At 52.2% G+C, this 48,375-nt stretch carries 44 protein-coding genes; 42 read left to right on the top strand and 2 right to left on the bottom strand.

Translation table 11 applies throughout. The features are described 5' to 3' along the window. Positions 1-40 precede the first annotated feature (40 nt). The 37 genes from infB (at position 41) to pduL (ending at position 41,430) form a co-directional block, all read left to right on the top strand. A complete protein-coding gene (gene infB, locus PAT3040_RS21445) occupies positions 41-2,515 on the top strand; it encodes a translation initiation factor IF-2 (protein ID WP_181376764.1) in 2,475 nt (824 codons plus the stop codon). Between the two features lie 7 nt (positions 2,516-2,522). Next, positions 2,523-2,879: a 30S ribosome-binding factor RbfA gene (rbfA, locus tag PAT3040_RS21450; RefSeq protein ID WP_087570923.1), complete on the top strand. Its 357-nt coding sequence runs from the start codon at positions 2,523-2,525 to the stop codon at positions 2,877-2,879. Next, positions 2,876-3,865, top strand: a complete 990-nt coding sequence (locus PAT3040_RS21455) for a DHH family phosphoesterase (RefSeq protein ID WP_108994324.1) — start codon at positions 2,876-2,878, stop codon at positions 3,863-3,865. Before rbfA ends, PAT3040_RS21455 begins: the two co-directional genes overlap by 4 nt. A gap of 2 nt (positions 3,866-3,867) precedes the next feature. Beyond that, a complete protein-coding gene (gene truB / locus PAT3040_RS21460; protein ID WP_108994325.1) occupies positions 3,868-4,776 on the top strand; it encodes a tRNA pseudouridine(55) synthase TruB in 909 nt (302 codons plus the stop codon). A gap of 150 nt (positions 4,777-4,926) precedes the next feature. Further along, positions 4,927-5,868 (top strand): bifunctional riboflavin kinase/FAD synthetase, encoded by a 942-nt coding sequence (locus tag PAT3040_RS21465; protein ID WP_307719172.1) that lies wholly within the window; start codon positions 4,927-4,929, stop codon positions 5,866-5,868. Between the two features lie 164 nt (positions 5,869-6,032). Continuing rightward, on the top strand, positions 6,033-6,302 hold the full coding sequence (gene rpsO, locus PAT3040_RS21470; protein ID WP_087570920.1) for a 30S ribosomal protein S15: 270 nt from the start codon (positions 6,033-6,035) through the stop codon (positions 6,300-6,302). 434 nt (positions 6,303-6,736) lie between these two features. Beyond that, entirely contained in the window at positions 6,737-8,842 is a 2,106-nt protein-coding gene (gene pnp, locus PAT3040_RS21475) for a polyribonucleotide nucleotidyltransferase (protein ID WP_108994326.1), read from the top strand. Positions 8,843-9,043: 201 nt separating this feature from the next. Further along, positions 9,044-10,054, top strand: a complete 1,011-nt coding sequence (locus PAT3040_RS21480) for a polysaccharide deacetylase family protein (RefSeq protein WP_108994327.1) — start codon at positions 9,044-9,046, stop codon at positions 10,052-10,054. A gap of 60 nt (positions 10,055-10,114) precedes the next feature. Continuing rightward, positions 10,115-11,380 carry a M16 family metallopeptidase gene (locus tag PAT3040_RS21485; RefSeq protein WP_108994328.1) on the top strand — a complete coding sequence of 422 codons (1,266 nt, stop codon included), beginning with the start codon at positions 10,115-10,117 and terminating at the stop codon, positions 11,378-11,380. Continuing rightward, positions 11,361-11,807 (top strand): dUTP diphosphatase, encoded by a 447-nt coding sequence (gene dut, locus PAT3040_RS21490; protein ID WP_108994329.1) that lies wholly within the window; start codon positions 11,361-11,363, stop codon positions 11,805-11,807. The genes PAT3040_RS21485 and dut overlap by 20 nt, the downstream gene beginning before the upstream one ends. A 141-nt stretch (positions 11,808-11,948) precedes the next feature. Further along, the gene (dpsA, locus tag PAT3040_RS21495; protein ID WP_087570916.1) at positions 11,949-12,848 is read left to right on the top strand and encodes a dipicolinate synthase subunit DpsA; all 900 of its coding nucleotides are present in this window, start codon (positions 11,949-11,951) and stop codon (positions 12,846-12,848) included. Further along, complete coding sequence (locus PAT3040_RS21500; RefSeq protein ID WP_087570915.1) at positions 12,845-13,435, top strand: dipicolinate synthase subunit B; 591 nt, start codon at positions 12,845-12,847, stop codon at positions 13,433-13,435. Before dpsA ends, PAT3040_RS21500 begins: the two co-directional genes overlap by 4 nt. Positions 13,436-13,650: 215 nt before the next feature. Beyond that, on the top strand, positions 13,651-14,865 hold the full coding sequence (gene dapG / locus PAT3040_RS21505) for an aspartate kinase (RefSeq protein ID WP_108994330.1): 1,215 nt from the start codon (positions 13,651-13,653) through the stop codon (positions 14,863-14,865). 42 nt (positions 14,866-14,907) lie between these two features. After that, a complete protein-coding gene (gene dapA, locus PAT3040_RS21510; protein ID WP_087570913.1) occupies positions 14,908-15,783 on the top strand; it encodes a 4-hydroxy-tetrahydrodipicolinate synthase in 876 nt (291 codons plus the stop codon). A 560-nt stretch (positions 15,784-16,343) separates the two neighbouring features. Further along, the gene (locus PAT3040_RS21515) at positions 16,344-18,026 is read left to right on the top strand and encodes a ribonuclease J (protein WP_087570912.1); all 1,683 of its coding nucleotides are present in this window, start codon (positions 16,344-16,346) and stop codon (positions 18,024-18,026) included. A gap of 190 nt (positions 18,027-18,216) precedes the next feature. Beyond that, a complete protein-coding gene (locus PAT3040_RS21520) occupies positions 18,217-19,053 on the top strand; it encodes a ClpP family protease (RefSeq protein ID WP_087570943.1) in 837 nt (278 codons plus the stop codon). Next, positions 19,050-19,268 carry a YlzJ-like family protein gene (locus PAT3040_RS21525; protein WP_108994331.1) on the top strand — a complete coding sequence of 73 codons (219 nt, stop codon included), beginning with the start codon at positions 19,050-19,052 and terminating at the stop codon, positions 19,266-19,268. The genes PAT3040_RS21520 and PAT3040_RS21525 overlap by 4 nt, the downstream gene beginning before the upstream one ends. 64 nt (positions 19,269-19,332) lie before the next feature. Further along, positions 19,333-22,110: an FtsK/SpoIIIE family DNA translocase gene (locus PAT3040_RS21530; RefSeq protein WP_108994332.1), complete on the top strand. Its 2,778-nt coding sequence runs from the start codon at positions 19,333-19,335 to the stop codon at positions 22,108-22,110. A 133-nt stretch (positions 22,111-22,243) separates the two neighbouring features. Then, complete coding sequence (gene sleB, locus PAT3040_RS21535; RefSeq protein WP_108994333.1) at positions 22,244-23,041, top strand: spore cortex-lytic enzyme; 798 nt, start codon at positions 22,244-22,246, stop codon at positions 23,039-23,041. Positions 23,042-23,186: 145 nt separating this feature from the next. Further along, positions 23,187-24,461: an EF-P 5-aminopentanol modification-associated protein YfmF gene (gene yfmF / locus PAT3040_RS21540; RefSeq protein WP_108994334.1), complete on the top strand. Its 1,275-nt coding sequence runs from the start codon at positions 23,187-23,189 to the stop codon at positions 24,459-24,461. A gap of 5 nt (positions 24,462-24,466) precedes the next feature. Next, a complete protein-coding gene (gene yfmH, locus PAT3040_RS21545; RefSeq protein ID WP_087570907.1) occupies positions 24,467-25,753 on the top strand; it encodes an EF-P 5-aminopentanol modification-associated protein YfmH in 1,287 nt (428 codons plus the stop codon). After that, complete coding sequence (ymfI, locus tag PAT3040_RS21550) at positions 25,750-26,496, top strand: elongation factor P 5-aminopentanone reductase (protein ID WP_108994335.1); 747 nt, start codon at positions 25,750-25,752, stop codon at positions 26,494-26,496. The genes yfmH and ymfI overlap by 4 nt, the downstream gene beginning before the upstream one ends. Before the next feature lie 102 nt (positions 26,497-26,598). Beyond that, positions 26,599-26,850, top strand: coding sequence for a DUF3243 domain-containing protein (locus PAT3040_RS21555; RefSeq protein WP_087570905.1), 252 nt, complete (start codon positions 26,599-26,601; stop codon positions 26,848-26,850). 253 nt (positions 26,851-27,103) lie between these two features. Continuing rightward, complete coding sequence (locus PAT3040_RS21560) at positions 27,104-27,871, top strand: DUF3388 domain-containing protein (protein ID WP_087570904.1); 768 nt, start codon at positions 27,104-27,106, stop codon at positions 27,869-27,871. Between the two features lie 46 nt (positions 27,872-27,917). Continuing rightward, positions 27,918-28,850, top strand: a complete 933-nt coding sequence (locus PAT3040_RS21565; RefSeq protein ID WP_108994336.1) for a helix-turn-helix domain-containing protein — start codon at positions 27,918-27,920, stop codon at positions 28,848-28,850. 72 nt (positions 28,851-28,922) lie between these two features. Further along, positions 28,923-29,414 (top strand): YajQ family cyclic di-GMP-binding protein, encoded by a 492-nt coding sequence (locus PAT3040_RS21570; protein WP_087570902.1) that lies wholly within the window; start codon positions 28,923-28,925, stop codon positions 29,412-29,414. Positions 29,415-29,792: 378 nt separating this feature from the next. Next, on the top strand, positions 29,793-30,368 hold the full coding sequence (pgsA, locus tag PAT3040_RS21575) for a CDP-diacylglycerol--glycerol-3-phosphate 3-phosphatidyltransferase (RefSeq protein ID WP_087570901.1): 576 nt from the start codon (positions 29,793-29,795) through the stop codon (positions 30,366-30,368). 90 nt (positions 30,369-30,458) lie between these two features. Further along, positions 30,459-31,712 carry a competence/damage-inducible protein A gene (locus PAT3040_RS21580; RefSeq protein ID WP_108994337.1) on the top strand — a complete coding sequence of 418 codons (1,254 nt, stop codon included), beginning with the start codon at positions 30,459-30,461 and terminating at the stop codon, positions 31,710-31,712. Positions 31,713-32,014: 302 nt separating this feature from the next. Beyond that, the gene (gene recA / locus PAT3040_RS21585; RefSeq protein WP_108994338.1) at positions 32,015-33,070 is read left to right on the top strand and encodes a recombinase RecA; all 1,056 of its coding nucleotides are present in this window, start codon (positions 32,015-32,017) and stop codon (positions 33,068-33,070) included. A 131-nt stretch (positions 33,071-33,201) separates the two neighbouring features. Beyond that, on the top strand, positions 33,202-33,894 hold the full coding sequence (locus PAT3040_RS21590) for a RecX family transcriptional regulator (RefSeq protein ID WP_258235092.1): 693 nt from the start codon (positions 33,202-33,204) through the stop codon (positions 33,892-33,894). Between the two features lie 182 nt (positions 33,895-34,076). Continuing rightward, positions 34,077-35,621, top strand: a complete 1,545-nt coding sequence (gene rny, locus PAT3040_RS21595) for a ribonuclease Y (RefSeq protein WP_108994339.1) — start codon at positions 34,077-34,079, stop codon at positions 35,619-35,621. Positions 35,622-35,696: 75 nt separating this feature from the next. Continuing rightward, positions 35,697-36,491 carry a TIGR00282 family metallophosphoesterase gene (locus PAT3040_RS21600; RefSeq protein WP_108994340.1) on the top strand — a complete coding sequence of 265 codons (795 nt, stop codon included), beginning with the start codon at positions 35,697-35,699 and terminating at the stop codon, positions 36,489-36,491. Between the two features lie 135 nt (positions 36,492-36,626). Then, positions 36,627-36,887 (top strand): stage V sporulation protein S, encoded by a 261-nt coding sequence (locus PAT3040_RS21605; RefSeq protein ID WP_006036664.1) that lies wholly within the window; start codon positions 36,627-36,629, stop codon positions 36,885-36,887. 124 nt (positions 36,888-37,011) lie between these two features. Next, positions 37,012-37,947 (top strand): dipeptidase, encoded by a 936-nt coding sequence (locus tag PAT3040_RS21610; RefSeq protein WP_108994341.1) that lies wholly within the window; start codon positions 37,012-37,014, stop codon positions 37,945-37,947. Between the two features lie 203 nt (positions 37,948-38,150). After that, positions 38,151-39,899, top strand: coding sequence for a 2-oxoacid:acceptor oxidoreductase subunit alpha (locus tag PAT3040_RS21615; RefSeq protein WP_108994342.1), 1,749 nt, complete (start codon positions 38,151-38,153; stop codon positions 39,897-39,899). After that, positions 39,886-40,752: a 2-oxoacid:ferredoxin oxidoreductase subunit beta gene (locus PAT3040_RS21620; protein ID WP_087570894.1), complete on the top strand. Its 867-nt coding sequence runs from the start codon at positions 39,886-39,888 to the stop codon at positions 40,750-40,752. The genes PAT3040_RS21615 and PAT3040_RS21620 overlap by 14 nt, the downstream gene beginning before the upstream one ends. A gap of 105 nt (positions 40,753-40,857) precedes the next feature. Continuing rightward, positions 40,858-41,430 carry a phosphate propanoyltransferase gene (gene pduL, locus PAT3040_RS21625; RefSeq protein ID WP_108994343.1) on the top strand — a complete coding sequence of 191 codons (573 nt, stop codon included), beginning with the start codon at positions 40,858-40,860 and terminating at the stop codon, positions 41,428-41,430. Between the two features lie 82 nt (positions 41,431-41,512). Here pduL and PAT3040_RS21630 read toward each other — a convergent pair whose 3' ends face one another. Further along, a complete protein-coding gene (locus PAT3040_RS21630) occupies positions 41,513-43,000 on the bottom strand; it encodes a DHA2 family efflux MFS transporter permease subunit (protein WP_108994344.1) in 1,488 nt (495 codons plus the stop codon). Between the two features lie 186 nt (positions 43,001-43,186). Here PAT3040_RS21630 and PAT3040_RS21635 point away from each other — a divergent pair, with 186 nt between their 5' ends. The 3 genes from PAT3040_RS21635 (at position 43,187) to PAT3040_RS21645 (ending at position 45,992) form a co-directional block, all read left to right on the top strand. Continuing rightward, positions 43,187-43,795 carry a TetR/AcrR family transcriptional regulator gene (locus PAT3040_RS21635; RefSeq protein ID WP_108994345.1) on the top strand — a complete coding sequence of 203 codons (609 nt, stop codon included), beginning with the start codon at positions 43,187-43,189 and terminating at the stop codon, positions 43,793-43,795. A 131-nt stretch (positions 43,796-43,926) separates the two neighbouring features. Further along, positions 43,927-45,477 (top strand): tRNA (N6-isopentenyl adenosine(37)-C2)-methylthiotransferase MiaB, encoded by a 1,551-nt coding sequence (miaB, locus tag PAT3040_RS21640; RefSeq protein WP_258235093.1) that lies wholly within the window; start codon positions 43,927-43,929, stop codon positions 45,475-45,477. A gap of 23 nt (positions 45,478-45,500) precedes the next feature. Continuing rightward, positions 45,501-45,992, top strand: a complete 492-nt coding sequence (locus PAT3040_RS21645; protein WP_108994346.1) for a YlbF/YmcA family competence regulator — start codon at positions 45,501-45,503, stop codon at positions 45,990-45,992. A gap of 400 nt (positions 45,993-46,392) precedes the next feature. Here the strand turns inward: PAT3040_RS21645 and PAT3040_RS21650 are convergent, their stop codons facing one another. After that, positions 46,393-47,019, bottom strand: a complete 627-nt coding sequence (locus PAT3040_RS21650) for a biotin transporter BioY (RefSeq protein ID WP_108994347.1) — start codon at positions 47,017-47,019, stop codon at positions 46,393-46,395. A gap of 302 nt (positions 47,020-47,321) precedes the next feature. Here PAT3040_RS21650 and PAT3040_RS38855 point away from each other — a divergent pair, with 302 nt between their 5' ends. Beyond that, a complete protein-coding gene (locus PAT3040_RS38855) occupies positions 47,322-48,158 on the top strand; it encodes an ATP-binding cassette domain-containing protein (RefSeq protein WP_108994348.1) in 837 nt (278 codons plus the stop codon). Beyond that, positions 48,155-48,375 (top strand): ATP-binding cassette domain-containing protein (locus tag PAT3040_RS38860; protein ID WP_305778785.1); only part of this gene is annotated, 221 nt, incomplete at its 3' end. The genes PAT3040_RS38855 and PAT3040_RS38860, both read left to right, overlap by 4 nt.

Raw genomic sequence — 48,375 nt, forward strand, 5'->3', positions numbered from 1 at the left:
CGGCAACACAACTCAAGAGAGACAGGGGACAACGAACTCTATTAATACGAAAACACAACCATCCGAACAGCAGCAAACAAGGGATCAGCAGCGTGAGCAAAAACCACAGCAAGGCAATCGTCCAACCGGTCAAGGCCAAGGTCAAGGCGGAAACCGTCCATCCGGCGGTCAGGGACAAGGCCAAGGCGGAGGACGCTCCTATAACGGCGGTCAGGGACAAGGCCAAGGCGGCAATCGCCCATCCGGCGGTCAAGGACAAGGCCAGGGCGGCAATCGCCCATCCGGCGGCCAAGGTCAAGGCAGCTTCCAACGTCAGGGAGGCCAAGGCGGTCAAGGAGGCCAAGGCGGCAATCGTCCTTCCGGCGGTCAAGGCGGAAACCGTTCAGGCTTCGGTCAAGGCGGTTCCGGCGGCCAGGGCGGCAATCGCTCCGGTTACGGTCAAGGCGGCCAAGGGGGCCAGGGCAATCGTACAGGCGGTCAAGGCGGCGGCCAAGGCGCTCAGGGTGGCGCTCGCACGGGCACTGCGCCTCAAGGACAGGCTCGCAGCTTCGATTCCCGTCCGGCACCGGCACGTACAGGCGGCGGAAGCGACGATCGCAGAGGCGGCGGCGATCGCTTCGGCAAGGGCGGCAACAGCGGCAACGGCAGTTCCAGACGTTTCGAAGATGGCCGCGGCGGCGGCTTCAACAAAGGGAACAATCGCGGCGGCAAAGGCCGTGGCAAAGGTCATCAGAATCAGCCTCCTCGCGAGAAGATCGACAACACGCCTAAGAAGATTATCGTCCGCGGCACGCTGACGGTCGGCGATCTTGCCAAGCTGCTGCATAAGGATGCTTCCGAGGTTATCAAGAAGCTTCTATTCCTGGGCGTTATGGCTACCATTAATCAAGAGATCGATATGGATGCGATCATGCTGATCGCAGGCGAATACGGTGTTGAGGTTGAAGTGAAAATTCCGGTGGAGGAAGACACCTTCGAGACCGTGGAAGAGACGGACGAAGAAGAGGATCTGCTCGTTCGCCCGCCAGTCGTAACGATTATGGGTCACGTCGACCATGGTAAAACGACGCTTCTCGACGCCATCCGCAAGTCGAACGTTTCAGGCGGCGAAGCAGGCGGCATTACGCAGCACATCGGCGCATACCAAGTCGAGATTAATAACAAGAAGATTACGTTCCTGGATACACCAGGTCACGAAGCGTTTACACTAATGCGTGCACGCGGCGCGCAAGTAACGGATATTACGATTATCGTAGTAGCAGCCGACGACGGCATTATGCCTCAGACGGTAGAAGCGATCAGCCATGCCAAAGCGGCAGGCGTTCCAATTATCGTAGCGGTTAATAAGATCGATAAGCCGGAAGCTAACCCGGACAAAATCAAACAGGAAATGACAGAATATGAGCTCGTGCCGGAAGAGTGGGGCGGAGATACGATCTTTGTGGAAGTATCCGCGAAGCAGCGCATCAACCTGGAAGGTCTGCTCGAGATGATTCTGCTTGTAGCGGAAGTCAATGAATTCAAGGCGAACCCGAACAAGCGCGCCCGCGCAACGGTTATCGAGGCAGAGCTGGACAAAGGCAAAGGTCCTGTAGCCCGTATTCTCGTACAGCACGGAACGCTCCGTATCGGCGACGCATTTGTAGCGGGCAACTGTTTCGGTCGTGTTAGAGCCATGGTAAATGACAAAGGCCGCCGTCTCAAGGAAGCTGGCCCGTCGACGCCTATCGAGATTACGGGTTTGACGGAAGTGCCGCTTGCCGGCGATCCGTTTATGGTATTCGAAGACGAGCGCAAAGCACGCGCGATCGCAGATCGCCGCGCCATCAAACATCGCCAATCCGAGATGGGCGCCAATACGCGCGTTACCTTGGACGATCTGTTCAGCCACATTAAAGATGGAGAGATCAAAGATCTTAACGTCATTATTAAAGCAGACGTACAAGGCTCGCTCGAAGCGCTTAAAGGCTCGCTTGCCAAGATCGACATCGAAGGCGTTCGCGTCAAGGTCATCCACAGCGGCGTAGGCGCGATTACGGAATCCGATGTCATTCTCGCGGCTGCGTCGAACACGATCGTTATCGGCTTCAACGTTCGTCCGGATCCTCAGGCGGAAGCAACGATTGCCCAAGAGAAGGTCGACGTCCGCATGCACCGCGTCATCTACAACGTCATCGACGAGATCGAGCAAGCGATGAAAGGCATGTTGGATCCGATCTACAAGGAAGTCATCATCGGACATGCCGAAGTTCGGAACGTGTTCAAGGTGACGAAAATCGGCGCGATTGCCGGTTGCATGATTATTGACGGCAAAGTAACCCGTTCGGCCGAAGCGCGCATCGTTCGCAGCGGCATCGTCGTGTACACGGGCAAGATCGATTCGCTTAAGAGGTTCAAGGACGACGCCAAGGAAGTCGCTCAAGGCTACGAGTGCGGTATAACACTGGAACGCTTTAGCGATATTAAAGAAGGCGACGTAATCGAAGCCTTCATCATGGAGTCGGTTGAGAGGTGATTAAGCAATGGCAAAAATTCGGGTAGGCCGCGTAAGCGAGCAGATCAAAAAAGAGCTTAGCAGCATTATTCAGATGGAATTGAAGGATCCGCGCATCGGATTTATAACCGTTACGGGCGTGGAGACGACAAGCGATTTGTCGCAAGCGAAGATTTACCTTAGCGTACTCGGCAATGACGAGCAGAAGGAAGCAACGCTCAAAGCGCTGGCAAGCGCGACAGGCTTCCTTCGTTCGGAGCTTGGCAAGCGCATGAAGCTTCGCCACACGCCGGTGCTATTATTCAAGTTCGACAGCAGCATCGAATACGGCAGCCGGATCGAATCCTTGCTCGAAGATATTAACAAAGGAAGCGACGCGAAGTGACGCGGCCCCAGAGCTATAACGACTTGTTGAAAGAAGCATTGGCCTTCATCGAAGGTCATGCTTCCTTTCTTGTTGTCTCCCATGTCCAGCCGGACGGAGACGCCATTAGCTCAACATCGGTTGTGGCTTGGCTGTTATCCAAACTTGGGAAGACCGCTGTTCTGGTGAACGAAAGTTTGCTGCCTTCAAGGCTGTCATTCTTGCATCGATTCGAGGAGATTCATTCTTTAAAGGCCGCTAAACTTGAAGGCACTTACGATGCGATCATTGCGGTCGATTGTGCGGATTATCGCCGCATCGGGGAGGCAGCGAGCTTATTTGCATCCGGAGCAGCGCTGCTGAACATCGATCACCATCCGACAAATGACGGCTTCGGGACGTTGAATATCATTCGGCCGGAAGCTGCAGCAACCGTTGAGATTTTGTACGACTTGCTTGAAGCGGCGGATATCACGCCCGATCTCGATTGCGCGACTGCGATCTATACGGGGCTGCTGACGGATACGGGAGGCTTCCGCTATTCCAACACCAGCCCGCGCGTGATGGAGATTGCGGCGAATCTGCTCGCTATTGGCGTGTCCGGCAGCAGGCTTGCGGATCATCTGCTGGAAAAGATGACGATCGGCAAGCTCAAGCTGCTGCAGACTGCGCTTAGCCGTTTGACTTTCTCCGACAATTTGGAGATTGGCTGGCTGTACATGACAAAGGATGATCTGCGGGAATGCGGTGCGGTGCCTGACGATCTCGAAGGCATTGTGAACTACGCGCTTAACGTAGATGGCGTAGAAGTCGGCATTCTGTTTAAAGAGACGGAGTCCGGACAAGTCAAAGCCAGCCTTCGTTCCGCCGGCAAAGCGGATGTTGCCGCCATTGCCCAATCATTTGGTGGCGGAGGCCATGTCCGGGCCGCCGGCTGCACGCTGGATGGGCCGATATCGGCCGCGTCGGCGTTGCTCGTCGAAGCCGCTAGAAAGGCGCTGGTCTAACAATGGATGGCATACTTGCGGTATGGAAGCCGGCTGGCTGGACATCCCATGATGTTGTGGCCAAAGCAAGGCGACTATTAAAAATGAAGCGGATCGGTCATGCGGGCACTCTTGATCCTATGGTTACTGGCGTTTTGCCTCTATGCCTGGGCCGGTCGACGAGAGTCGTCGAGTATGTGCAGGAGCGGCCAAAGGCCTACGAAGCTGTACTGAAGCTGGGCATTGCTACAGATACAGAGGACATGACGGGCGACGTTCTGGCACAGGAACCTGTCCGCCGTTTCACGGAGCAAGAGCTGGAAGCCGTGCTGGGACAATTCCTGGGCGAGATTGAACAAGTGCCGCCGATGTTCTCCGCTGTCAAGGTAGACGGGAAGCGATTGTACGAGCTTGCCAGGGAAGGGAAAACAGTAGAACGGAAGTCTCGCAAAGTTCGCATACATGAGATTCGGCTCCTTGCTTCCGAGCTCGATATGGAACACCCGGAAATTACGTTCTCGGCCGTATGCTCCAAGGGGACATATATTCGCACGTTATGCGTCGATATTGGCAAGGCTCTCGGCGTGCCAGCCACGATGAAGAGCTTGACCAGAACGATGTCCGGCGGAATTCAGGCCGAGCAGTGCCTGACTCTGGAGGAGATCGAGCAATTGCAGGCCGCAGGCGAGCTCGAGAGCCGTCTTATCTCTCCCGAGGAAGCCATCGACCATATTCCGAAGGCAGTCGTTACGGAGGAAGCTGCAGCCAAGGCGCTGCGCGGACAAAAGCTGTCGCTTCGATCGGCATCTATTCAAGAGCCCTGGGTACATGGCACGCTGTTCCGCGTAACGGATAACCGCGAGTCGTTCATTGGCATTTTCGAATGCGACATGGATATCTACGGCTTGCGCCCGGTCAAGGTTTTCTCTTGAAATTTCAATAAGGTTCAAAAAGTTCGGTTTTCAGTACCGTAGCGTATGCTTCCGATGCTGCGTTTTTTTAAAAAACGTTGTAGAAGGTTGGATGAAGCGAAGTTTTTGAACTACCTCTTTTATGGAAATGCAGGTGTATTCGCGGTGAAAATGATTTCGATCTCTTATCCTTTTACGAATCTGGCAGAGCTTGTGCAGGAGAAGGCGGTCTCCATTGCGATCGGTCACTTCGACGGCGTACATCGAGGGCATCAAAACGTCATCCGGCAAGCGGTTGACGTTGCCCGCAAGGAAGGAATGCTGTCGGCTGTCATGACCTTCTCTCCGCATCCCAAGGAAGTGCTGGGCCATGGAGAACACTATTACAGCTGTCTGACTCCGCTTCACAAAAAGCAGGCGTTGTTCGAAGAGCTCGGCGTTGATATTATGTATGTGATGCGCTTCGACCTCAGCTTCGCCGCGGTATCGCCTTCCGAATTCGTCAGCGGCGTATTGCGTCCGCTCGGCGTCGGTCATGCCGTGGTTGGATTCGACTTTACTTTCGGCAGCAAAGGCGCGGGCAATGCTTCGACTCTGCTTGAGCTGTGCAAGCCGGATATCGGAGTCAGCATTGTCGAGCCATTATACGATAACGGCGTCAAGGTTAGCAGCACATATACGCGAGATTTGCTGGAGCAAGGCAATCTTGACAAGGCGAACAGCCTGTTGGGTCGTCCTTATGAAGTATCAGGCACCGTCGTTCACGGCGACGGGAGAGGGCGTACCATCGGCTTTCCTACTGCCAATCTCGAGCTGCATGATCCTTACGTAGCCCCGAAGCTTGGCGTCTATGCCATTACGGCATGGCTGGACGGAGTCGCATACAACGGCGTACTTAATCACGGAATGAAGCCGACCTTCAACAAGTCGGAGATCAAGCCCGTTATGGAAGCGAATCTGTTTGATTTCGACCGGGACATTTACGGCAAGGAAATCAGGGTGCAATTTAAAGCTTTCATTCGCTCGGAGCAAAAGTTCGGCTCGATTGATCAATTGATCAGCCAGATCGCTGCCGACGCGGCACAAGCTCGTGCGATTAATCAAAGTCTTTAGAACTCGACAACCTGCCTTATCATGTGATATACTGATCAAAGTTGTGACCGAACGAAGCTTGTACAAGCATTCGGAAGCGGTCCAGCCGAACCTTGGCTTGGTTGTCCGCTCTCACCGGCGGCGGCGAGGCTAATGGCGATTAAGATAGAAGGAGGTGAACAAGGATGGCAATTACACAAGAACGTAAACAAGAGCTGATCGAGACTCACAAGACGCATGCAAGCGACACGGGGTCCGCTGAAGTTCAAGTCGCTATCCTTACGGAAAACATCGTGAACTTGACGCAACATTTGCGGGAACACAAAAAAGATCATCACTCCCGCCGTGGTCTGCTCAAGATGGTCGGTCAACGCCGTAAGCTGCTGGCTTACCTGAAGAACAAAGACGTAAGACGTTATAGCGCATTGATTGAAAAACTCGGCCTTCGCCGTTAAAACATGCGTAACAGAAAGCAACCTGATCGTCCCCATTGAGAGGGATACGGGTTGCTTTTTGTAAAATTACAAGAGGTTGTTCAAAAAGTCCGCTTTTGATCACGAAGTATCCCAAGAAGCATACTCGGCATCGAATATTTCCTGATACCCACGAAAGTGAAGGGAAGCTTCGATGTTAATTCCGATTACTTTCGCGGGGCCCGAAGTTAGGCGAAACTAAGCAAATGCTTTCGTAGTATGTTTCCTCCGGAAACATTGCAGGTGCTCACGTAGCTTCCACTACGCTCCGCTCCTCAGTTTCTACCTTTATCCAATCTTCTGCAGCGTTTTTGAAAAAAACGCAGCATCGGAAGCATATGCTATTGTGCTAAAAACCGAACTTTTTGAACTCTCACTATAAGAATCTTGATTCTACTATGAACGGAGGCTCGCGAATGATACATAAAGTTGAAATGATGCTTGGCGGAAGACCGTTAAGCTTGGAGACAGGCCGACTGGCCAAGCAAGCGAACGCAGCCGTAACGGTTCGTTACGGAGAGACGGTTATCCTTTGTACCGTCACTGCTTCTTCAGAACCAAAAGATCTGGATTTCTTCCCGCTGACTGTCAACTACGAAGAGAGATTGTATGCGGTGGGCAAAATCCCGGGCGGCTTCATTAAGCGCGAGGGCAGACCGAGCGAGAAGGCGATTCTGTCCAGCCGCTTGACGGACAGACCTATTCGTCCGCTGTTCCCGGAAGGATTCCGCAACGATGTGCAGATTGCCAACATCGTCATGAGCGTCGATCAAGACTGCACGCCGGAGATTGCGGCAATGATTGGTACTTCGGCAGCACTTTCGATCTCGGACGTTCCGTTCAACGGGCCGATTGGCGGGGTTGTAGTCGGCCGCATCGATGGCAAATTCATCATCAACCCAACGGTTGAGCAGGAACAAGAGACGGATATTTTTGTCGTTGTTTCAGGTACGAAGGACGCTATCATGATGGTGGAAGCGGAAGCGAACGAAGTATCCGAGGAAGTCATGCTGGAAGCCATCATGTTCGGGCACGACGCGATCAGAGGCATCGTGGCTACGATCGAAGAGCTGACGGCAGCTGCAGGCAAAGAAAAAATGGCAGTCAAGCTTCACGCCGTAAACGTAGAAGTGAACGCTGCGGTTCGCGCATTCGCATCGGAACGTCTGGTAGAAGCGATCAAGATCGCCGAGAAACACGCGCGCCAAGAAGCAATCGACGCCGTAAACGGCGATACCGTGACTCACTTCGAGACGGTCTACGCCGATACGCCAGAATGGCTGGGCGACGTGAAGGAAGTGCTTTACGACATCGTGAAGGAAGAAGTACGCCGCCTTATTACGCATGACAAGGTACGTCCCGACGGCCGCGGTCTCGATGAGATTCGTCCGATCGAATGCGATGTATCCTTGCTCCCGCGCACGCACGGCTCTGGCCTGTTCACACGCGGTCAGACTCAGGCGCTAAGCATCTGTACGCTCGGCGCAATGGGCGACGTGCAAATTCTTGACGGCATCTCGCCGGAAGAGACCAAGCGCTTTATGCACCATTATAATTTCCCGCCATTCAGCGTAGGCGAAGCTCGTCCTTTACGTCCTCCAGGACGCAGGGAGATCGGCCACGGCGCGCTCGGAGAACGCGCATTGTCCAAGGTTATTCCTTCGGAAACGGATTTCCCTTACACGATTCGTCTCGTATCCGAAGTACTTGAGTCCAACGGCTCTACGTCGCAGGCGAGCATTTGCGCCAGCACGCTGGCCATGATGGACGCAGGAGTTCCGATCAAAGCGCCGGTAGCGGGTATCGCGATGGGTCTGATCAAGGACGGCGAACATTTCTCCATCCTGTCCGATATTCAAGGGATGGAAGATCATCTGGGCGATATGGACTTCAAAGTGGCTGGTACCGCTGCCGGCGTTACGGCGATTCAGATGGACATTAAGATCGATGGCATCGACCGCGCGATTTTGCAGCAATCGCTGGAGCAAGCGCGTCAAGGACGGTTGCATATCCTCGGCAAGATGATGGAAGTGATGAGCGCGCCGCGTACGAACTTGTCGAAATACGCGCCTAAGATTTTGACGCTCCGCATTAATCCGGACAAGATCCGCGACGTTATCGGCGCCGGCGGCAAAATCATCAACAAAATTATCGAGGAAACTGGTGTCAAAATCGATATCGAGCAAGACGGCATGGTGTTTATCGCTTCCTCCAACGAAGAGATGAATCAAAAAGCCAAGTCGATTATCGAAGGCATCGTCAAGGAAGTTGTTGTCGGAGAGATTTATCTGGGAACGGTCAAACGGATCGAGAAGTTTGGCGTATTCGTCGAAATTTTGCCGAACAAGGACGGCCTTGTCCACATCTCCCAACTGTCTACGGAACGCGTAGCGAAATGCGAGGACGTTGTTAAAATTGGCGACCAGATTACCGTGAAGGTAACGGAGATCGATCAGCAAGGCAGAGTCAACCTTTCGCGCAAAGTGCTCCTGACGCAGGAAGCGTCCCCGGAAACCAAGTAATTTCACTCGAAACTAAATAGGCACCAAGCGAAGAGTCAGATATCATCTGCCTCTTTTTGTTTGGGTACAAGCCGCATAAAGTTGTCCTTCCGCTCATAAGATGGTTCATAACCGCATATCGGACTCCAACAGCACAACCGTTTTAGCTGTTCAGGCGCTGCAGGATTCCGGATGGGACTGGATAAGCGGGGAGTGGGGGACATGGCGCTGCGCAAAGCTGCTGCAATAGCGGCAAGCCTATTGATGGTGCTCGTATTTATACGATTAAACGGGGATATTAGCGCTTTTATCCACTCGGTTAAGGCCGGGCATGACGCGACTTACGCGTTCGGACCGCCTTCCTTGTCGGAAGAAGAGAAGAAGGAGCTGTACAATCGGATCGTCGCGGAAGCAGAAAGTCGGTATTCGGCGCCAATCGATGCTAGGATTGATCGGGTTTGGCATGCCATTCCCGGCTATAACGGACTTGCGGTCGATATCGAGCGTACCTACGAAGCGGCTCTTCAAGCAGCCAGGACGGATTCCATCCCTTATCAATACAAAGAAATCGAACCGAAGATCGGTCTCGGGGATCTTGGCGCGCAGCCGGTCTACAGAGGCAATCCTAACAAACGGATGATCGCTTTTATGGTCAATGTCGCTTGGGGCAATGAGTACATTGATCCCATCCTGGAGACGTTTGCCAGGGAGAATGTCAAGGCCACGTTTTTTCTGGACGGTTCCTGGCTGAACAAGAATAGCGAGCTTGCCCGCAAAATTATGGATGCAGGTCATGAGTTATCCAATCATGCGTATTCGCATCCGGATATGAAAAATTTGAATCGAAGCGATCAGTCTTCCCAAATAACGCGTACAGAGAAGCTGCTGCAAGAGAGGCTGGGCATTGGCGATAATCGGTGGTTCGCCCCGCCGTCCGGTTCCTACAATGGAGCCACCTTGCAGATCGCGAAGGAGCTGGGCTTGCAGACGGTGCTGTGGACCATCGATACGATCGACTGGATGAAGCCGGCGCCTAGTGCCATTGTGGAGAAAATCGACAGAAAGCTGGAGCCGGGGGCGCTGATTCTCATGCATCCGACAGCTTCTTCGAGCCAAGCGCTGCCTGGCATGATTGCAAGCGCCAAGGCGAAGGGATACTTGATCGGCACAGTAAGCCAGACGCTGTCTTCAGAGCGGACGCCCGCTGTTGTTGAGGGCGGAGTTGGATTCTGATATAGTGGAATCATTCGTGTTAATACAGATTGGCATAACGCCAATATAGGGGGACGCTTGGTGAATAAATACGTACTTAGCAACGGCTTGCGCGTCATGGTGGAAAATATACCTACAGTTCGTTCCGTTTCGTTCGGTATCTGGGTGAAGACAGGCTCGCGCAACGAGACGGTAGACAACAGCGGCATCTCCCATTTTATCGAACATATGTTGTTCAAGGGTACAGAGAAACGGTCCGCCAAGGACATTGCGGATCTGTTCGACGGCATCGGAGGCAACGTCAATGCTTTTACGTCGAAGGAATATACGTGTTACTTCGCGAAAGTGCTTGACGAACATCTGCCGCTTGCCGTGGATGCCTTGTCGGACATGTTCTTCCATTCGCAGTTCGACGAAGGAGAGCTGGCCAAGGAAAAAAACGTAATTCTTGAAGAAATTGCGATGTACGAGGATACTCCGGACGACAAGGTTCATGATGAAGCTTCGCGCGCCGCGTTCGGCAGTCATCCGCTTGCCTATTCCATTCTCGGGCTTAAAGAACGGCTGGAGTCGATGGGTCCCGATACGCTGCGCGGTTACATGAACGACAGATACACCATTGAGAACACCGTCATCAGCGTGGCGGGCAATGTTGAAGACGAGAAGCTGCTGGCGATGCTGGAGCAGTACTTTGGCGCCTTCTCGCGGCATTCGGAGCCTGTAGTCGTAACGCCGCCGGCTTTCCACGGGGACTATATCTTCTTTAAGAAAAAAACGGAGCAAAATCATCTCTGCATCTCCTTCCCAGGCTGCTCCAACGCCGATCCGCTGCTGTATTCGATGGTGCTGCTTAATAACGCGCTCGGCGGTGGCATGAGCTCGCGGCTTTTCCAGGAAATCAGGGAGAAACGAGGACTTGCGTATTCCGTCTATTCGTATCATACGGGTTATGCGGATTCGGGTCTGTTTACGGTCTATGCGGGTACGGCTCCGAAGCAGACGAAGGACGTGCTGGAGCTGACCATGGAACAGCTGCACGAATTGTCCGTCAAGGGACTGGGCGAAGACGAGCTTCATCGAGGCAAAGAGCAGCTTAAGGGATCTCTTATCCTGAGCCTTGAGAGCACGAGCAGCAGAATGAACCGGATCGGCAAAAACGAGCTGATGCTGGGACGCCATTACACGCTTGACGAGCTGCTTGCGCGTATCGATAATGTGACAATGGATCATATCCGCGAAGTAACCAAGCGGATGTTGGCCGTGCCTTTTGCAGTAGCGACAGTGGGCACGACCGACAAAGAATTTGCGGGATTGAGGAGAGATCAGCTTGTACCAGGTTCTGTTTAAACGATTGGAAGGCAACGAAGACATCGCGGTTCCTCGCAAAATGTCGGAGTGGGCTGCGGGCTTCGACCTGCAGGCTGCCGTAAGCGAGCCTGTAGTCTTGCAGCCGGGAGAGCGCAAGCTCATTCCGACGGGCTTCTCCATGGCGATGCCCATGGAGCTGGAAGCGCAGATTCGTCCGCGCAGCGGACTGGCATACAAGCATGGCATTACCTGCTTGAATTCGCCAGGCACGATCGACGCGGATTATCGCGGAGAGGTGAAGGTGCTGCTCGTTAATCTGGGGGCGGAGCCATTTGCCATCACAAGAGGCGAACGTATTGCGCAGATGGTGTTCCAGGTCGTTCCCCAGGTGACGATCGAGGAAGCGGAAGAGCTTCCGGATACGGTGAGAGGCGCAGGCGGTTTCGGACATACCGGAGTGAAGTAATGAGGAAGTCGTACGGCTATTGGCTGTACGGCTTTTTTTGTTGCGCGCAAACTTTCACCCCGCTTTGGGCGGCGGCATAAGATGGTCTATATCCTTATGAGCATCTGATTGCTTATTTGTTTTTGAAAGGAGTGACGCTTAATGCTTACAGGCGTTCAAGTGCTGATGCTCGGCGGCGATGCCCGGCAACTGGAGGTTATACGCAAGCTGAGCGAGCTGGACGCTTCCGTCACGGTATGCGGCTTCGATGGCTTGCACTCTTCGCTCGACGGCGCCGTGCATGCCGAGTTCGAAGAAGCTTTGTTCGAAAATGTCGACGCGCTGCTGCTGCCTGCCGTAGGTACCGAAGACAATGGCCTGATTCACGCCGTATTCAGCGATCGGGAAATTGTGCTCGGCGAATCGCATATGGCGAAGCTGCCCGCACATTGTACGGTTTATACGGGCATGGCAAAGCCTTACTTGAAACAATTGTGCGGGCAATACGGCCTGAAGCTGGTCGAGCTGTTCGATCGGGACGATGTAGCCATCTATAATTCCATCCCAACGGCGGAAGGCGCCCTGATGATGGCTATTCAGAATACGGATATTACAATCCATGGTTCACGAAGCATGGTGCTCGGCTTTGGCCGGACCGGCTTTACGATGGCTCGAGCCTTGCATGGATTAGGGGCTAAAGTCAAGGTTGGCGTCAGGCGCTCAGAGCATTTTGCAAGGGCGGCGGAGATGGGCTTCGAGCCTTTCTATACGGGGGCTTTACTGCATAATGCGGGCAACATTGACTTGCTTTTTAATACAATTCCGACTATGATAGTCACAGCGCAAATTATCGCAAATCTACCATCGCGAGCGGTTATCATCGACCTTGCCTCGAAGCCTGGCGGAACCGATTTCCGCTTCGCAGAGAAACGTGGCATCAAGGCGATGCTCGCACCCGGACTCCCCGGAATCGTCGCACCCAAAACAGCTGGACGCATCATAGCGGATTGCTTGACTCAGTTGATCATGGATGATACGAATAAGCGGGGGAATGGGATATGAATTGGAACGGAATTACGGTAGGTTATGCATTGTCCGGCTCTCACTGCACGTTCGCAGAGGTGATGCCGGAGATCAAGCGTTTCGTCGATGCCGGTGCAAATGTCGTGCCGATCGTTTCGAATACGCTGATTACGACAGATACGAGATTCGGAACGGCGAAGGAATGGCAAGAGCAGCTTAGGGGCATTACGGGCAACGAGATCATTTCGACGATCGTTCAGGCGGAGCCGCTTGGACCTTCCAAGCTGCTTGACGTTCTTGTTATCGCGCCTTGCACGGGCAACACGACGAGCCGGCTCGCTAACGCAATTACGGACAGCGCTGTATTGATGGCCGCCAAGGCGCAGATGCGCAACGGCAGACCGATCGTACTCGCCATTTCGACGAATGACGGCTTGGGCCTTAACGCCGCGAATATAGCGAAGCTATTAGTAGCTAAACATATTTATTTCGTACCCTTTGGTCAGGATAATCCGATTCAGAAGCCCAATTCGCTGGTCGCTCGTATGGATCTGGTGCTGGAAGCTTGCGAGGCCGCGCTTCAGGGCAAGCAGCTTCAGCCGATGCTGGTAGAGCGGCACGGATAATTGAGGCGTTCCACGACTTTAGAAATCTTTGATGGATAACGAATGGGATTAAACGATCGAGGATGTTAAGCAGCTGCCTCTGACTTCCGAGGACCATCTACAAGGCTTGGCAAGGATCATGTTCATATCGCAGCAATTATTTTCCACGGGTTCATGGATTCATTACGGATAACGTGCTGCTTCTCGTCTTCACTCGAAGATAGGAGGCTAACGGCTTGCGAATCCTCATACAGAAATTCGGAGGAACCTCGGTATCCAGCCCGGAAGCTAGAGAACGTGTTATTTATCATATCAATAGGGAACGGGGCGACGGCAATAGTCTTGTCGTCGTCGTTTCCGCTATGGGACGCAGCGGTGATCCGTACGCCACGGATACGTTGTTAGAGCTTGTCCGGCAAAGCGGAGAAAGTCTACCGGCAAAAGAAAGGGATATGCTGCTTGGCTGCGGCGAGATTATATCGGCAGCCGTATTGTGCAGCATGCTCAATGCCAGAGGCATTTCCTCTGTTGCGTTAACGGGTGGAAGCGCAGGAATTTTAACGGACGAAAGCTTCGGGTCGGCGCGAATTAAGCGTATTGACCCGGAGCCCGTCCTCACGCAATTGGCTAAAGGCCAAGTTGTCGTGGTCGCCGGCTTCCAGGGCGTAACCGCCCAAGGCGACCTGACGACGCTTGGACGGGGCGGCAGCGATACGACGGCGACGGCAATCGGCGCTGCTTTGCGCGCGGAAATGGTCGATATTTACACCGACGTTAATGGCATTTTAACCGCGGATCCTCGGATCGTGGCCGATGCCAAACCGCTTCCTGTCGTAAGTTATGCGGAAATTTGCAACTTGGCAAGGCAAGGGGCCAAGGTTGTGCACCCCCGTGCGGTCGAGATTGCCCAGCAGGCGAAAATCCCGGTAAGGGTTCGCTCCACCTTCTCGGAGGAGGTCGGCACGCTCGTTACGGATGATGCTTCTGCGGCAGCCGATCATGATTTCAGGGACAGACATGTGACCGGCATTGCGCATGTGCCCGGCATTACCCAGATAGCGGTAAAAGCGATCGAGGGACAGAACGACATGCAACTGCAAGTGTTCCAGACGATGGCCAGACATCATATCAGCGTAGACTTTATTAATGTTACGCCAAGCGGCGCTCTATACACGGTCTATGACCGGGACGCGGATACCGCGGAACGGCTGCTTCGGGAAGCGGGCTTCGCGCCGGTGCTGACCCCTGGCTGCGCCAAGATCTCCGTCATAGGAGGCGGAATGAACGGTCAGCCGGGCGTCATGGCGCGTATCGTCGAGGCGTTGACGGAGCAAGGCATCAGCATCATGCAATCCTCCGATTCCAATACTACAATCTGGGTCCTGGTCCGCGACGAAGATATGGCGGTCGCGCTTCGGGCGCTGCATTCCAAGTTCGATCTTCATTTATGAAGCAATTAACAGCATTATTGTACAATTCTAGGAGGAGTCTCTATGGATTTCGGAAGATTGATTACAGCGATGGTTACACCATTTGATGCGGAAGGATCTATCGATTGGCAAACCGCCGGTAAGCTGATTGATTACTTGATTGACGAGCAAAGCAGTGACAGCATCGTTGTCTCCGGCACGACGGGCGAGTCGCCTACCTTGACGGAGGAAGAGAAGCTGAAGCTCTTCGCATTCGCGGTCGAGCACGCCGCTGGACGTTGCAAGATCATCGCCGGTACGGGCAGCAACGACACTGCCCATACGATTCATCTGACGAAATCTGCCCAGCAATGCGGCGTGGATGGAATCCTGCTTGTCGCTCCTTATTATAATAAGCCTTCCCAAGAAGGTTTGTACCGCCACTTCAAGGCTATAGCAGAATCGACAACGCTGCCGATCATACTCTATAACGTGGAGGGGCGCACGGGCGTCAATATTTCCGTAGAGACGACGCTTCGCCTGGCACAGCTTGACAACATTGTTGCAACGAAGGATTGTGCTTCGCTGGAGCAACTTACTCTGATCGTAAGCGGAGCGCCGGACGGATTCCGCGTATACAGCGGGGACGACGCCATGACGCTGCCGGCACTCGCTGTCGGAGCATACGGAATCGTCAGCGTGGCGAGCCACATTATTGGAGCCGACATGAAGGCGTTGGTTAATGCCTATGTAGAGGGTAATGTCGCGGAAGCAGCAAAGCTAAATGGAAAGCTGTTCACCATTTTCAAGGGTTTGTTCAACTGTCCTCATCCCGTGCCGAATCCGGTCGCGGTTAAATATGCGTTGTCGCTCAAAGGTTATCCCGTTGGCGGGGTGCGGCTTCCGCTGATCGATGCAAACGAAGCGGAGCGGGCTTTTCTTCGGGATTTGATTTCATAGTAAAACGGACATAAATGACGCTATTTTTCGATTTTTTTAGTTTTTCGACAGTCTAATGGACTAACAGAGGCTATCGATTCATTGTGGACGGCAGCGCAGTTAAGTAAAGGCTGATCGTAACGGACACAACAGTCGCTATTTTGCAAAAATGGGGTCTGTTCAAATTGTAACGGACACAGACGACCTTACTCACGTCAAAACCGCATAGAATGGGCGGAAATGCACCAAATAGCGTCATCTTAGTCCGTTAGATTTGTTTGAGGTTAAAAATCGGACAAATAGCGTCGCTGGCGTCTGTTAGAGCAAGAACCGATGCGCTGCATCGGTTTTTTTTGCATATCTAAGGATGAAACGTTTTGGAGACGCTATCGGATAGAGGATTATCCGGTTGCACTTGTATTCCATCTTTTTCATCATGTATAATGATCACAAGTGATTGGGTGCGGCAAACAAAATCAATTCCAGTTCTTACCGTCAGAGCGGCATCTGGCGTTATCTGTAATACCAATAATCGGATAAAGCATGAATAATGACACTTTCTATAGGAGGTATAGATACATTTGTCTAAGAAAAACAACAACCAAGATAAGCTGCTTATATTCGCACTGGGCGGAGTAGGCGAGATCGGCAAAAACATGTACGTGATCCAATATAACAACGATATCGTCGTTGTGGATTCGGGTCTCAAATTCCCGGAAGAGGACATGCTCGGCATTGATATTGTCATCCCGGATATTTCTTACCTGACGGAGAACCGCGACAAGGTTCGCGCCATTCTCATTACACACGGTCACGAAGACCACATTGGCGGTCTGCCATACGTGCTCAGACATCTTAATGTTCCTGTCTACGGAACAAAGCTGACGCTCGGACTGATCGAAGGAAAGCTTAAGGAAGCGGGCCTGCTGGGCGAGACGAAGCGCATCCTGATCAATGCGGATTCCGAGATTCAACTCGGCGCCATTCGTGCGAGCTTCTTCAAGACCAACCACAGTATTCCGGACTCCGTAGGCGTCTGCCTGGATACACCGGAAGGCATCGTCGTTCATACGGGCGACTTCAAGTTCGACCATACGCCAGTAAACGATCAGTTCGCCGACCTGCAGCGTATTGCCGAAATCGGCAGCCGCGGCGTACTGGCATTGCTGTCCGACAGTACAAACGCAGAACGGCCTGGCTACACGCCTTCCGAGAGCAAGGTAGGGGACGAGCTTGAAGATATCTTCCGCAAGTCCACTCAACGCGTCGTCGTTGCCACCTTCGCTTCCAACGTGCATAGGATTCAACAGATCATCAACGCTTCGATTGCAACTCGCCGCAAGATTGCAGTCGTTGGCCGCAGCATGGTCAACGTAGTCGGTATCGCATCGGAGCTTGGCTACCTTAACATCCCTGAAGGCATGCTGATCGAGCCGGAAGAAGTGAACAAGCTGGCCGCTGACCGCGTCGTTATTCTTTGCACTGGCAGCCAGGGAGAGCCCATGTCCGCTTTGACGAGAATGGCGCGCTCCACGCATCGCAAAGTCGATATTTTGCCTGGCGACACGGTTATTATCGCCGCTACGCCGATTCCTGGCAATGAGCGTTACGTAGGACGTACGGTAGACGAGCTGTTCAAGCTCGGCGCCAATGTCATCTATGGACCAGGCTCCGTGTCTGGCGTCCACGTATCGGGTCACGGCAGCCAGGAAGAGCTTAAGCTCATGCTGAACCTAATCAAGCCAAAGTACTTTATTCCAATTCACGGCGAATATCGTATGCTTCGCTTGCATGGCAGACTGGGCGAGTCAATCGGCATCGATAAGGAAAATATTTTCATTGTCGAGAACGGCGATACGGTAGAATTCCAAGGCGGCGCAGGTCGCAAGGGCTCCAAGGTGCCGGCAGGCAATGTTCTTATTGACGGACTTGGAGTCGGCGACGTAGGCAACATTGTATTGCGTGATCGCAAGCTGCTGTCGCAAGACGGCATTCTGGTCGTAGTCGTGACGCTCAGCAAGCAGGATGGCACGATTCTATCCGGTCCGGACATCATCTCCCGCGGGTTCGTATACGTTAGGGAGTCGGAAGGCCTTCTGGACGAAGCCAACCGGATCGTCACTTCAACACTCAACAAGCTTATGAACGACAAAGTTAACGAGTGGGCATCGCTCAAGACAAACGTCAAGGACGCACTTGGACGATTCCTCTACGAACAGACACGTCGCCGCCCTATGATATTGCCGATCATCATGGAGGTTTAGACGGTATACAAATACCCATCACGATATAGAAATCGCTTTTCAGCCGGGCAACCGGAGGGAAGGCGATTTTTTTTGGTCGGCTGCACCGTTATTTTAGTTCGGATAATTGTTCTCATGACATTCCATACTATGACAAGCTGCAGAACTACATGATGGATATGAGGGGGATATAAGCATGTCGTTTGGATACATGAATGAAGGAATTAAAAGCAATGGATCGGAGCCGCCGCCGGCCCAACCTGAACCGCAAGGAGCGCCTCAAGACGAGAAGCGGAAATCGGCTGCAATTGAAAGCATTCAGCAATTGGGAACCGTATCTCCGCCAGTTCCGGCGGAATCCAATATCTTTTGCATGACAATCATCGGACAAGTCGAAGGTCATCTCATTCTTCCGCCGCAAAATAAGACGACGAAATACGAACACATGATCCCCCAGCTTGTAGCCGCCGAACAGAATCCGAAAATCGAAGGGGTGCTAATCGTACTAAACACGGTGGGAGGAGACGTTGAGGCCGGACTCGCGATCGCCGAGATGATCGCGTCATTGTCGAAGCCGGTGGTAACGTTAGTGCTTGGCGGCGGGCATTCCATCGGCGTACCCATAGCGGTGTCAGGAGACCTATCCTATATCGCGGAAACCGCAACAATGACGATTCATCCCATCCGGATGAACGGACTGGTCATCGGAGTGCCGCAAACGTTCGAATATTTGGAGAAAATGCAGGAACGCGTCGTACGATTCGTTACTTCTCATTCGAATATCTCTGAGACTACTTTTAAAGAACTCATGTTCAAGACTGGCGAGCTTACACGCGATATCGGTACGACAGTAATCGGAGCTGATGCCGTAAAGCATGGCCTCATTGACAATATCGGCGGATTGGGAGATGCGCTTCGGAGTTTAAATGGATTGATTGAAACGAAACGTGCGGCAGCGCCTCAACCTTCGAGCATAGACGCATCGGTTGCAGCTGGAATTATGGCTGCATCAAGCGAGGTCGGTTTAGAAGGAGGCGCTACGCAATGACCCTGCATACTATCATGCCTCTAGAGCTGGTTCTACAGGGCTACGGAGAAGAGGGGGAACCTATGCTTGACGTTACGGCAAAGGGTATAAGAATGCTTGTTATTCCCGTAGCGCCAGGCTGCGGTAAAATTGTAAGACTGTTGGATTGCTCCTTGTACGACTATCTGGATCCAACGCTGGCGCCGGGATCATTGATTACGTTCGGCTTCGAATAGTTGTTCGGAAGTGAAATAGTCCGTCACCCGGAACTGTGCTATAATGGAAATCCGAGGTGACGGCATGGCAAAGAAAAAGGGACGCAAAAAATCGATTGGCGCTCAACTGAAGTATGAAGTATACGGTATTCTCATTATTACAATATCCATCATCGCATTATCCGGCGAAGCGACTGTTGGACGCGCCTTATCCAAGCTGTTTGGTTTGTTTCTGGGCAAATTTTATTTCGTGCTTGCGCTTGTCGGCATATACATAGGTCTTACTGTAATGGTTAAGAGGGCATGGCCCCGGGGCTGGACAAGCCGCAAGACGGGGCTGCTTGTGCTTGTGCTGGGCCTTGCGCTCAGCAGCTCGATCTCCGATGTAAACGCCAGATTCCAGGGCGTCGAAAGAGAGACGTTATCAGGCGGCGTTATTTTGGGAGCGCTTAGCCAGGGGCTGCAGGAGCAGCTTCTGACCTCGGCCTCTGACGGGGTGAGCGAACTCCGAATTCAAGACAAGCCTATTAGCGGAGGTTATGTTGGCGCGCTGATGTTAGCAATGTTATTCACCTTGTTTGGCTATTACGGAGCCGTCATTATTAATATTGTCATGTTCGCCATAGCGATCATGTTGATAACGGGCAAGTCGTATGTCGAGCTGGTCCGATTGATACGGACAAGATTCATACGGATGTTGAAGCTGCTTAACGCCAAGCGAAGCAGCCACAAGGCGAAGCGTGAAGCTGCCGCTGCCGCTGCGGGAGCGACGGCTGCTCAGCCAAGCGGATTATACGATGACAATACGATCGATGATGATGATCAATTCTCCAAGCCGAGGCCAAAGAAACGTAAATCGATATTCTTCGCTTGGCGGAACGAAGAGAGCAAGAGCCATGCCTCCGAGGATGACGAGTGGGAGTTCACTGGCGATAAGGACGAACAGCCAGGCGCAGCGGTTAGTTCATGGGAAAACGGACTTGCCGAGCAGCCATGGGAGAAAACGGGCGAAAGCTCCGCTGAAAACGGCATAGGGACAGAAACGCATTTTGACGATAATAATGATTCGCTCCCTCCATGGATGCGGCAGGATGATCATAACCTTGCTGACACAGGAGAGACGGAGGGGAGCATACCTAACGATCCATCCTCCCCAACAGGAGAAGAGTACGGGGAGGCGCAGGCATGGGAGAATCCCGATTGGCCTCCTAACGCCCAACAGCAAGAATACGACGACAATCAAACCTATAACGAGATGAAAGAGACTGACGTGCTTGCAGAGAATCTTGACGATGTCGTAGACGGCATGCAAGACGAAACGTTCGACGAGGACGACAATAGCGCCGAGGCCGTTCAAGCAAGCGGCGAAACGGTTCCGCGAAGGCCGGTTGGCGAAGAAATGGTCGTCAGCGGAGCTCCTCCTGCACCGCCCGCACCCAAGCCATATCGTTTGCCGCCGTTCACTTTGCTGCAGAAGCCGCTTGGCATGAGCAGAGGCTCCGACGCTTCGGATATGTACGATTCCAGGCGCAAGCTGGAAGCGACGCTGGAAAGCTTCGGCGTACGCGCGAAGGTGCTGGACGTCGTTCGGGGGCCAGCGGTTACCCGTTACGAAGTTCAGCCCGCGACGGGCGTCAAGGTAAGCCGAATCGTTGGCCTTACCGATGATATTGCATTGGCTCTTGCGGCTAAGGATGTAAGGATGGAAGCGCCGATACCAGGCAAGTCCGCCATTGGCATCGAGGTGCCCAACATGGAAGTGTCCGTCGTCACCATGAGAGAGGTGATGGAGACGCCTGCCTTCCAGACGGCTACCTCCAAGCTCTCCATTGCGTTCGGCCGGGATATATCCGGTCAGACGATCGTCGGCAACCTTGCACGTATGCCTCACTTGCTGGTTGCCGGCGCAACAGGCTCCGGCAAGTCCGTCTGTATCAACGGCATTATTACGAGCATTCTGTATAAGGCCAAACCGGACGAAGTGAAATTCCTTATGATCGATCCTAAGATGGTGGAGCTGAACATCTACAACGGCATCCCGCATTTGTTGGCTCCGGTCGTCACGGATCCGCGCAGGGCATCGCTAGCGCTTAAGAAGATCGTCGTGGAGATGGAGAAACGCTACGAGCTGTTCTCCAAATCGTCGACGCGCAATATAGAAGGCTACAATACGCTGATGGCTGACAATCCGGCCGCCGTTTTGCCGTACTACGTCATCATCGTGGACGAGTTGGCGGATCTAATGATGGTAGCCGCGAACGATGTCGAGGACTCCATTGCGAGACTTGCGCAGATGGCCCGTGCAGCGGGAATTCATCTCATTATTGCTACTCAGCGGCCATCCGTCGACGTCATTACAGGCGTCATCAAGGCGAACATCCCTTCCCGAATCGCGTTCGGAGTCTCGTCGCAAGTCGATTCCAGGACAATTCTCGATATGGGAGGAGCCGAGAAGCTGCTCGGACGCGGAGATATGCTGTTCTTGCCCGTGGGCATGTCGAAGCCGATTCGCGTACAAGGCGCCTTCCTCTCCGATCAGGAGGTGGAAGCACTGGTAAGTTTTGCGAGGAATCAGGGAGAGGCGGAATACAAGGAGGATCTCGTGCCAGAAATTGACGCGGAATCCGAGGACGAAGACATGCAGCTTGACGAGCTGTTCGACCAGGCCGTACAGATCGTTGTGGAGGCAAAGCAGGCTTCCGTATCGCTGCTCCAGCGCAGGATGAGAATCGGTTATACACGTGCTGCGAGACTGATCGACCAGATGGAGGCACGTTCCATCGTTGGCCCTTACGAAGGAAGCAAGCCGCGCGAGGTGCTGATGTCTCTCGAGCAGTTCCAAGCGAACCGCGCCAGCTCCTAAAGAGGTTGTTCAACACGCATTTAAACTTCTCTTTTGCCGAATTCTTGCATAGAAGGGAATCAATTTTCTCATACTACTCTCAGGTAACGCTATCCGTAGCGAACTAACTTGCATGAGAAAGGCAGATCCCTACATGAGAATTCGTTTGATCGTGGTGACTTCGCTCGTCGTGCTGCTTGCATTTAGCTCCTTCTACGCTATTAAGGGAAGCTATGGTCCCGTATCGGAGACGTTCAGCAGCGCAACTCTTAAGGTCGGCTCATCTGGTGCGGACGTGCAGGAGCTGCAAGGCAGACTGACCCATCTCGGCTATTATAATGGCAAGATAGACGGTGTGTTCGGTTCCAAGACGAAGGGGGCCGTGACCTGGTTCCAATGGAAATTCGGCCTGAAATCCGACGGTATCGTCGGCGCCGAGACGAAGAAAAAGCTGGTGAATGCAACGAAAAACTGGAAGCCGGGTTCTACTTCTCCCGGCGGCGCAGCTTCAGGCGGTACCGGAGGCGGGAGCAATACCGGAGGTAATGCAGGCACCGGCTCTGGAAGCAATTTGGCTCAATCCAATCGACTGGGACTTTCGGAGAACGACTTGAAGATTATGGCGAATGCCGTCTACGGCGAAGCGCGCGGCGAACCATACGAGGGGCAGGTTGCGGTAGCCGCAGTCATTCTGAATCGCGTCCGATCCGAGAGCTTTCCGAACACGGTTTACGGCGTTATTTTCCAACCGCGTGCATTCACGGCAGTGGCTGATGGCCAAATCTATTTGACGCCGAATCAGAAGGCGAGAGAAGCAGTCGAGGACGCCCTAAACGGCTGGGATCCGTCGGGCGGATGTCTGTATTATTTTAATCCGGATACGGCAACTTCCGCGTGGATTTGGACAAGAACGCAAATTAAGACGATTGGCAAACATATATTCTGTATGTAGGCCAAGTGCCGGCAATCGTCGGACAAACCTTGAAGCGACCGCTTCTGCTCGCAAGCAGGAGTGGTTGCTTCTTCCATTTCTGATCGGTTAAAATGGTAAAAACGGTTGCACCAGAAGGTGAAGCCGCTGAAAGGAGCCAACCTACGTGAGTGCATTCCAACGAGGGCAATTAGAGCGTATTCGCTTGCATGTACTGCCCACCAATCGGTTCAAAACGTTTGCGATTTCGTTGTTCGCGGGCCTTCCTCTCCAGGAGGAGACGGTCACGCCTGTTGCTCTGATCCCGTTCGTGCTCCGCAGGGGGACGGCGTCCACGCCGGAGACGATCAATTTCCGCGAGAAGCTTGACGATATGTACGGAGCCGGCTTCGGCTTCGATGTATACAAACGGGGCGATTCCCAAATCATTCAATTCAAAATGGATGTCATTAACGACGCTTTCGTCTCTTCCGAACATTCGCTGCTGGCTTCCTCGATCGGTTTTTTGGGCGATGTCGTCACGAATCCGCTCATCGAAAACGGCGGCTTTCGTGCCAAGTACGTAGAGGCCGAGAAGGAAACGCTGCGCAAGCGACTGGAGGCTATTGTCAACGACAAGATCAGATATGCAGCGGAACGCTGCATCGAGGAGATGTGCGCGGACGATCCATATCGCCTGCATCCGCTGGGACAGCGGAGCGACATCGCGGCTATTACTCCGCAATCGCTGCGCGAGACCTATGATCAGTGGCTAAACGACGCAGCGCTGGATCTCTATGTCGTAGGCGATACGACACTGGAAGAAGTAACGAAGCTTGTACGCGGGGCTTTCCAACTAAAGAGCGGATCACCTTCTGCTTATAAGCATCCCGTAACGCAGCATGATGTGACGGAAGTGAAGAATGTCGTCGATCGTCTCGAAGTGAGTCAGGGCAAGCTAAACATGGGCCTTCGAACCGGAGTCGGCTATAATGATGCCTTGTATCCTGCCGCTCTGCTTTATAATGGAATTCTAGGCGGATATCCGCATTCCAAGCTGTTTATGAACGTAAGGGAGAAGGAGAGCCTCGCCTACTACGCGGCTAGCCGGCTTGACGGCCATAAGGGCATCTGCACGATACAGTCCGGCATCGAATTCGCTAATTACGAGAAAGCCGTCGCCATCATCAAAGAGCAGCTGGAATCCATGAAGCAAGGCCAACTGTCCGATCTGGAAATCAATCAAACGAAAGCGATGATCTCCAATCATCTCCGGGAGATGCAGGATTCCGCTTACGAGATGCTTTCGTACGATTTCAATAGCGTGCTAACGGGCAAGGAGCGAACGGCGGGCGAGCTGCTTAAGCAAGTACAGGACGTGACGGCGGAAGATATCGTAGCGGTTGCGAAACGGGTGCAGCTGGATACGATCTACTTCCTGCGCGACCGGAAGGAGGCTTAGGGCAAATGGAAACTTTACGCTATCCGCATGTTCAAGAGACATTGTACCGGGAAGTGCTGAGCAACGGCCTTGAGATCGTCGTGCTCCCAAAGGAAGGCTTCCAGAAGACATACGCCACATTCTCGACGAAGTACGGCTCTGTCGACAATCATTTCTCCGTCTCGGGACAGGAGCCGGCAAAAGTGCCGGACGGCATCGCACATTTTCTCGAGCACAAGATGTTTGAGGAACCGGAAGGCGATATTTTCTCCGTGTTCGCGGCGCAAGGCGCATCGGCGAATGCTTTCACGACCTTTGACCGCACGGTCTATCTTTTCTCGGCCACGGAGCAAATTAATGAAAATTTAACGACATTAATCAATTTTGTTCAAAACCCTTATTTCACCGATGCCAACGTAGACAAGGAGAAGGGGATCATCGAACAGGAAATCAATATGTATCGGGACAACGCGGATTGGCGCGTTTATTTCGGACTTATTGACGCCCTGTACCATACCCATCCGGTTCATATCGACATTGCCGGCACGGTGGAGTCGATCAAGCAGATCGATAAGGAGACGTTGTATCGCTGTTACGAAACCTTTTATCATCCGTCCAACATGATGCTGTTTGTCGTGGGAGGAGTCAACGCCGAGGAAGTGTTCCAGCTTGTCCGCGCCAACCAGGATGCCAAAACGTTCCAGCCGCTGGGTGAAATCAAACGTTATTTTGACCAGGAGCCTTCGTCCGTCAAAATTCCGCGCAAAGTCTCCAAGCTTCAAGTGTCGCTGCCTAAGTGTATGCTGGGCTTCAAGGAGAAGAACGTCGGCCTGGCAGGAGACGCCTTGCTGAAACGGGAAATCGTGACGAAGCTGATGCTGGAGGCGCTGATCGGTCCAAGCTCGCCATTATATCAATCGCTCTACGAACAGGAGCTGATCTCCGATTCGTTTGGCCACGAATATAATTCCAGCACCGACTACGCCTTCTCCGTTATTGGAGGCGATACGCCGAAGCCCGATACGCTTATCGAAGCGATTAAGTCCGCTGTATCCGAGGCGGTGGGCAGCGGCATCGAACAGACATCGTTCGAGCGTGCCAAGCGCAAAAAAATCGGCGGTTACTTGCGAATGCTGAATTCCCCCGAGTCCATCGCCGGAGAATATACCCGTTACCGGTTCCGGGACAGCGATATGTTCGACGTGATCAAGTTCTACGAGCAATGTACGCTTGACGAAGTCAATGCGCGGCTTCGCGAACACTTCGACTTCGGTCAGTTGGCCGTCTCCATCGTGGAACAAGGGACAGAATGAAGACGCTGCAAGAAACGACGGTATTGATAACGGGGGGAAGCCGCGGTATCGGCGCTGCCATCGCGCAGCGCTTCGCCGCGGAGGGAGTCAATATCGTCCTGCATTATTTGGAATCGCACGAACGAGCGAATGAAACGGCCCGGCGCTGCATGGCGCTGGGGGCCAATGTCATGACGATCGCAGCCGATCTAAGATCGAAGGATCAACTTGCCCGCATGCGCGACAAGCTGTTAAGCCATAACATTAGGCCCGATATTCTGGTCAACAACGGAGGGATCGCCCACTATGGCATGCTTGCCGATGTTACGGAGGATGAGTGGGACGACGTTATGTCGGTTAATTTAAAGGGCATGTTTCTCAGTACGCAATTATTTATGCCGCATATGATTGCCCAACGTTACGGACGAATTATTAATGTATCGTCGGTATGGGGAATGTCGGGCGCTTCCTGCGAGGTGTTGTATTCGACGACCAAGGGAGGCGTTAACGCCTTTACCAAGGCGTTGGCCAAGGAGCTTGCTCCATCGGGTGTTACCGTCAACGCAGTTGCTCCAGGAGTAGTGGACACTTATATGATGGACGGATTTAATCTGGAGGAGAAGGCTGCTCTGCAACAGGAAATACCGGCAGGCCGCTTCGGCTCGGCGGAAGAAATCGCTTCGCTCGTTTATTTTTTGTCGTTGCCGGAATCGTCGTATATTACTGGACAGATTATAAGCCCGAACGGCGGCTGGCATACTTAACCTTCGACCCACACGCGTAAGGGCTGTATAACGAAAGCTCGAAAGGTGCAGAATAAGGACTGTTGCTGATTCTTTTCCAAACCAATGAGGAGGCGAAGAGCCGTGTCAACTGTCCTTTCGAATTTCGATACTTGGAAACATTTTTTGTCCGACCGTGTAACGCAAGCGAAAAAGATGGGGCTTACCGAAGATACCATCGCTAATCTGGCGTATGAGATCGGCTCCTTCCTGGACGAGAAGGTCGACCCTAAGAATGATGAGGAAAGCGTGCTGAAACAGCTTTGGGATGTTGGCGACGAATCGGAGCGCAAAGCCATCGCAAGCTGTATGGTCAAGTTGGTCGAGCACTCGTAGTATTTTTAAAAAATTATAGGAAAGTATAATTTTTCTCATACTTGACCTATAATGCTCGAAATGAAACCCGCTGCGCCAAAAAACGGCAAAGGCGTTTCACCTTGACGTTTGCAGAAAGCCTCCACAACGGGGGCTTTTCTGCAATGTTTAATTTATATTTGCAGGAATGTGACGAAATTTGTAGAATAGAGAATTAGGGTTGCCCATCATACTTTATCTATTTTTTACGCTTCCAGGGGACGGTGAGAACAGATTGGAAATCAAGCAATGGTACATGGAATACAAGATACATAAAAATAGACCGGGTCTGCTTGGCGACATCGCTTCGCTGCTAGGTATGCTTGAAGTTAATATTTTGACGATCAATGGCGTCGAGGATCGGACACGCGGCATGTTGTTGCAGACGAATGACGAAGAGAAAATCGAGCTGCTTGGCAAGATGCTTCAAAAGGTAGATAATATTACGGTGAACAAGCTTCGCGCGCCAACAATCGTCGACATTCTGGCTGTACGTCATGGCAGATATATTGAACGGGATTCCGATGACCGGAAAACATTCCGCTTTGTTAGAGACGAGCTTGGCATGTTGGTCGACTTCCTCGGAGAAGTATTCAAGCGCGATGGCAATCATGTCATTGGACTCAGAGGGATGCCGCGGGTCGGCAAAACGGAATCCATCATTGCAGGAAGCGTATGCTCCAACAAACGATGGACCTTCGTATCGTCCACGCTGCTTCGTCAGACGGTTCGCAGTCAACTGTCCGAAGAAGAGATGCAGCCGAACAACATCTTTATTATAGACGGGATCGTCAGCACGATTCGTTCCAACGAGAGGCATTACGCGCTGCTGCAGGAAATTATGGCTCTGCCTTCCACGAAGGTTATCGAGCATCCCGATATTTTTGTCAAGGAATCGCAATACGACTACAGTCATTTCGACATCATCATCGAGCTTCGCAACACGCCGGACGAAGAGATTTCATACGAATCCTTCACCGCTAATTACACGGACGAATTTTAATCTCCGTACTTGCCATTTATTGTTATGCTGAAAGGAGGATGTCCACATGTCAGAACTCGGAGCTTTGCTTAGAAGGGCCAGAGAGGAACGCAACTTGTCGCTGGATGACATTCAGGAATTGACGAAGATTCGCAAACGTTATCTGGAGGCGATCGAATCCGGCGATTACCGCGTGCTCCCCGGAACCTTCTACGTTCGCGCTTTCGTCAAAAACTATTCCGAAGCAGTAGGACTTGAGCCTGATGAAGTTTTGAGACTATACCAACATGAGATTCCTGCCGCGCCAATCGAGCAAACCGTCGAACCGATTCCTGCCCGTAAGCCGAGGCAAGTCAAATCCCAGACTTCGGAGCGATTTGGCAAGATCGGCTTCAATCTGGTTATGTGGCTGTTCCTCATTGTCATCGTTGTTGTGGTATGGTATTTTGTCATTAACAAAAATACCGATGATCCCAAGGCCGTCGACGAGACTCCGATAACGGAAAACTCGGAGCAGCCTCAAGAAACAAGCACGGGTTCATCGCCGGATGTGGCTCCTACGCCTCCACCCCCGACTAAAGCTCCGACAACTGTCGTATTCGACCGCAAGGCGGGCAGTGCCGATCAATACCTAATCGGTCCAGCAGGTGGTACACATCAATTGGAGATTAAGGTGAACGGCGGCCGCAACTGGATTGAGGTGCGAGAGGGCAGCTCCTCAGGCAACAAATTGTTTTACGCCAATGCGGAGGACGGCGCCGTGCAAACCTATGAATTGACAGGCGTTCTCTACATAAACGTCGGTCGCGCCGATCTCGCGGAGATCAAAGTCGATGGCGTTCTGGTGCCGGACGGCGACCGCGCGAACTCCAAGAAGCTGCTGCTTAAGCCGACTGAGGAAGATGCTGCTGCTGACGACGGAACCGGTGTTGGTACGGAAGGCGGAGCGGGAACTGAAGCGACCGGCGAGGGCTCGAACTCCATTACCAAAGGCGAATGATGCTTATCATTATTCGAAAGTGTTTCAATTTTCATTAACAGCATTAATAACTAGAAGGGAGTCCTATTACATATGAGTTCCGAAAGTTCATTTGACATTGTATCGAAGGTAGACATGCAGGAGTTGTCCAACGCGATTACGCAGGCAGAACGCGAGATCGAGACGAGATTTGACTTCAAAGGCAGCAAGAGCAGCATTGCCCTTGAAAAAGAAGAGCTGGTAGTCGGCTCGGACGACGAATACAAGCTCAAAAGCGTAATCGATATTCTTCAGTCCAAGATGATAAAGCGGGGCGTGCCCATCAAGAATATGGACTTCGGCAAGCTCGAGGGCGCTTCCGGCGGCACGGTTAAACAGCGCATCAAGCTGAGACAAGGGATCGAACAGGACATCTCCAAAAAAATAAATATTCTCATTCGCGATTCCAAGCTGAAGGTGAAAAGCCAAATTCAGGGCGATCAATTACGAGTCACAGGCAAGAGCAAAGATGATCTGCAAGCGGTGATGGCTTTGCTGCGCGGTGCCGATCTGCCTATCGAGCTGCAATTTACAAATTATCGTTAAATGCGTCTTATGTATTAGAAACAACAAAATCGGCAATGAATTGGATGTATTGGTCGAACGGTACGGTGGTAGAAGTGCGTGTTCAAAAAGTCCGGTTTTCAGCACCGAGAAGATTGGAGGCAGGTAGAAACTGAGTAGCGGAGCGTAGTGGAAGCTACGTGAGCAACCGCAATGTTTCCGGAGGAAACATACTTCGAAAGCATACGCTTAGTTTCGCCTGCATTCAATATTCGATGTCGAGTACGCTTATTGGCCTACTTCGTGATGGGAAGCGGACTTTTGAACAACCTCTAAAAGCGATACTTATAACGGTCGTTCCATCCAGAAGGTTCGCGTAACGCATGCCTGTTAGTTTGACCTTTCTGGGGAGGGAAAATAGTGAATTTAGCCAACAAGATTACGCTGGCCCGCATCTTTCTCGTGCCAGTCATTATGTTTTTCCTATTAATTAAAGTGAATCTGGGATCGGTCAGCTTCTCGGACTTCACGATTTCCTACAATCAGATCGTAGCCGCGATCATCTTTATTATTGCGGCAAGCACGGATGGGCTGGATGGTTATATCGCCCGCAAAAACAAGATCGTTACGAATCTCGGCAAGCTGCTGGATCCGCTGGCGGACAAGCTGCTCGTAGCCGCGGTGCTGATCTCCCTGGTGGAGATGGACAAGCTGAACGCGCTGATTGCCATCATTATTATAAGCCGCGAGTTCGCGGTAACAGGGCTGCGCCAAATTGCGCTCCTCGAAGGTTCCGTCATGGCCGCAAGCACTTGGGGCAAGTGGAAGACGGCGATACAAATTACGATGATTATCGCGCTTTTGATCAACAATTTCCCGTTTGCCCTTATCCACTTTCCGTTCGATGTTATCGCGAGCTGGGTGGCGGCTGCAATAACCGTGTATTCGGGTATCGATTATTTTGTCAAAAACAAACATTTAATTCCGGTTGAGTAAAGCGTGAGAGCACTTCCCTGCAAGCGGGAGGTGCTCTTGTCCTTCTGCAGGACTCGGGTGGAATCTTAAAGCATGGGGGCGAGGAATCATATGAAGGCGGAAATTATTGCCGTGGGAACAGAACTGCTGCTTGGTCAAATTGTAAATACAAACGCGCAAGCGATCTCGCAGCAGCTCGCTGATCTAGGCATCGATGTTTACTTCCAGACTGTGGTGGGGGATAATCCGGAGCGTCTGCGCCAAGCAATCGAGATCGGCCGCGGTCGGGCAGATCTGCTGGTATTCACTGGCGGTCTGGGACCGACTCAGGATGATCTGACAAAGGATGTGCTGGCTGACTACCTGGGAAGGCCTATGGGCATTCATGAACCCTCTATGAGGGTTATCGAGGAACTGTTCTCGTCCCGCGGAGCCCACATGGTGGAGAGCAACATACGGCAAGCTCATCTTATTCTGGGGGAAGGAAGCGATCCGCTCGATAATTCCACGGGACTTGCCGTTGGCAATGGAATAGAAGACAGCGGCACGCTCTACATGCTTCTTCCGGGCCCGCCCAGAGAGATGGAGCCGATGCTGCTGGGACCTGGAACCGCTTGGCTTAGAAGCAAGCTGCGGGAGGAGCGGCCTCTCTACTCCAGAGTGCTTAAATTCGCAGGAATCGGGGAGTCCAATCTGGAAGCGGCCTTGATCGATCTGATCGACGGCCAGAGTGATCCTACGATAGCTCCTTATGCGAAGGAAGGCGAGGTCGCGCTGCGGGTGTCGACCAAAGCTTCCAGCGAGGAGGAGGCCGCCATCAAAATCAACGCGACGGTATCCGTCGTCGCCCAGCGCGTCGGAGAGCATCTCTACGCGCAGAAGGATGTCCCTATCGAGGATTCCGTCGTAGAGCTGCTCAGAAACGCCAGGAAGCGTCTTGCAAGCGCCGAGAGCTTAAGCGGAGGGCTGTTCGGAGAGCTGATTACGCGCGTCCCTGGAAGCAGCGGGGAATATGTCGGCGGCGTGATCACGTATACGAACTTAATGAAACACAAGCTGCTGGACATCCCGATGTCCCAGTTGGAGGGCGATGGCGCTCCCGGCGCCATCAGCGAGTCTACCGCCAAGTTAATGGCCGAAAACGTCATGATTATAACGGGAGCGGATTTCGGCGTCGCGCTTACCGGCGTAGCCGGCCCTGCGGAATCCGAAGGCAAGCCGGTCGGCCTTGTTTATTTCGCAGTTGCGGAGAAAGGCAAGGAGACGGTCGTGTATACGTCGCACTTCAAAGGCGTACGCGAGATGGTGCGCATTCGCGCCGTGAAATCCGCGTTGTACCGATTGTGGCAGGCGCTTAAAGCATAAGGTCCGGGATTGGATGCCCGATATTCTCAGCTGTATACGGTTGCCAATTGTCGAACCGTGCGCTATAATGAGGACTAGTTACCGGAAGAACCGTGGCGAAGATTACTTTGCTGCGGTTTTTTATTTTTTGGGCCGGATTTTAAGGTTCTGAAGGAGGGGGACGGGGGATGCGGTGAGCGCCTGAATAACGGGGGCGAAGATGCCTGAGAGTCAAAATTGCGAATGTGTGTTCGAAAAAACTATTGGCAACCCGTCCGAAATAAGGTATTATACAAATATAAATTATGAAGGATGTGAGTGAGTTGGCGGATCGTCGCGCAGCTTTGGATAATGCTCTTCGTCAGATCGAGAAGCAATTTGGCAAAGGCTCCATTATGAAATTAGGGGAATCGACTCATATGCAAGTAGAGACCGTGCCGAGCGGCTCGCTTGCCTTAGATATTGCACTTGGAATCGGCGGCTTGCCGCGTGGCCGGGTTATCGAAGTATACGGTCCGGAATCATCCGGTAAAACGACAGTAGCGCTTCACGCAATTGCGGAAGTACAACGTATTGGCGGACAAGCCGCGTTTATCGACGCGGAGCACGCGCTGGATCCGCTGTACGCCAGCAAGCTTGGCGTCAACATCGACGAGCTGCTGCTGTCCCAGCCGGATACGGGCGAGCAGGCGCTGGAGATCGCGGAAGCGCTCGTGCGCAGCGGAGCCGTTGACATCATCGTTATAGACTCCGTGGCGGCATTGGTGCCGAAGGCGGAGATCGAGGGCGACATGGGCGACTCTCACGTTGGTCTTCAGGCACGTCTTATGTCGCAGGCTCTGCGTAAGCTGTCCGGCGCTATTTCGAAGTCCAAGACGATCGCAATCTTCATCAACCAGCTTCGCGAGAAGGTTGGCGTTATGTTCGGCAACCCGGAGACGACACCAGGCGGACGCGCATTGAAGTTCTACTCCAGCGTTCGGCTTGACGTTCGCCGTATCGAGACGCTGAAGCAGGGCAATGACATGGTGGGCAACCGGACTCGCATCAAGGTTGTAAAGAACAAGGTAGCGCCTCCGTTCAAGCAAGCGGAGATCGATATTATGTACGGCGAAGGCATCTCCAAGGAAGGCAGCTTGGTCGACATCGGTGTAGAGATGGATATCGTTCAGAAGAGCGGCGCCTGGTTCTCTTATAATGGCGAGCGTCTCGGTCAAGGCCGCGAGAACGCCAAGCAATTCCTGAAGGAGAAGACCGACATTGCACACGAGATCGAAAGACAGATTCGTGAAGCCAGCAACCTGTCGGCTAATGCGTCTCAAGCGAACTTCTCGGCTGACGAGGACGAGGACGATGACGAGTTGGAATTTGACGTATAGGCTATAGTAATATAGAATCGCCGCTCTCTTATGGGAGCGGCGATTGTTTTACCACAAATAAAACGCGGTCGCTCATCCTCGAACAACTTCAATTGAAGTTGTTCGAGGATGAGCAGGAAGGAAATATAGCATTGGAAGAGTCGAATATGTACATTATTGCTTCCGTGCGGCGCGACAAGAAGGAGAAGAGACGTTACCATCTCTATATGGCAGGAGAAGAAGAGCCTTTCTTGTCGGTGCACGAAGATATCATGATCAAATTCAGGTTATTGAAGGAAGTCGAGCTGGACGGGGATACCGTTCGCCACATTAAAGACGAAGACCAACGATACCGGGCATACGTGCTGTCCGTGGCGTATTTGGGCGTCAAACCGAGAACGGCCAAGCAGATCGGCCAATATTTGGCCAAGAAGGAATTGGACGAAACCCATATAGAATATGCAATCCAGCGTTTAGAAACGGAGAAGCTTGTTGATGATGAAGAATATGCGCGTCAATTCGCGGAGAGCAGATTGCGTTCCGGCCAAAAGGGCAGACTGATGATTCGGCAGGAACTGCAGCAGCGTGGCGTATCCAAGCAACTCGCCTCAGAAACGCTGTCCGCACTGGATCGGAGCAGTGAGTTGGAGGCCGCGAAGACGCTTGCGCATAAGAAGGCAAGATCTTTGACAGGAGAGAACGCGAAGAGACGGACTAAGCTAATGAGCTTTTTACTCAGGCGCGGATTTCCTGGCGACATCGTCAGGGAAGCGATGAGGTCGGTCGACTTGTCATCTGATGACAGGTGGGAAGAGGAAGATGATGGCGTTTTGCTTGACAACTGAAATTGTGAAAAGATAAAATGAAGTTGTATTCCTTTACATTTGGATCGATTTTTCTTCCAAAGGTTGATTCAAATGTCTTATTTTCGTCAAAATGATCCATGATGAAACGGTTTGGAAGCCGGTTAAAAACCAAATAACATCCCAAGCAGTGCCTTGGTGTATGCAGCAAGGAGGTGAACAAGATGGATAATCCCTGGATCTTGATTCTTGTCTCTGTCCTTGTTGGCGCAATTTTCTTTGGGATTGGTTATTTTTATCGCAAGTCAATTGCCGAGGCCAAAATTTCGAGCGCTGAGCAAGCTGCGGTTCAAATCGTGGAAAATGCGAAAAAAGACGCAGAAGCTCAAAAGAAAGAAACGGTGCTTGAGGCGAAAGACGAAGTCCACAGACTACGTGCAGAAGCTGAAAAAGACATCCGCGAGCGGCGCAATGAGGTGCAACGTCTGGAAAGACGCGTGCTCCAGAAGGAAGAGTCGCTGGATAAGAAGTTGGAAGCGCTAGAACGCAAAGAAGAAATCGTAGCCAACAAGGAGAAAAGAATCGAAGAAACACAAGAGCAAATTGATTCCATTTATAAACAGCAGCTTAGCGAGCTGGAGCGTATTTCCAGCTTGACAATGGAAGATGCGAAGTCGATCATCCTGAACAACGTCGAGCAGGAAGTTCGTCACGAAACGGCTCAGATGATCAAGGAGATCGAACAGCAGGCGAAGGAAGAGGCCGACAAAAAAGCGCGTGACATTATTTCTTTGGCTATCCAACGTTGCGCAGCCGATCATGTAGCAGAAACGACGGTATCCGTTGTCACTCTGCCGAATGAAGAGATGAAAGGTCGCATTATCGGACGTGAAGGCCGCAATATCCGTGCTTTGGAAACATTGACCGGTATCGATCTCATAATCGACGATACACCGGAAGCGGTCATTCTGTCGGGCTTTGATCCAATCCGACGCGAAATTGCCCGTACTTCGCTTGAGAAGCTGGTGGCCGATGGCCGTATCCACCCGGCCCGCATCGAAGAGATGGTCGAGAAGTCCCGCAAGGAAATCGACGAGCGCATTCGCGAATATGGCGAGCAAGCGACTTTCGAGGTTGGGGTTCATGGCTTACATCCAGATCTGATCAAGATTCTTGGAAGACTTAAATACCGTACAAGCTATGGTCAGAACGTACTGAAGCATTCCATGGAAGTTGCTTATCTGACTGGACTCATGGCAGCAGAGCTTGGCGAGGACATTACGCTGGCGAAGCGTGCCGGACTTCTGCACGATATCGGCAAAGCGCTTGATCACGAAGTGGAAGGTTCTCATGTCGAGATCGGCGTGGAGCTTGCGAAGAAATACAAGGAGCATCCCGTCGTCATCAACAGTATCGCATCCCATCACGGGGATACGGAAGCCACTTCCGTTATCGCGATGCTCGTAGGTGCCGCGGATGCGTTGTCGGCTGCACGGCCTGGCGCACGGCGCGAAACGCTGGAGACGTATATCAAACGACTGGAGAAGCTCGAAGCGATTACAGAATCGTTCGACGGCGTCGAGAAGTCTTATGCGATTCAAGCAGGACGCGAAGTCCGCGTTATGGTTCAGCCAGAGAAGATTGACGATACGGAAGCATTCCGTCTTGCTCGCGATATTACGAAAAAAATCGAGGCTGAACTCGATTATCCGGGACATATTAAAGTTACGGTTATTCGTGAGACACGGGCAGTCGAATATGCCAAATAAACATGATGTTGAAAAGTGGCTGCCAGTCAGCCACTTTTCTGCATGATGGGCTACATAAAGAAAGGATACACAACGATGAAATTATTATTTATCGGCGATATCGTCGGGAATGTAGGAAGAGGCGCTCTTAAGCAAGTGTTGCCCTCGTTGAGAAGTAAACATAATCCGGACTTGATCGTCGTAAACGGGGAAAATGCCGCAGCTGGCAGAGGCATCACGAAAGCGATCGCGAAAGAGTTTTTTGACGCCGGTGTTAATGGAATTACGATGGGTAATCATACATGGGACAACAAGGATATCTTCGAGTGGATTGACGATGAGCCCCGCATCGTGCGCCCCGGCAATTTCTCGCCAGAAGCGCCAGGGCAAGGGATGGCGATCATCGGCACGGGCAACAAAAAGCTGGCGATCATTAATCTGCAAGGAAGAGCTTTTTTGCCTCCGAATGACTGCCCATTCCGCAAAGCGGATGAGCTGATCGAGGAAGCGAAGGAGCATACAAATAACATTCTGGTTGATTTCCATGCGGAAGCGACCTCGGAGAAGATTGCGATGGGCTGGTATTTGGACGGACGCGCCTCCATCGTGCTTGGCACGCACACGCATGTGCAGACGAATGATGACACTATCCTTCCCGGTGGCACGGGTTATCTAACGGACGTAGGGATGGTCGGCTCCAAGGAAGGCGTGCTGGGGATGGAGCGCGACGCTGTGCTGCACCGCTTCCTGACGGGACTTCCGGCAAGATTTGTTGTGGATGAGGGCAAGTGGCATTTGCACGGACTTGTCATAACGATTGAGGATGGCAGCGGGCGCGCCTTGAAGCTGGATAAAATTCGGATGACGGAAGAGGATTGGCTTCTCATGTAGAGAAGTCTTTTTTCATATTCTGACTTTTCAGAATACTTTGTTAAGTTAGTCCATAAAAAGCAGGAATCTTTCTCATTCTCTCGAATAGTATTGTAAATGTGGAATCCATCCAACATTCTAGGGGAGGTACTATTCATGGATGTATTAAAGGTATCAGCCAAGTCCAATCCAAATTCAGTCGCAGGCGCATTAGCTGGCGTTCTGCGTGAACGAGGTGGAGCGGAGCTGCAAGCGATTGGCGCCGGCGCGCTCAACCAAGCGATCAAGGCGGTAGCGATTGCCCGTGGATTTGTGGCCCCGAGCGGGGTGGATCTCATCTGCATACCGGCATTTACGGATATTGTCATTGACGGAGAAGATCGTACTGCTATTAAGCTCATCGTCGAGCCGAGATAACAAGCGGCATACATCCATCGTTGTCGTCCACTGAGGCCTGTTTACAACGTAGACAGGTTTTTTGCTTTTTTAGAAATGTATCGTTCGCCTTGTTTGGCAGCGAATAAAGAAGGAGGAATTTATCATGATCGATTTCCATTGCGATGTGCTTAGCAAGATGCTGAAGAACGACGCGCTTACGTTCCAAGGCGGGGCCGACGGGACTCTTGACGTCACCTATGAGCGGTTGCGCCAATCTGGAACCATGCTGCAGACGTTCGCTATTTATATATCGCCCCGCCAATCTGCCAATATCGAACCTGTTCTGGAATCCGTCGATTTGTTCTACGAACGTATATTGTCATGCAAAGAGATGCAGCTTGTCACAAGCGCAGCTGATCTGGAGTCCAGTATAACTAGCGGGAAAACCGGCGCTCTGTTATCGCTAGAAGGCGTGAGCGGATTGCAAGGGCGGCTGTCGATGCTTAGGCTATTGTACAGGCTGGGCGTGCGGGCGGCTGGCCTGACATGGAACGATGGGAATTGGGCAGCTGACGGCATCATGGAGCCGCGGGGAGCGGGGCTGACGGGAAAAGGTCGGGAGTTCGTGTCGGCATGCAATGAGCTTGGCATCATTGTAGATGTTTCCCACTTGTCGGAGCAAGCCTTCTGGGATGTAGCCGGACTATCGACGAAGCCGATTATCGCATCCCACTCCAATGCAAGAGCCGTCTGCAATCATCCGCGCAACTTGACCGACAGGCAGTTGAAGGCAATTATTCTGGGAGAAGGCAGAGTAGGGATCACCTTTGTGCCTTGGTTTGTAACGTCCGACCGGGAGGCATGCGTAACGGATCTGCTGGGGCATGTCGAACATATATGTGCGCTGGGCGGGGAGAAACATATTATGTTAGGCTCGGATTTTGACGGGATCGATTCTTATATGACGGACCTGAAGCATCCAGGCGAAGTGTATCGGTTAAAGGAAGCATTACTGGCTCGTTATTCGGAAGTTCAAGTAGCAGGTTTTATGCAGAACAATGCTTTAACGTTTCTAAGGGAGAATCTCCCGGCCGTTTAGCACGCGGCAATTCCTTTACTAGCTATGCCATCTCATAATGGTATCATTATGATCGAAACATGTTATGTTTTAATTAAACGTTTACATATTGCAATTTGGCAGCTTCCAACATAAAATTGTTGTGACGATACAGCTTCTATTATATAATGGCTCAAGTTATCGAAGTTGTCAGGCTTTTTTATGATGCAGAGGAGATGGACATTTTGATTAGCCAATTGTCATGGAAGATCGGAGGACAACAGGGAGAAGGGGTGGAAAGTACCGACCGGATCTTCTCTACGGCGCTTAACCGACTAGGTTATTACTTATATGGATACCGTCATTTCTCGTCCAGGATCAAGGGCGGACATACGAATAATAAAATCAGAATCAGCACGAAGCCGATTCGTGCGATTTCGGATGATCTCGATATTCTCGTCGCGTTCGATCAAGAGAGCATTGATCTGAACGTGCATGAGCTTCGTCCCGGCGGCGTTATCGTCGCGGATGCAAAGTTTGGACCCGTTATTCCGGATGGCGTGGATGCAAGGCTGTTCGCCGTTCCTATCACGAAGATCGCAGAGGACCTGGGCACCTCGCTGATGAAAAACATGGTTGCGTCGGGGGCGTCCTGGGCGCTGCTTGGTTTGCCGCTGGAAGTGCTGGGCAAGGCGGTCGAAGAAGAGTTCGGTCGCAAGGGTCCGGCCATCGTGGAGAAAAATATCCAAGCCGTAAAAAATGGCGCCGAGTTCGTCCTGGAGCAAGCCGGCGGTCCGCTGGAGGACTTTAAGCTGGAGGAAGCAGACGGCAAACAAAAACTGTTTATGATCGGCAACGAAGCGATCGGTCTTGGTTCCGTCGCAGCGGGCTGTCGTCTTATGTCGGCGTATCCGATCACCCCAGCTTCCGAAATTATGGAATATCTCATCAAGAAGCTGCCGAAGTTCGGCGGCACAGTCGTACAGACAGAGGACGAAATCGCCGCTGTCACCATGGCGATCGGCGCGAACTACGCCGGCGTACGAACGATGACAGCTTCTGCCGGACCAGGCTTGTCACTTATGATGGAAGCGATCGGCTTGTCCGGCATGACGGAGACGCCGCTTGTTATCATCAACACGCAGCGTGGAGGACCGTCTACAGGTTTGCCTACAAAGCAAGAGCAATCCGACCTTAATGCAATGGTCTACGGCACGCACGGCGAAATTCCGAAGATCGTTATCGCTCCGGCGTCGATCGAGGATTGCTTCTACGATATGGTAGAAGCGTTTAACCTGTCGGAGGAATATCAAGTGCCGGTCATCGTCATGACGGATCTGCAGCTATCGCTCGGCAAACAATCCTGTGAGATGCTGGACTTCTCCAAGGTCGAGATTAATAGAGGCAAGCTGGTAAAGGAGACTCCGCCGCTGGAAGGTCACGAGCTGTTCAAGCGCTACGAGCTGACGGAGGATGGCATTTCGCCTCGCGTGCTGCCGGGCGCCAAAGGCGGTCTGCACCATGTTACGGGCGTCGAGCACGACGAGGTCGGCCGTCCATCGGAGAATGCGAATAATCGCCGTAAGATGATGGACAAACGGCTTGGCAAGCTGAACGGCTTGCAGGTTCGCGATGCGCTGCGCATTGACGCGCCGCATGAGAACCCTGATCTGCTGGTAATCGGGATGGGCTCCACCGGAGGTACGATCGACGCGGCGAGAACCAAGCTGCAGGAGGACGGACTGACCAGCAATCATATTACGATACGTCAAATCCATCCATTCCCGACTGAAGCGCTGACGCCTTACTTGCAAAGCGCCAAACGCGTTGTCGTAATCGAAAATAATGCAACAGCACAACTTGCGTCGCAAGTGAAGATGTACGCCGGATTCGGCGACAAGATCAAAAGTTTGTTGAAATACGACGGTAATCCGTTCCTGCCGCTCGAAGTCTATCAAGCTTGTAAGGGGATGAGCGAAGATGGCAACATTTAAGGAATTCCGCAACAACGTCAAGCCCAACTGGTGTCCCGGCTGCGGAGACTTCTCCATTCAGGCTGCGATTCAGCGTGCAGCGGCTAATGTGGGATTGGAGCCGGAGCAGCTGGCCGTTATTTCGGGTATTGGCTGCTCCGGACGAATCTCCGGTTATATTAACGCGTATGGCCTGCACGGCATCCATGGGCGCGCTCTACCGATCGCGCAAGGCGTTAAGCTGGCCAACCGCGAGCTGACCGTTATCGCATCCGGCGGCGACGGCGACGGGTTCGCGATCGGCATGGGCCATACGGTCCACGCGATTCGCAGAAACCTCAATATAACGTATATCGTCATGGATAACCAGATCTACGGCTTGACGAAAGGGCAAACGTCTCCGCGAAGCGCGGAAGGCTTCAAGACAAAATCGACGCCTGAAGGCTCCATCGAGTCGACGCTCTCCCCGCTGGAGATCGCCATGTCGGCAGGAGCGACCTTCGTTGCCCAGTCTTTTTCCAGCGATCTTAAGGGATTGACCAGCCTTATTGAGCAGGGGATCAAGCATGAAGGTTTCTCGCTTATCAACGTGTTCAGTCCGTGCGTCACCTTTAACAAGATCAATACCTACGATTGGTTCAAAGAAAATATCGTAAGCCTGGACGGATTCCCGGATTACGATCCAAGCAATCGTATGGCGGCCATGAATAAAATTATGGAGACTAACGGATTGCTGACCGGTCTTATCTACCAAAATACGACCCGCAAGTCGTATGAGGATATGATTACCGGCTTCAAGTCCGAAGGATTGGCCAATCAGGAGCTTGCTATTACGGAAGAGCAGTTCAATCAGCTTGTCTCGGAATTTAAATAAATGGTATGATGGGCATACGGTCATATTGACCGTATGCTTTCTTTTATTTTGGGATTATAGCAAGAAGGCAATCATTAATAAATAAATAGCGGAGTGGTGAATAGCATGAAAAAAGAAGTGCCCGTAGGCGTATCTGCGAGACATATCCATCTCTCGCAAGAGCATGTGGAATTATTATTCGGTTCGGGTTACGCGTTGACTGAGATGAAGCCGTTGTCGCAGCCCGGTCAATATGCAGCAAACGAAACGGTAGCCGTAGTGGGACCGAAGGGCTCGTTCCCGAAAGTCCGCATTTTGGGACCCGCGCGCAAAGCTACGCAATTGGAAGTATCGCGCACGGACGCATTCGCGCTTGGGGTTAATCCTCCGGTGCGAGAGTCCGGCAACATCGCGGGCTCCGCGAGCATCACGATTCAAGGCCCTGCAGGCGAAGTAACGATTGCGGAAGGCGTAATCGTAGCCGCTCGCCATATCCACTTCCATACGAGCGACGCAGAAAAATTCGGCATACAAGATAAAGCTCAGCTTCGCGTTCGCATAGGCGGAGAACGCGGCGTGGTGTTCGAGCATGTCGTTGCTCGCGTATCGCCCGAATTCGCGCTCGATATGCATATCGATACGGACGAAGCGAACGCTGCCGGCGTCCGAAACGGCGATATCGCCGAAATTATCGACTAACCGGTACGCAATTGGAATCAAAACGAAAAAGGCTGCATGCCCGGAATGAAAGAATTCCGGCATGCAGCTTTTTCACATGTCGTTAATGTCCCATCATCATTGTGACATCAGGTCCCTTGTTTTCTCCTTCTTCATTGGGTTGCTGCTTCGGTCTACGAAGGACCAGCGCTACAAGAACGCCGAATACGCCAATACAAGCGAGCAAGAAGAAGGCATCTCCGAAGGAAAGATAAGCGACATCGGAGGCCGGGTGAGTCAAAGCGTACGATTTGTTCCGATCGGCCAGCAGCGTGGACAATCCCGCAATGGCGAAGGAGCTGATGACCTGCTGGGCGGCGGCCGTTAATGAAGTGACACGACCGACGAGATGCCTTGGAGCCGATTGAATAATATGCGTGTTGAGCGGCATCATGGAGAAGCCCATGCCTGCTCCGAGCAGAACCAGCGGAATCATAATTTCCGCGATCGTGGTCGACGCCGATATGCCGGATAGCAGGAATGCGCCAGTGGAGACCAGCAGCAGGCCAAACAATACGACGGGACGAGCGCCGAGCTTATCGAACACCTTGCCGCCGATCGGCATGAAGAGTCCGGCAGCGAGCGCTTGCGGCAGGAGAATAAGACCGGTCTCGAACGCGCTGTACCCTTTGGCCTGAATGAGGAAGACGGGGAAAAGGAACAACGTGCCGAACAACGCGATCTGCACGATCCACTGGAGAATGATGCCTCTCGTGAAGTCGCTGGAACGAAAGACGCGAAGCTCCAGCAGCGGCGATGTACGGCGAAGTTCGACCGTGATGAAGATGATCAGGGATATAGCGCCAACGAAAAGCCCGATCAGCGTCTCGGGAGCTGTCCAGCCATTGCCGCCGCCATGCTCGCCGCCTGCAGAGCTAATGCCGTACGCCAATGCCGCAAAGGCAAGCGGCGCGAAGATCATGCCGAGCGTATCCAGCATCGGTACAGTCTGCCGCTCCAAATTCGGAAGCGTGCGCAGACCGACGATAACGGCTATTACGCCGATGGGGAGGTTAATGAGGAAGATCCAGTGCCAGGTAACGTATTCGACGAGCCAGCCGCCTACAACGGGGCCGAGCGCCGGAGCAAGCAGCATAGGGATACCGATCATGCCCATGACGGCGCCTTGTTTGCCCGGAGGGCTAAGCCGGTAAGTAAAAGCCATGGCGATTGGCGCAACCATGCCGCCGCCGAGACCTTGGATAATGCGGTAAGCGATCAACTGCTCGACCGTACCCGCGAGGGCGCATAGAGCGGAGCCCAGCGTAAATAAGACGATGGACATGAGGAAAATGCGTTTGGCGCCGAATCGATCGGACAACCATCCGGCAAGCGGAATAACGGCAGCTTGGGCGAGAGCGTAACCTGTAACGGTCCATTGCACAAGGGAGAAGCTGCTGCCGAAATCCTCCATAAATTGATTAAGCGCTACATTCATGGCAGTGCCGTCGAGAATGACCATGAACATCCCGACAATAATAGCGAGCAGAGGAAGCATGATCCCTCGAATCGACATTTCGCCGGGCGGCGTGTTTACTTTTACTGCTGACATTCTGATTCCTCCTACTCCGAAAAACCGGATCTCTTTCTGTCTTTTGTTCTTGCGGATTGACCTTACATGTCGACAAGGCTACAATGTAAGTGAGCCACATACAGCGGACAATTGTCCGCAACTAGAATCATATATAATGGGCATGACGAAAGTCAATGCATTTTTTTGAAAACAAGGAGCAATGTCATGGCTGCATCAGATCATACGAGGTCGAAGGAAGAGCTAAGCAAAGCCATTCTGGATGCGGCTTCTAGGCTTTTCCTGGAGCAAGGAATCGAATCTGTCAGCATGCATCAGATCGCCAAATGCGCGGGTATCGGACAAGGAACGTTATACCGCCGATATTCCAACAAAGCCGATCTATGCATGGCAATGATGCATGATCAATTCGAGAAATTCAGCAAGGATATCGGCGCGTATTTGCAAGAGCATGCGGCGGAGTCTCCTTGCGCGAAAATTCGGGAAGTCGTCACTTATATTGTGCGATTCCTGGAGAATAAGTGGAAATGGATGGGGATTATCCAGTCGCAGATGATTCATGAAGGCGTCAAGACGGGAGAAGATTTCGTACAATCGCCGCCATACCGATTTCTGCATAGGATATTCGCGGACTTGTTGAAGGAAGGCGCCGATGAATCCGATCCGCGTTATCTTCACGCCGATTTTATCTCTCATTCCTACATCTCGGTGTTATCGCCGCATACGTGCAAACATCTGGCTTTCACCAAAGGATATACGTCTGACCGGATCGTCTCCGAATTTGTAGACTCCTTAGTAAAGCCGTTATTCCATTAGAACGGAAGGGAACTATCCATGTAATCATAGATTCCGGCAAGCGGTTATGGTATAATCATTCATTGATGTTTCATTGTTTGTATTGATTCACCGCCCATAGAGAAATTATCGAACAGGGATGTGTGTATATAGTGACGACTAAGGATTACTCCAAGTACTTTGATTTCTCCGATGCCAAGATTATAGGAGAAGATGACGGCGTAACGACCATCCGGATCAAGGGTCGCAACATTCAGCTTAACGCGGCGCCATCCCATTCGGATGAGAAGAAACGCGGCAAAGAAGACATTAAGGTCCATTACGACTTCTCTATACCGGAAGAGCTTAGAACGATGGGCGTCGGCAAACATTACCTCATTCAGACTTATGGCTGTCAGATGAACGAACATGATACCGAGGTCATGCGAGGCATGTTTGAGTCCATGGGATATGCGCCAACCGAGGATCGGACGTTAGCCGATGTCATTTTACTTAATACTTGCGCCATTCGCGAAAATGCAGAGGACAAAGTGTTTGGCGAACTGGGACATTTAAAGATTCTCAAGAAGGAAAAACCTGGACTGCTGCTCGGCGTATGCGGCTGCATGGCGCAGGAGGAGTCGGTCGTCGGGCGGATCCTGCAGAAACATTCATTCGTCGATATGATCTTTGGCACGCATAATATTCACCGGCTGCCGCAATTGCTGCAATCCGCTTATTTTAGCAAGGAGCTTGTAGTCGAGGTATGGTCCAAGGAAGGCGACATTATCGAAAACATGCCCAAGAAACGGGAAGGGCTTCGGGCATGGGTCAACATTATGTACGGCTGCGACAAATTCTGCACTTATTGTATCGTGCCGTATACTCGCGGCAAAGAGCGGAGCCGCAGACCCGAGGACGTCATTGTCGAAGTGCGCGAGCTGGCGCGGCAGGGCTATAAGGAGATCACGCTGCTCGGTCAAAACGTGAACGCGTACGGCAAGGACTTCGAGGATATCGACTATCGTTTCGGTCATCTGCTGGACGAGATTCGAACCATCGATATCCCGCGGATTCGGTTTATGACCAGCCATCCGCGCGATTTCGACGATCATCTCGTCGACGTGCTCGCGAAGCGCGGCAATCTAGTGGAGCATATTCATCTGCCCGTTCAATCCGGCAGTACGGAAGTTCTAAAGAAAATGAGCCGCAAATATACGAGAGAGAGATTTTTGGAGCTCGTAGCGAAGATCAAAAATGTTATTCCCGACGCGGTACTGACGTCCGATATTATTGTCGGTTTCCCGGGCGAGACGGAGGAGCAGTTCGAGGAGACGATGTCGCTGGTGCGGCAGGTTCGCTTCGAATCGGCGTATACGTTTATCTACTCTCCTCGCGAAGGGACGCCGGCCGCCGCCATGGAAGACAATGTGCCAATGGAAGTCAAGAAGCAGCGGCTTCAGCGGCTGAATGCTTTAATCGCGGAAATTGGCCGCGAGAAGCATGAAGAGTTGATAGGTGAAATCATTGAAGTGCTTGTCGAGGGCGAAAGCAAAAACAATCCAAACGTATTATCCGGACGCACCCGCACAAATAAGCTCGTCCATCTGGAAGGGCCAAAGTCGTGGATCGGAACGTTCGTTCAGGCGCGCGTCGTCGAGGCGCAAACCTGGTATATCAAAGCAGAGCCTGTCCATTCGGCTTCGAAAGAAGCCGTTAGTTAACGGAAATCGAGGAGAGATTACTGATGGGAGTACAAGGCGGACATACGCACGAGAACGGAGTGGCATGCAGCCACGTTGGCGGCACGACGGATATTCCATCGTACCATACGCGCGACCTGATCGTGAAGGAAGATATTATGGCGAAGACGAAGGAACTGGCGGAGGTTATCTTCAATTCCGCCGAGGTTCAGCAATATCGGAAGGCAGAGCAGCAAATTAACGATAATGAACGCGTTAAATCGTTGATCGGTCAGATTAAGAAAAAACAGAAGGAAGTCGTCGCCTTCGAAAAGACGTTCAAAAATCCCGACATGGTCAAAAAAATCGAAGCGGAAATGGAAACGCTGCAGGATGAGCTGGATGGCATTCCGATCGTCGCTCAATTTCAGCAAAGCCAATCCGACATCAACTACTTGCTTCAACTTGTCGTTACGGTTATTCGCGACACGGTCTCCGATCGTATCAATATGGAAGACGTAACACCGGAAGAAGATCCGGAGACTTGCAGCGACTAGGTTGCATTTCATACGAAATGGCGGTGCTGGGGGATCTCCCTGCACCGCCTTTTCTGGTTTCCTCGCCGTATCTGTTTTTCGTGATGACGATTAAGCATATGTTTTTCATTTGTTTACTTGAAAGCAACCCCAATTCGAGCGCCATAGTCGTTAAAATCGCCTATGGGTTGTTATTGCTGTCAATTCGAGCGCCATAGTCGTTAAAATCGCCTATGGATTGTTTTTGTTGTCAATTCGAGCGCCATAGTCGTTAAAATCGCCTATGGGTTGTTATTACTGTCAATTCGAGTGCCATAGTCGTTAAAATCGACTATGGGTTGTTTTTTGCTGTCTTTACAACACAGGACTTATTGAAATTGAACCGATCAAATAGCCTTTGAGGCAACAGCCCATTAGTTATTTAACGAATGATCATCGTTTCATGATGACTGGCAGACGGTGCGCCAGCCGAACTGCTGCGAATTCGTAATATAAGCGATGCAAGTCCAATTGCGACTGCCACGCCAAGCGCGGACTTGATGGCATCTCCTAAAATAAACGGATAAAAACCAGCGACCAATGCTTCATGAAGCGTGAAATCGAGGACTTTCATCATCCAAGGAATACCGAGAACATAGGTAAGCAAGGAGCTCAAGCTTTCCATAATAACGAAAAGCACGATAGCCGCGACGGCCTTGTTCCGCATCAGCCTCTCGTTTTCCAACATTTTGCCGACCACCAGACTAATGAACATGGCGCAGAACGGAAAGGCGAAGATAAAGCCGCCGGTTGGTCCCAATAATAGCGATAAACCGCCTTTGCCCCCAATGAGAGGCAATCCTGTTGCAGTCAACGCGATGACGGCAAGGATACTGGCGAACGCTTGCTTCGGCTTGAGGAACAAGCCGGCAAGAATGACGGCGAAGGTCTGCAGCGTGATGGGGATAGGCGTCAACGTCAGCTTCATCTGTTGCAAGCTTAGAACGATAAACAAGGCAGAGAAGAGAGCTGTGAACACTAAGCTGCGAATCGATAGTACATTTTTCATCATATAGCTCCTTTAAGAGGTTGTTCAAAAAGTCCGCTTCCCATTACGGAGTAATCCTAGAAGCATACTAGACGTCGAATATTGAATTCAGCCGAACCTTCCGGTGCTCACGTAGCTTCCACTACGCTCCGCTCCTCAGGTTCTAGCTTCATCCAATCTTCTCGGTACTGATAACCGAACTTTTTGAACTCGTTTTTTTAGTAGTTGCAACTTTATTGTTAACCATTTATCATGAATTGTGGTTAACGATTTGAATTCTATCACAGCGTTCCAACATTGTGAAGAGGTCGGGGTGATTTTTTTTGGGAGCGGAGATCATCGTCCGTGGAACGAATTTGAGCTTGTCGGCGATATCGCCTAATGGCAGAGATCGAATCGCGATTCTCCATTCGGTGAACTTCACCATCAAGCAGGGGGAGTGGATTACGGTAATCGGCGGCAACGGAAGCGGGAAAAGTACGCTTGCCAAGGTTATCGCCGGCATGCCTCTTACGGGTGTGTCGGGGCGTCTGGAGAAAAGCGCCAAGACAGGACCTTCGACGCCGATCGTGCTGCAGAATCCTGACGCTGGTCTGGTCGGAGCAACGCCATGGGAAGACGTAGTCATTATGATGGAGCAATGGGGTTCCGTGGAGGGCGGCCGAATACCGGAAGCAGCTGAGGATGCGCTAAAGAGGCTGGGGTTGGACGGCAGGTTGCAGCAGGCGCTTGATACTTTATCCGGCGGCCAGAAGCAATTAACCGCGATTGCGGGTTGCTTGGCCGCGTCGCCTAACTTTATTATTTTGGATGAAATAACGTCCATGCTGGATCCGGATATGTCCCGTGAAGTGTATAAGCAGGTTCGGCATCTGCATAAGGCCGGCATGACTGTGTTATGGATCACGCAGAAGCTGGAGGAGCTGGAAGGGAGCGATACCGTCTGGGTCATGGCGGGCGGCGAGATGGCATACGAAGGCACAGGCCTCGGATTGTTCCGGAGAAGCGGCCCCGGCGCATGCGACAGTCCATCGGAAAGATATGGATTCGAGCCTCCATATTCCGTTCAGGTCGGCTGGGAGCTGGAAGTATTGGGCGTTCCCGCGCCGGACATCCCTTTGTATCTGGAGAAGCTCCAAGGGGCGGTGGGCAGCAGGTGACCGATAATTGGACGCTTAGGCGCGTATCTGTTTTGGCGGATGACCGCGCAACTCCATTGCTGCATGATGTGGATGCCGAATTTCATGCCGGTCAAATTACGCTGATCATCGGCGCCAACGGAGCGGGCAAGTCGACGCTGCTCGAGACAATCGCAGGCCTGCGCAAGCCGGCAAGCGGCGATATTCGTCTGGGCGGTCAAGCGTTGTGGCTGGCCAA

Source organism: Paenibacillus agaridevorans (assembly GCF_003112455.1).
Lineage (GTDB): Bacteria > Bacillota > Bacilli > Paenibacillales > Paenibacillaceae > Pristimantibacillus > Pristimantibacillus agaridevorans.

Bases quoted from the DNA above. Each gene is read 5' to 3' on its own strand.
- sleB (WP_108994333.1), top strand. From the start codon at position 22,244: ATGAGAATTCGTTTGATCGTGGTGACTTCGCTCGTCGTGCTGCTTGCA.
- PAT3040_RS21620 (WP_087570894.1), top strand. From the start codon at position 39,886: ATGGCAACATTTAAGGAATTCCGCAACAACGTCAAGCCCAACTGGTGT.
- PAT3040_RS21480 (WP_108994327.1), top strand. From the start codon at position 9,044: ATGGCGCTGCGCAAAGCTGCTGCAATAGCGGCAAGCCTATTGATGGTG.
- PAT3040_RS21565 (WP_108994336.1), top strand. From the start codon at position 27,918: ATGTCAGAACTCGGAGCTTTGCTTAGAAGGGCCAGAGAGGAACGCAAC.
- PAT3040_RS21605 (WP_006036664.1), top strand. From the start codon at position 36,627: ATGGATGTATTAAAGGTATCAGCCAAGTCCAATCCAAATTCAGTCGCA.
- PAT3040_RS21635 (WP_108994345.1), top strand. From the start codon at position 43,187: ATGGCTGCATCAGATCATACGAGGTCGAAGGAAGAGCTAAGCAAAGCC.
- PAT3040_RS21645 (WP_108994346.1), top strand. From the start codon at position 45,501: ATGGGAGTACAAGGCGGACATACGCACGAGAACGGAGTGGCATGCAGC.
- PAT3040_RS21525 (WP_108994331.1), top strand. From the start codon at position 19,050: ATGACCCTGCATACTATCATGCCTCTAGAGCTGGTTCTACAGGGCTAC.
- ymfI (WP_108994335.1), top strand. From the start codon at position 25,750: ATGAAGACGCTGCAAGAAACGACGGTATTGATAACGGGGGGAAGCCGC.
- pduL (WP_108994343.1), top strand. From the start codon at position 40,858: ATGAAAAAAGAAGTGCCCGTAGGCGTATCTGCGAGACATATCCATCTC.
- PAT3040_RS21630 (WP_108994344.1), bottom strand. From the start codon at position 43,000: ATGTCAGCAGTAAAAGTAAACACGCCGCCCGGCGAAATGTCGATTCGA.
- rbfA (WP_087570923.1), top strand. From the start codon at position 2,523: ATGGCAAAAATTCGGGTAGGCCGCGTAAGCGAGCAGATCAAAAAAGAG.
- dapA (WP_087570913.1), top strand. From the start codon at position 14,908: ATGGATTTCGGAAGATTGATTACAGCGATGGTTACACCATTTGATGCG.
- PAT3040_RS21650 (WP_108994347.1), bottom strand. From the start codon at position 47,019: ATGAAAAATGTACTATCGATTCGCAGCTTAGTGTTCACAGCTCTCTTC.
- PAT3040_RS21520 (WP_087570943.1), top strand. From the start codon at position 18,217: ATGAATGAAGGAATTAAAAGCAATGGATCGGAGCCGCCGCCGGCCCAA.
- PAT3040_RS21530 (WP_108994332.1), top strand. From the start codon at position 19,333: ATGGCAAAGAAAAAGGGACGCAAAAAATCGATTGGCGCTCAACTGAAG.
- PAT3040_RS21500 (WP_087570915.1), top strand. From the start codon at position 12,845: ATGAATTGGAACGGAATTACGGTAGGTTATGCATTGTCCGGCTCTCAC.
- truB (WP_108994325.1), top strand. From the start codon at position 3,868: ATGGATGGCATACTTGCGGTATGGAAGCCGGCTGGCTGGACATCCCAT.
- dpsA (WP_087570916.1), top strand. From the start codon at position 11,949: ATGCTTACAGGCGTTCAAGTGCTGATGCTCGGCGGCGATGCCCGGCAA.
- rpsO (WP_087570920.1), top strand. From the start codon at position 6,033: ATGGCAATTACACAAGAACGTAAACAAGAGCTGATCGAGACTCACAAG.
- yfmH (WP_087570907.1), top strand. From the start codon at position 24,467: ATGGAAACTTTACGCTATCCGCATGTTCAAGAGACATTGTACCGGGAA.
- PAT3040_RS21570 (WP_087570902.1), top strand. From the start codon at position 28,923: ATGAGTTCCGAAAGTTCATTTGACATTGTATCGAAGGTAGACATGCAG.
- rny (WP_108994339.1), top strand. From the start codon at position 34,077: ATGGATAATCCCTGGATCTTGATTCTTGTCTCTGTCCTTGTTGGCGCA.
- PAT3040_RS21465 (WP_307719172.1), top strand. From the start codon at position 4,927: ATGATTTCGATCTCTTATCCTTTTACGAATCTGGCAGAGCTTGTGCAG.
- pnp (WP_108994326.1), top strand. From the start codon at position 6,737: ATGATACATAAAGTTGAAATGATGCTTGGCGGAAGACCGTTAAGCTTG.
- PAT3040_RS21580 (WP_108994337.1), top strand. From the start codon at position 30,459: ATGAAGGCGGAAATTATTGCCGTGGGAACAGAACTGCTGCTTGGTCAA.
- PAT3040_RS21610 (WP_108994341.1), top strand. From the start codon at position 37,012: ATGATCGATTTCCATTGCGATGTGCTTAGCAAGATGCTGAAGAACGAC.
- PAT3040_RS21600 (WP_108994340.1), top strand. From the start codon at position 35,697: ATGAAATTATTATTTATCGGCGATATCGTCGGGAATGTAGGAAGAGGC.